At 60.5% G+C, this 57,671-nt stretch carries 51 protein-coding genes and 1 rRNA gene (1 of these 52 running past the window's edge); 36 read left to right on the top strand and 16 right to left on the bottom strand.

Going from position 1 to position 57,671, the window contains the following annotated elements:
* From C1725_RS01125 to C1725_RS01090, 10 genes are all read left to right on the top strand, one after another.
* Window positions 1-128: the final stretch of a hypothetical protein gene (locus C1725_RS01125; RefSeq protein ID WP_102409853.1), read on the top strand. 910 nt of this gene lie to the left of the window's left edge; the window shows 128 of its 1,038 coding nt (coding positions 911-1,038); its start codon lies off the left edge, out of view; its stop codon occupies window positions 126-128.
* Between the two features lie 223 nt (window positions 129-351).
* Window positions 352-519 carry a hypothetical protein gene (locus tag C1725_RS19105; protein ID WP_346026213.1) on the top strand — a complete coding sequence of 56 codons (168 nt, stop codon included), beginning with the start codon at window positions 352-354 and terminating at the stop codon, window positions 517-519.
* Window positions 516-1,529, top strand: a complete 1,014-nt coding sequence (locus C1725_RS01120) for an NAD-dependent epimerase/dehydratase family protein (protein WP_102409852.1) — start codon at window positions 516-518, stop codon at window positions 1,527-1,529. Before C1725_RS19105 ends, C1725_RS01120 begins: the two co-directional genes overlap by 4 nt.
* Window positions 1,530-1,548: 19 nt before the next feature.
* On the top strand, window positions 1,549-2,589 hold the full coding sequence (locus C1725_RS01115) for a M20/M25/M40 family metallo-hydrolase (protein ID WP_102409851.1): 1,041 nt from the start codon (window positions 1,549-1,551) through the stop codon (window positions 2,587-2,589).
* A complete protein-coding gene (locus C1725_RS01110; protein ID WP_102409850.1) occupies window positions 2,580-3,617 on the top strand; it encodes a M20/M25/M40 family metallo-hydrolase in 1,038 nt (345 codons plus the stop codon). The genes C1725_RS01115 and C1725_RS01110 overlap by 10 nt, the downstream gene beginning before the upstream one ends.
* A 34-nt stretch (window positions 3,618-3,651) precedes the next feature.
* Window positions 3,652-4,641 carry a M20/M25/M40 family metallo-hydrolase gene (locus C1725_RS01105; RefSeq protein WP_102409849.1) on the top strand — a complete coding sequence of 330 codons (990 nt, stop codon included), beginning with the start codon at window positions 3,652-3,654 and terminating at the stop codon, window positions 4,639-4,641.
* A 70-nt stretch (window positions 4,642-4,711) separates the two neighbouring features.
* Window positions 4,712-6,625 carry a hypothetical protein gene (locus C1725_RS01100; RefSeq protein ID WP_102409848.1) on the top strand — a complete coding sequence of 638 codons (1,914 nt, stop codon included), beginning with the start codon at window positions 4,712-4,714 and terminating at the stop codon, window positions 6,623-6,625.
* Between the two features lies 1 nt (window position 6,626).
* Window positions 6,627-6,848: a hypothetical protein gene (locus C1725_RS01095; RefSeq protein ID WP_102409847.1), complete on the top strand. Its 222-nt coding sequence runs from the start codon at window positions 6,627-6,629 to the stop codon at window positions 6,846-6,848.
* 20 nt (window positions 6,849-6,868) lie between these two features.
* A complete protein-coding gene (locus C1725_RS18835; protein ID WP_146009094.1) occupies window positions 6,869-7,048 on the top strand; it encodes a hypothetical protein in 180 nt (59 codons plus the stop codon).
* 240 nt (window positions 7,049-7,288) lie between these two features.
* The gene (locus tag C1725_RS01090; RefSeq protein ID WP_102409846.1) at window positions 7,289-7,906 is read left to right on the top strand and encodes an HD domain-containing protein; all 618 of its coding nucleotides are present in this window, start codon (window positions 7,289-7,291) and stop codon (window positions 7,904-7,906) included.
* A gap of 4 nt (window positions 7,907-7,910) precedes the next feature.
* Here C1725_RS01090 and C1725_RS01085 read toward each other — a convergent pair whose 3' ends face one another.
* A complete protein-coding gene (locus C1725_RS01085; protein WP_346026212.1) occupies window positions 7,911-8,747 on the bottom strand; it encodes a metallophosphoesterase family protein in 837 nt (278 codons plus the stop codon).
* 85 nt (window positions 8,748-8,832) lie between these two features.
* Here C1725_RS01085 and C1725_RS01080 point away from each other — a divergent pair, with 85 nt between their 5' ends.
* The 3 genes from C1725_RS01080 to C1725_RS01070 are packed head-to-tail and all read left to right on the top strand — an operon-like array spanning window position 8,833 to window position 12,962.
* Window positions 8,833-12,144, top strand: coding sequence for a PD-(D/E)XK nuclease family protein (locus tag C1725_RS01080; protein WP_146009093.1), 3,312 nt, complete (start codon window positions 8,833-8,835; stop codon window positions 12,142-12,144).
* 2 nt (window positions 12,145-12,146) lie between these two features.
* Window positions 12,147-12,386 (top strand): DUF1653 domain-containing protein, encoded by a 240-nt coding sequence (locus C1725_RS01075; protein WP_102409843.1) that lies wholly within the window; start codon window positions 12,147-12,149, stop codon window positions 12,384-12,386.
* A 48-nt stretch (window positions 12,387-12,434) separates the two neighbouring features.
* The gene (locus tag C1725_RS01070) at window positions 12,435-12,962 is read left to right on the top strand and encodes a putative immunity protein (RefSeq protein ID WP_102409842.1); all 528 of its coding nucleotides are present in this window, start codon (window positions 12,435-12,437) and stop codon (window positions 12,960-12,962) included.
* Between the two features lie 128 nt (window positions 12,963-13,090).
* Here C1725_RS01070 and C1725_RS01065 read toward each other — a convergent pair whose 3' ends face one another.
* On the bottom strand, window positions 13,091-14,146 hold the full coding sequence (locus C1725_RS01065) for a PTS sugar transporter subunit IIC (protein WP_102409841.1): 1,056 nt from the start codon (window positions 14,144-14,146) through the stop codon (window positions 13,091-13,093).
* A gap of 106 nt (window positions 14,147-14,252) precedes the next feature.
* Window positions 14,253-15,470 (bottom strand): serine hydrolase, encoded by a 1,218-nt coding sequence (locus C1725_RS01060; RefSeq protein WP_102409840.1) that lies wholly within the window; start codon window positions 15,468-15,470, stop codon window positions 14,253-14,255.
* A gap of 119 nt (window positions 15,471-15,589) precedes the next feature.
* Here C1725_RS01060 and C1725_RS01055 point away from each other — a divergent pair, with 119 nt between their 5' ends.
* The 8 genes from C1725_RS01055 (at window position 15,590) to dctP (ending at window position 25,876) form a co-directional block, all read left to right on the top strand.
* A complete protein-coding gene (locus C1725_RS01055; protein ID WP_102409839.1) occupies window positions 15,590-17,947 on the top strand; it encodes a helicase C-terminal domain-containing protein in 2,358 nt (785 codons plus the stop codon).
* Window positions 17,948-18,104: 157 nt separating this feature from the next.
* The gene (locus C1725_RS01050; RefSeq protein WP_346026211.1) at window positions 18,105-18,866 is read left to right on the top strand and encodes an IclR family transcriptional regulator; all 762 of its coding nucleotides are present in this window, start codon (window positions 18,105-18,107) and stop codon (window positions 18,864-18,866) included.
* Window positions 18,867-18,896: 30 nt separating this feature from the next.
* Window positions 18,897-20,384 (top strand): tagaturonate reductase, encoded by a 1,488-nt coding sequence (locus tag C1725_RS01045; protein ID WP_102409837.1) that lies wholly within the window; start codon window positions 18,897-18,899, stop codon window positions 20,382-20,384.
* 12 nt (window positions 20,385-20,396) lie between these two features.
* Window positions 20,397-21,872, top strand: a complete 1,476-nt coding sequence (locus tag C1725_RS01040; protein WP_102409836.1) for a UxaA family hydrolase — start codon at window positions 20,397-20,399, stop codon at window positions 21,870-21,872.
* A 30-nt stretch (window positions 21,873-21,902) separates the two neighbouring features.
* A complete protein-coding gene (gene uxaC, locus C1725_RS01035; protein WP_102409835.1) occupies window positions 21,903-23,309 on the top strand; it encodes a glucuronate isomerase in 1,407 nt (468 codons plus the stop codon).
* Window positions 23,310-23,354: 45 nt separating this feature from the next.
* Complete coding sequence (locus tag C1725_RS01030) at window positions 23,355-23,681, top strand: cupin domain-containing protein (protein WP_102409834.1); 327 nt, start codon at window positions 23,355-23,357, stop codon at window positions 23,679-23,681.
* Window positions 23,682-23,733: 52 nt separating this feature from the next.
* Window positions 23,734-24,693, top strand: coding sequence for a bifunctional 4-hydroxy-2-oxoglutarate aldolase/2-dehydro-3-deoxy-phosphogluconate aldolase (locus C1725_RS01025; RefSeq protein ID WP_102409833.1), 960 nt, complete (start codon window positions 23,734-23,736; stop codon window positions 24,691-24,693).
* Window positions 24,694-24,841: 148 nt separating this feature from the next.
* Entirely contained in the window at window positions 24,842-25,876 is a 1,035-nt protein-coding gene (gene dctP / locus C1725_RS01020) for a TRAP transporter substrate-binding protein DctP (RefSeq protein WP_102409832.1), read from the top strand.
* 138 nt (window positions 25,877-26,014) lie between these two features.
* Here dctP and C1725_RS01015 read toward each other — a convergent pair whose 3' ends face one another.
* The 3 genes from C1725_RS01015 to C1725_RS01005 all read right to left on the bottom strand — a co-directional run bounded on the left by C1725_RS01015 (window position 26,015) and on the right by C1725_RS01005 (window position 28,698).
* Window positions 26,015-26,674, bottom strand: coding sequence for a non-canonical purine NTP pyrophosphatase (locus tag C1725_RS01015; protein WP_102409831.1), 660 nt, complete (start codon window positions 26,672-26,674; stop codon window positions 26,015-26,017).
* A 135-nt stretch (window positions 26,675-26,809) separates the two neighbouring features.
* Window positions 26,810-28,111 (bottom strand): TRAP transporter large permease subunit, encoded by a 1,302-nt coding sequence (locus C1725_RS01010; RefSeq protein ID WP_102409830.1) that lies wholly within the window; start codon window positions 28,109-28,111, stop codon window positions 26,810-26,812.
* Window positions 28,112-28,125: 14 nt separating this feature from the next.
* Window positions 28,126-28,698: a TRAP transporter small permease subunit gene (locus C1725_RS01005; protein ID WP_102409829.1), complete on the bottom strand. Its 573-nt coding sequence runs from the start codon at window positions 28,696-28,698 to the stop codon at window positions 28,126-28,128.
* A 309-nt stretch (window positions 28,699-29,007) separates the two neighbouring features.
* Here C1725_RS01005 and C1725_RS01000 point away from each other — a divergent pair, with 309 nt between their 5' ends.
* Entirely contained in the window at window positions 29,008-30,036 is a 1,029-nt protein-coding gene (locus C1725_RS01000) for a PfkB family carbohydrate kinase (protein WP_102409828.1), read from the top strand.
* Between the two features lie 92 nt (window positions 30,037-30,128).
* On the opposite strand, the gene C1725_RS00995 is transcribed toward C1725_RS01000, so the two are convergent.
* Window positions 30,129-31,019 (bottom strand): LysR substrate-binding domain-containing protein, encoded by an 891-nt coding sequence (locus C1725_RS00995; RefSeq protein ID WP_102409827.1) that lies wholly within the window; start codon window positions 31,017-31,019, stop codon window positions 30,129-30,131.
* A 204-nt stretch (window positions 31,020-31,223) separates the two neighbouring features.
* On the opposite strand from C1725_RS00995, the gene C1725_RS00990 reads away from it, so the two are divergent.
* Window positions 31,224-32,579, top strand: a complete 1,356-nt coding sequence (locus tag C1725_RS00990) for a cation:proton antiporter domain-containing protein (protein ID WP_102409826.1) — start codon at window positions 31,224-31,226, stop codon at window positions 32,577-32,579.
* A gap of 304 nt (window positions 32,580-32,883) precedes the next feature.
* Here the strand turns inward: C1725_RS00990 and C1725_RS00985 are convergent, their stop codons facing one another.
* The 4 genes from C1725_RS00985 to C1725_RS00970 all read right to left on the bottom strand — a co-directional run bounded on the left by C1725_RS00985 (window position 32,884) and on the right by C1725_RS00970 (window position 36,588).
* Window positions 32,884-34,056, bottom strand: coding sequence for an NAD(P)-dependent oxidoreductase (locus tag C1725_RS00985; RefSeq protein ID WP_102409825.1), 1,173 nt, complete (start codon window positions 34,054-34,056; stop codon window positions 32,884-32,886).
* 12 nt (window positions 34,057-34,068) lie between these two features.
* Entirely contained in the window at window positions 34,069-35,139 is a 1,071-nt protein-coding gene (serC, locus tag C1725_RS00980; RefSeq protein WP_102409824.1) for a 3-phosphoserine/phosphohydroxythreonine transaminase, read from the bottom strand.
* Window positions 35,140-35,320: 181 nt separating this feature from the next.
* A complete protein-coding gene (locus C1725_RS00975; RefSeq protein ID WP_102409823.1) occupies window positions 35,321-35,692 on the bottom strand; it encodes a VOC family protein in 372 nt (123 codons plus the stop codon).
* Window positions 35,693-35,751: 59 nt separating this feature from the next.
* A complete protein-coding gene (locus C1725_RS00970) occupies window positions 35,752-36,588 on the bottom strand; it encodes an MBL fold metallo-hydrolase (RefSeq protein ID WP_102409822.1) in 837 nt (278 codons plus the stop codon).
* 353 nt (window positions 36,589-36,941) lie between these two features.
* On the opposite strand from C1725_RS00970, the gene C1725_RS00965 reads away from it, so the two are divergent.
* From C1725_RS00965 to C1725_RS00935, 7 genes are all read left to right on the top strand, one after another.
* Entirely contained in the window at window positions 36,942-38,201 is a 1,260-nt protein-coding gene (locus C1725_RS00965) for a phosphodiester glycosidase family protein (protein ID WP_102409821.1), read from the top strand.
* A 43-nt stretch (window positions 38,202-38,244) separates the two neighbouring features.
* The gene (locus C1725_RS00960) at window positions 38,245-39,102 is read left to right on the top strand and encodes a phosphodiester glycosidase family protein (protein ID WP_102409820.1); all 858 of its coding nucleotides are present in this window, start codon (window positions 38,245-38,247) and stop codon (window positions 39,100-39,102) included.
* 61 nt (window positions 39,103-39,163) lie between these two features.
* On the top strand, window positions 39,164-39,868 hold the full coding sequence (locus tag C1725_RS00955) for a hypothetical protein (RefSeq protein ID WP_146009091.1): 705 nt from the start codon (window positions 39,164-39,166) through the stop codon (window positions 39,866-39,868).
* A 440-nt stretch (window positions 39,869-40,308) separates the two neighbouring features.
* Window positions 40,309-41,637, top strand: a complete 1,329-nt coding sequence (dnaA, locus tag C1725_RS00950) for a chromosomal replication initiator protein DnaA (protein WP_102409818.1) — start codon at window positions 40,309-40,311, stop codon at window positions 41,635-41,637.
* Between the two features lie 706 nt (window positions 41,638-42,343).
* Window positions 42,344-44,047 carry an ABC transporter ATP-binding protein gene (locus C1725_RS00945; RefSeq protein ID WP_346026210.1) on the top strand — a complete coding sequence of 568 codons (1,704 nt, stop codon included), beginning with the start codon at window positions 42,344-42,346 and terminating at the stop codon, window positions 44,045-44,047.
* A 20-nt stretch (window positions 44,048-44,067) separates the two neighbouring features.
* Complete coding sequence (locus C1725_RS00940; RefSeq protein ID WP_346026209.1) at window positions 44,068-45,813, top strand: ABC transporter ATP-binding protein; 1,746 nt, start codon at window positions 44,068-44,070, stop codon at window positions 45,811-45,813.
* 434 nt (window positions 45,814-46,247) lie between these two features.
* Complete coding sequence (locus C1725_RS00935) at window positions 46,248-46,826, top strand: hypothetical protein (protein ID WP_102409815.1); 579 nt, start codon at window positions 46,248-46,250, stop codon at window positions 46,824-46,826.
* 131 nt (window positions 46,827-46,957) lie between these two features.
* Here C1725_RS00935 and C1725_RS00930 read toward each other — a convergent pair whose 3' ends face one another.
* Window positions 46,958-48,262: an AAA family ATPase gene (locus C1725_RS00930; RefSeq protein ID WP_102409814.1), complete on the bottom strand. Its 1,305-nt coding sequence runs from the start codon at window positions 48,260-48,262 to the stop codon at window positions 46,958-46,960.
* A 67-nt stretch (window positions 48,263-48,329) separates the two neighbouring features.
* Complete coding sequence (locus C1725_RS00925; RefSeq protein WP_102409813.1) at window positions 48,330-49,205, bottom strand: metal ABC transporter solute-binding protein, Zn/Mn family; 876 nt, start codon at window positions 49,203-49,205, stop codon at window positions 48,330-48,332.
* Between the two features lie 146 nt (window positions 49,206-49,351).
* On the opposite strand from C1725_RS00925, the gene trpS reads away from it, so the two are divergent.
* The 3 genes from trpS to C1725_RS00910 all read left to right on the top strand — a co-directional run bounded on the left by trpS (window position 49,352) and on the right by C1725_RS00910 (window position 53,247).
* Window positions 49,352-50,371 carry a tryptophan--tRNA ligase gene (trpS, locus tag C1725_RS00920; RefSeq protein ID WP_102409812.1) on the top strand — a complete coding sequence of 340 codons (1,020 nt, stop codon included), beginning with the start codon at window positions 49,352-49,354 and terminating at the stop codon, window positions 50,369-50,371.
* Between the two features lie 106 nt (window positions 50,372-50,477).
* Window positions 50,478-51,464: a hypothetical protein gene (locus C1725_RS00915; RefSeq protein WP_102409811.1), complete on the top strand. Its 987-nt coding sequence runs from the start codon at window positions 50,478-50,480 to the stop codon at window positions 51,462-51,464.
* A gap of 286 nt (window positions 51,465-51,750) precedes the next feature.
* Window positions 51,751-53,247: a catalase gene (locus tag C1725_RS00910; protein WP_102409810.1), complete on the top strand. Its 1,497-nt coding sequence runs from the start codon at window positions 51,751-51,753 to the stop codon at window positions 53,245-53,247.
* A 79-nt stretch (window positions 53,248-53,326) separates the two neighbouring features.
* Here the strand turns inward: C1725_RS00910 and C1725_RS00905 are convergent, their stop codons facing one another.
* The 3 genes from C1725_RS00905 to C1725_RS00895 are packed head-to-tail and all read right to left on the bottom strand — an operon-like array spanning window position 53,327 to window position 55,896.
* Window positions 53,327-54,337, bottom strand: a complete 1,011-nt coding sequence (locus tag C1725_RS00905) for an ATP-binding cassette domain-containing protein (protein WP_102409809.1) — start codon at window positions 54,335-54,337, stop codon at window positions 53,327-53,329.
* Window positions 54,291-55,121, bottom strand: coding sequence for an ABC-2 family transporter protein (locus C1725_RS00900; protein ID WP_102409808.1), 831 nt, complete (start codon window positions 55,119-55,121; stop codon window positions 54,291-54,293). The genes C1725_RS00905 and C1725_RS00900 overlap by 47 nt, the downstream gene beginning before the upstream one ends.
* Window positions 55,111-55,896: an ABC-2 family transporter protein gene (locus C1725_RS00895; RefSeq protein ID WP_102409807.1), complete on the bottom strand. Its 786-nt coding sequence runs from the start codon at window positions 55,894-55,896 to the stop codon at window positions 55,111-55,113. Before C1725_RS00895 ends, C1725_RS00900 begins: the two co-directional genes overlap by 11 nt.
* 431 nt (window positions 55,897-56,327) lie before the next feature.
* Here C1725_RS00895 and C1725_RS00890 point away from each other — a divergent pair, with 431 nt between their 5' ends.
* From C1725_RS00890 to C1725_RS00880, 3 genes are all read left to right on the top strand, one after another.
* Window positions 56,328-56,864, top strand: coding sequence for a ribosome hibernation promotion factor (locus C1725_RS00890; protein ID WP_346026208.1), 537 nt, complete (start codon window positions 56,328-56,330; stop codon window positions 56,862-56,864).
* Window positions 56,865-56,907: 43 nt separating this feature from the next.
* Window positions 56,908-57,207: a hypothetical protein gene (locus C1725_RS00885; RefSeq protein WP_102409805.1), complete on the top strand. Its 300-nt coding sequence runs from the start codon at window positions 56,908-56,910 to the stop codon at window positions 57,205-57,207.
* 349 nt (window positions 57,208-57,556) lie between these two features.
* Window positions 57,557-57,671: ribosomal RNA gene (locus C1725_RS00880) — 16S ribosomal RNA — on the top strand; the annotation flags it as partial.

Genomic DNA, 57,671 nt, shown 5'->3' with positions numbered 1-57,671 from the left:
AAAGGGCGATATATCCGAAATGGATTGATTTTATTTCGTATATTGATGGTGCCACCTATGGAGTCGAAGATCCCTTTAGAGTTCCTGCACTTAGCAAGGAAGAAGAGATCGATTGGATCATTCAATAGAAACGTACACAAAATAAGGGAAAGCTGCGTGTTTTCCTGAAAGGGTCAGGATGCTCCTAATAAAGAAAACGAAGGGCTGCAAACGTTTTGCGGCCTTTTTCCATTTGCAGCTTCATTTTATGTGTATTTTCCCTGCGAATGGACGTAGCGGTGAAATGGATGACATTTTACCGGAAGACATGCTATAATAAAAACAATTCGCGCTGCAAAGTGAGGAGCATATATGGAAGTTTACTACTACCGCTGCCCGGTTTGCGGGTATGTATACCAGGTGCCCGCCTATTGGATGGGCTTTGCGGCAGGACCGGAGACGGACTATCCGCACATCGACCTGAAAACGGGCGAGGTGTGCGAAAACACGACGCTTTTCTATGTGGAGGTGGAAGCATGAAAGCATTGTTTATCGGCGGAACAGGGACGATCAGCACGGAGGTATCGCGCCTGGCCGTGGAGCGCGGGTGGGAGCTCACGCTGCTCAACCGCGGAAACCATGTTCTGCCCAAAGGCGCCCGCTCGCTCGTACTGGATATTTCGGACGAACAGGCTGTGAAGAAAGCGCTGGCGGGCGAGCGCTTCGACGTCGTCGCGGATTTCATCGTCTTTGACGAGGAGCAGACGCGGCGCGACATCCGGCTGTTCTCCGGAATGACGAACCAGTACTTCTTCATCAGCTCCGCTTCGGCCTATCAAAAGCCGCCGCGGGATTACGTGATCACGGAATCGACGCCGCTTTGCAACCCGTACTGGGAATACTCCCGGAAGAAAGCGGCCTGTGAAAACGTGCTGATGGAGGCGTACCGCGCGGAAGGCTTCCCGGTCACCGTCATCCGGCCCAGCCATACGTATTGCGAGCGCTCCATTACCGTGCCGGTGCACGGTGAAAAGGGCAGTTACCCGGTGCTTCGCCGCATGCTGGCCGGTAAACCCGTGATCGTTCCGGGCGACGGGACGAGCCTTTGGACGCTGACGCATGCGTCCGATTTTGCCAAGGCTTTTGTGGGGCTCATGGGGCACCACAAGGCGATCGGCGAGGCGTTTACCATTACCTCGGACGAGCAGCTCACCTGGAACCAGATCCTTCAATGCACCGCGCGGACGATGGGCGTGAAGGCGAATCTCTATCACGTCGCTTCGGACTTCCTTATCGCCTGCCGTCCGGACCTTGAAGGGCCGCTTCTGGGCGACAAGGCGAACTCCGTCGTGTTCGACTGCTCGAAGCTGAAGCGCCTGGTGCCGGACTTCATATGCACTACGCCGTTTGACATCGGAGTAGAAAAGGCGTGGAATTACATCCAGACGCACCCGGAATGCCAGGTGGAGGATCCGGCGTTCGACAGCTGGTGCGACCGGGTAATCGAGGCGCAGGAAGCGGGCAAAAGAGCTTTTTTACAGGAAGCATGAAAATAAAGGAGATGATCTTTTGAACCTCACGGAGTTTTTGACACGCGCGACGACGCGCTCGGGCCTGCCGGGCAACGAGCAGGAGGTCGCGGCTTTCATGCAGGAGGCCTTTGCGCCTTACTGCGCGCAGACGCGCGTAGACGGATTGCAGAACATGATCGCCCATCTGCCCGGAGCGGGCGGGCCGAAAATCTACGTCTGCGCGCATCTGGACGAGATCGGCCTGATCGTGACGGGCATCGAAGACGACGGATGCCTGCGCTTTTCACAGATGGGCGGCGTGGACCCGCGCATCCTGCCCGCGAGCGAGGTGACCGTCCTGTGCGACGAGCCGCTGCACGGGGTGATCGGCGCAAAGCCGCCGCATATTTTGAGCGAGGCCGACCGCAGGAAGAACTACAAGCGCGAAGATTTGTACATTGACGTGGGCTATAGCGCAGAGGAAGTGCGCCGCCGCGTTTCCATCGGGAATCGCGTGCAGCTTAGCGGCAGATTCACGCAGCTTGCGGGCGATTACGCGGCCAGCAAGACGCTGGATGACCGCGCCTGCTGCGCCATACTTTGGCTTTGCGCACAGGAGCTTCAGCGCATGGAGCACAAGGCGGACGTTTATCTGGTCTGCTCCTCGCAGGAGGAGGTCGGTTCGCGCGGCGCGAAGACGAGCGTCTACGCGGTCGATCCGGACCTTGCGATCGCCATAGACGTGACGCACGCGGACATGCCCGACTGCAAGGCGGACGAGACGCACCACATCGACAAGGCGGCGTTCACCTGCGGCCCGAACATTCATCCGAAGATGCTCGCAGAAGTGCTCAGGGTGGCGAAGGAGATTAACGTGGAAACGGAGGTCTCTGCCTGTTCAGGCGACACTTGGACGGACGCGTGGGAGCTGCAGGTTTCCCGCGCGGGCGTACCGACGGTGTTGATGGAGCTGCCGCTCAGGTACATGCACACCACCGTGGAGACGATTTCACTGAGGACGCTGCGGGAGCAGGCGAGGCTTCTGGCCGCCTACATCGCTTCCCTTGACGAAAACTGGGAGGACAAGATATGCTTCTGAAAGAACTGACGGATCTGTTCGGCGTCACGGGCCACGAGGACGCGGTGCGCGCATACGTAAAGGCGGCGGCACAGCCCCTTTGCGACGCGGTGACCTGCGACACGATGGGCAGCGTTTATGCCTTCAAAAAAGGCAAAAACCCGAACCTGCCGCATGTAATGCTGGCGGCGCACATGGACGAGGTTGGATTTATCATCAAGGGCGCGACGGACAAGGGACTGCTTCGCTTTGACTGCGCGGGCGGCATCGACGCGCGCGTGATCGTGAGCAAGCGGGTGCTGGTCGGCGACGGCCACGTACCCGGCGTGATCGGCGCCAAGGCGATTCATCTGCAAAGCGCCGCCGATATGCAGAAGGTGCTCGGGTATGACAAGCTCTACATCGACGTGGGAGCGAAGACGAAGGAAGAGGCCCTGAAGCTCTGCCCCGTCGGCGCCTATGCGATGTTCGACAGCGAATACGTGGAGTTCGGGGACGAGCTCGTAAAGGCCAAGGCGCTGGACGACCGCGTCGGCTGCTTGGCGCTGCTGCGCGCGCTGAAGGAAAGCGCGTACGAGGGCGACATGACCTGTGCGTTTACGGTGCAGGAGGAGGTCGGCCTGCGCGGCGCAGAGGTAGCCGGATACCGCGTAAAGCCCGATCTGGCAATCGTGCTGGAGGGAACGACGAGCAACGACCTGGGAGACGTGCCCGACCACATGAAGGTGACGCGCGTGGGCAAGGGCGTGGCGATCAGCTTTATGGACCGAACCTCCATTGCGCACAAAGGGCTCGTGCGCTTCGCCACAGGCGTGGCGGACAGGTGCGGCATCGCCTGGCAATACAAGCAGTTTCTGTCCGGCGGCAACGACGCGGGCGCGATCCATCAGTCCCGCGGCGGCGTGCCCTGCGTGACGTTCTCGGTTCCCTGCCGCTACATCCATTCCCCCGCGTCTGTGGCCTCGCTTCGGGACATTCGCGCGCAGCAGGAGCTCGTGCTCAGCTGCCTTGCAGCGATGAACACGGAGTGCCCGGTGCAAAAGCAATAAATCAAAAAAACATTGAAACCAGGGAGGCAGATTCATGATAAAGGATACGCTTTTAAAGCTGCTCGCCGTGCACGGCGCGACGGGTCACGAGGAAAAGATCGCGGCGGTGATCGCGGACATGCTGCGCCCTTACGCGGACAGCGTAGAGACGGACGCACTGGGCAACCTGATCGTGCGCAAAAACGGCGCGGGCAAGCGCGTGATGCTGGCGGCGCACATGGATCACATCGGCTTTATCGCCACCGACGCGGACAAGGAAGGCTTCGTGCGCGTGTATAACGTGGGCGGCATCGACGTGTCGGTGTCCCTCGGCCAGCACGTCGTGTTTGAAAACGGCGTGAAGGGCGTCATCGGCGCGGAGGAAGACATCGAGGGCGCGCCCAAGATGCAGCACCTGTACGTGGACATCGGCGCTACCTCGCGCGAGGAGGCGCTCTCGAAGGTCGCCATCGGCGACGTGGCGGTTTACGCGCCGGTGGTGTCGGAGCTGGGCGATGTGCGGCTCGCTTCCCCCGCCATGGACGACCGCGCGGGCTGCGCGGTGCTGGCGGAGGCCTTCATGCAGATGAAGGAGACGAAAAACGAGGTCGTCGCGGTCTTTACGGTGCAGGAAGAGGTCGGCCTGCGCGGCGCGCGCACGGCGGCCTACACCGTCGATCCCGACTACGCCATCGCGCTGGACGTGACCACGACCGGCGACGTGCCGGAGGCAAAGCCCAAGATGGCGGTGAAGCTCGGCGCGGGCGCGGCGATCAAGGTCATGGACCGATCGGTCATCTGCGCGCCCGCGGTGCGCGACCGTCTGGTGAAGCTCTCCAAGGAACAGAACATCCCCTATCAGATGGAGGTGCTCACGGCGGGCGGCACGGATTCCGGCGCGATTCACCAGACGCGCGGCGGCGTGCCCTCCGGTGTCATCTCGATTCCCTGCCGCTACGTGCACTCCGCCGCGGAGACGATCGACCTTGGCGACATGGAGGCGGCGGTTCAGATGCTCGTAGGGTACGTGAACGAAGCGCTGTAATTTATCCGAAAACAAGGCTGGATGCCCGCCCATCCGACGCCGGAAGGGACGCGAAAAGGGAGGATTCTAAATGCTTGCGGCAGCCTATCTTCTGCTTTACCTCGCTTGCGGCGTCGCCATTACGCACTTTCAGTTTCCGCGCAAGAGCCCGGTGATGCGCGTATGGATGGGCCTGTGCCTGGGGCTTTTGCTGCTGATGTGGATGCCGGCGCTGCCGGCGTTCGCGGTGCGCTTTTCCAGGCTCGCGCACGTTCTGGCGCTGCTGCCGCTCGGCGGCATCACTGCAGGCGCGTTCTATTTGAGGGATGAACGCCCCGCGCGGCGCATGGAGCAGGACGACTTCGACCTGCTCTTCACCGCGCTGATGGTCGCCGTGCCGCTGACGGTGCTGGGCGGCTACCTGCAATCTACGCACGTCCTGCGCCCGGCGGCGGACGGCTCGCTGCACGGCGGGCAGTCCACCTACGGCGACCTGTGCCTGCACCTGGGCATCGCGACCAGCCTGCGCGACGCGGCGTTCCCCCCCACCTATTCGATCCTGCCGGGCGCGACGCTCAGCTATCCCTTCCTCACGGATTCCATGAGCACCTCCATGATGCTGATGGGTATGAACCTGCGCGCGGCGATCGTCGTGCCGGGAACCCTGATGATGGGGCTGGTGTTCTTCGGGTTCGTGCTGCTCTGCCGCGAGGTCGTCGGCAACCGGCGCGGGGTGCTCATCCTGGCGGCGGCGCTCTTCTTTTTGAACGGCGGCTTCGGCTTTCTTTACGACGTGGACATGGCTTTTAAGGATCCCTCCCGTTTTATGGAGATCTTCACCGGCTACTACAAGACGCCCGCAAACCAGCCGGAGTTCAACCTGCGCTGGTCGAACGTCATCGTGGACATGCTCGTTCCGCAGCGCACGCTGCTCGGCGGCTGGACGGTGCTGATTCCGGCGCTTCTGCTGCTTTGCTGGGCGGTGAAGGACAGGAGCGTGCGCGCTTTCACGGTGCTGGGACTCGTCGCGGGCGCCATGCCGCTCGTCCACACGCATTCGTTCCTCGCGCTGGGGCTTTTCAGCGCGGGCTTCCTGCTCTTCTCCCTCGCGCGCTCGGACAGGAAGGCGCGCGCTGACCTTTTGAAGGGCATCGCGCTGTACTTCGTGATCACCATGGCGCTGGCGCTGCCGCAGCTCGTCGGCAATGCCTTCAAGCAGACGCTGGAGGGCGGCTCTCTGCGCGTGCAGTTCAACTGGGTCAACAACAGCCAGAACCGCGGATTGATCGACGAATACTTCTTCTTTTGGATCAAGAACGTCGGTCCCGCGTTCATCCTTTTCCTCTGCGTGCTGCTGGAGGGCGACCGGCGCGGCCATGCGGGCGTGCTTGCGGGTGCGATGACGATCTTCGTCGTGGCGGAGCTTTTGCTCTTCCAGCCCAACGAGTACGACAACAACAAGCTGTTTTACGTGTTTTACATGTTCGCCGCTGCGCTCGCGGCGGATTATGCCTCCGTGCTCTTTTTGCGCATGAAGGGCCTGCGCGGACGCTACGTGCTCGCTGGTCTCTTCGTGCTGTGTTCCGTGCTCTCCGGCGGCCTCAGCATCGCGCGCGAGGCGGTGAGCGACTATCAGCTCTTCGACCCCGCGGCGGTGGAGGCGGCGGAGTTCATCGAGGAGGAGACGGAGCCGCACGCGGTCTTCATGACCGGCACGCAGCACTTGAACCCCGCCTCTGCGCTGGCGGGGCGGAACATCGTCTGCGGTTCGGACCTGTACCTCTTCTTCCACGGACTCAGCTATCAGGAAAACAGCCTGGACTGCCAGCGCTTTTATCAGGATCCGGAGAACAATTTGGACGTGCTTCAAAAATACGGGGTCTCCTACATCTACCTGAGCGATTACGAGATGTCGGAGATGAATCCCGACGTGGAGGCGTTGAACCGCCTGTTTGAAAAGGTGTATGAAAAGGACTGGATCACGATTTACGCGGTAGGAGAATGACATGGTCGAGCGGTTTTTGCGCTATTCCCTCGAAAATAAAAAAAAGATCCGCATCGCGCTGCTGACGGGCGGCGCGGTGCGGACGCTTGCTGTTCAGGTCGTTTCGATCGGGGAAGGAGCCTTCTTTGCCCTGCTTCCCCGCAGGAGGACGCCGCAGGAAATCAGGCTGGAGGACGTGCTCTCCGCGGGCTACGCGCGCGGGGACGAAGGTATGACGGAATAGACGACGATTACGAGGGCTTCATGCGCACAAGGACGATCAAAAACTACGTTCTGTTTGAACTGTCGATGAAGGGGCTGACGCTCCTTTTGCTAAGTCCCCTGCTGAACGCCTGCATCCAGGCATACCTGAGCAGCAGGGGGCAGCCAGGTAAGACCTCTTCCAGGCGTTCCTCAGCCTGCTGGCGGCGCTTTGCTGCCTGACGGCAATCTTCTTTGAAATCGCCGTGACGGGGCTGATGGGATTATTTAAATCCCGCGGCGCTCATCCATAAGCCCTGCGCGATCGGCCATCGGGGCGATATCTGCGAGGCGGAAAACTCGCTCGCGGGCATTCTCAGCGCGGACCGATACGGCGCGGATTACGCGGAGATCGGCATTCAGCTCTCAAAGGGCGGAAACGGCGAAGAAGAGGAAATCGATTGAACCCGCAAGGAGAAGCTTATGGACTTGTCTAAGTATTCCTATATCGAGGTTCCGGCGTTTACCGGCGATCCCCTGCGGGATGCCAAGCGGCTGCTCAGGGCAAACGGCAAGGAAGCAACGCTCGCGCACGTGTGCGCCGTGGCGGACGAATGCACCGGCCTCGCGCGGCGCTTTTCGCTCAGCGAGGAAAGATGCCGCCTTTGCGGGGTGCTGCACGACGTCGGCGCGGTGATGCGCCCGGAGGACATGCTTTCCTTTGCGCGGGAACGCGGAATGGCCGTCGATTTCGCGGAGGAAAGGCATCCGTTTCTTTTGCACCAGCGCCTGTCGGAAATTCTTTCCCGCGAGCTATTGGGGGTTGAGGACGGCGCGGTGCTTTCGGCGGTCGGCTGTCACACGACGCTCAAGGAGAAACCATCCCCCTACGACATGGCCCTCTTTCTTGCGGACAAGCTCGCGTGGGATCAGGAGGGAACCCCGCCCTACGCGCAGGCCGTGCGCGGGGCGCTCGTCCGTTCGCTCGAAGGCGCGTGCCTGACTTACATCGACTATGCGCTCTTAAACGGCAGGGTGCTCTGCCCGCATCGATGGCTGCTGCAGGCGCATGCGTCTTTAAAGAGCCATCCGGAGATCTGAGCGCTCACAGTCCCCAATACTCCGTGCAGGTCTGCGCGGTCTTCCAGGCGAACGTATTGCCTGCGAGCGTCCACACGCGTTCGCTGATGCCAGGCTCTTCGCAGGCGAGCATCGTCGCGCGCACGTGCCGCATGAAGGCCATGAGCACGCAGCGGTTCTGCGTCATCGCCTCGTGTACGACGCGGCTCATGATCGGGCAGTATTCGAGGATGCCGGAGCGGCGGAAGGCGTCGTAGAGCGGAGCGCTGTCGTAGGGTACGATGCGCGGCGTCAGGGTCACGCCTGCGGGCGTGTCGTCCACGATCGCGTAGAGCGCGGTATTGGGGATGCCGTTTTCCGCCATACCGACCGCGCCGGTCACGAAGATCGTCTTGCCGCCGTGCGTGCGCTGCATCGCGTTGTGGTAGTGGCCGCAGACGAGCAACGGAGTCGAGAGCGCGTCCAGCGCCCGGTCCACTTCCGGCGTTTCCTCCAGAGGCATTGACGGGTTGTCCACCGCGGCGTGCGCGAACGTGATGCCGTCGATACGCTTGTAAAGGGGGTAGTCCAAGGGGACGCCCTCTACCTGCGTCTTCGTCCAGCGGATGGAGGCGAAGTTGATGGCGTCAAGGCTCGCGTCGTGGGCCGTTCGCAGGGCGAGCACGCGCTGCTCGTGGTTGCCCAGCAAACAGGGAATGCCCTCGCTGTCGAGCAGCTGCATCACCTCCAGAGGCTGCGGGCCCAGGTTGATCTGATCGCCCAGGGAGAGGATCAGGTCGGGCGACTGCGAGCGAACGTCCTTCAGGACGGCCTCGAGCGCGAACAGGTTGGCGTGAATATCGCTGATACATGCGATGCGCATGATGACGACCTCCCAATGTAGTTTGTACATCGCATTCGCGGGGGAGGAGGGAAAACCCTCTTGACTTTGGAAAGAAGGCGGAAATGTGAACGCAACGCTGCTGACGGGGCGCATGCACAGGCTGCTGCCCGAGGTGATCGCCCGCATCGGCCAGGCATACGCCGCGGGCGGGCGCTGTTACCTGATCGTGCCCGAGCAATACACGCTTCAGGCGGAGACGGAGATCGTGCAGCGGCTGAACCTGCCCGGATACTTCGACATCGACGTGCTCTCCCCCTCGCGGCTTCAGGATCGCGTGTTCGAGCGCGCGGGCCAGCCCCAGCGCGTGCGCATCGACGAGCGCGGCAAGTGCATGGTGCTCTCCGCCGCGCTGGAGGACCTTTCGGACGAGCTGTGCTTTTACCGGGGCGCGGGCGGGCGCATGGGCTTCGTGCAGAGGCTCTCCTCCCTCATCGCGGACTTTAAGCGCGGCGGCCTCTCGCCCGAGGATGTGCGCGCCCTGTCGGAACGCGCCGGGGAGATGCCTGCGCTTTCGATGAAGCTGCAGGATGCCTCCCAGCTCTACGCGGCTTACGAACAGCGCCTGCAAGGCCGCTTTGTGGACGGCGAGGACGTGCAGCAGGAGCTGCTTTCCCGCATGGAACCGTCGGGCGTACTGCGGGATGTAAACGCGTTCGTCTACGGGTTTGACATGATTACCCCTACGTTCGCAGCGGAGCTTTGCGCGATCGCCCGCTGCGCGAAAGGCCTGACATTAGCCCTTACGCTGGATACGCCGCCCGCCCGCGACGCGGCGCTGTACGAACCCGCGCTGAAGAGCCTGCTGCGCCTGGAAGAGCTGCTGCGCGCCGCAGGCATAGAACCTGTGCGCGAGCATCTGGACGCGCAGCTTCCCGCGCCGGCGGACATCGTCTATTTGGAACGGGAGCTTTACGCCTACCCCCTGCGCCCGCAAAGGGGCACGCCGCAGGCCGTCTTTTTGAACGCCTCCGCGACGCCCTTTGCCGAAGTGCACGGCGTGGCCGCGCGCATTCGGGCCCTCGCGATGGAGGGCGAGCCCTTCTGCCGCATGGCCGCCGTATACACGGACGGCGCGGTGTACGCGCCGCTGGTCGAGCGCATCTTCGCGCAGTACGACATCCCGGTCTACGTCAGCGAAAAGCGGCCTGCGCTTGCGCACCCGCTCTTTCGCTTTCTGCTCTCCTCTCTGCGCGCGGCCACGCGCGGCTATCGGGTGGACGACCTGATGGAGTGCGTGCGTACGGGCTATTGCAATCTTACGGACGAGGAAGCCGACGCGCTGGACACCTACGCGACGGTATACGGCATCCGCGCGGGGCGCATGCGCTACCCCTTTACATTCGGCGGCGAGGAAGAGGTTTCAAGGGCCGAAGAGCTGCGCGCACGGGTGGTGGAGCCGCTGCTGCGGCTGCAGCGCGCGCTTTCCGGCGCAAAGGATGCCAGCGGCACGGTGGACGCGATCTTCTATTACCTGGAGGAGCGCGCGGCGTTTGACACCCTGCAGCGAGAGCAGCAGGCGCTCATGGACGCGGGCCTCGCGGTAGAGGCATTTGACTGCGCGCAGGTATGGAACCTGCTGATGGAGCTGCTCGACCAGATGCACACCCTGCTGGGCGGGCATCGGGGGCAGATGCGCACGGTGATGGACATGCTGGAGGCGGGCGTCGGCGCGATGGAGCTGGGCGCGCTGCCGACCTCACAGGAGGCGCTGGTGGCAGGCCAGATCGGCAACGTGCGCACGGCGCAGGTGGACGCGCTCTTCCTGCTGGGCATGAACGACGGCAAGCTGCAGAGCAGCTCGCAGAGCCTGCTGACGGACGAAGAGCGCGCGCTCACGGCCAGGGAGGCGGACGCCTACCTCGGCATGGTGGACAGCGACCGCGCGCAGCTTTCACGCTTGGACATTTTACAGGCCATGACGCTGCCGGGAAGGCGGCTGTACGTGAGCTACGCGCTCTCGGACGAGGAGGGCCGGGCGCAGCGGCCGGCGTCGGCGGTGCTGGCGCTTCGGCGCGTGTTCCCCGACCTTGCGGTCGAGGGCGGTGCGCTCGACAAGGGCGAGCGCGCTGCCCTTTTGAGCCCGCGCGCGGCGCTGGATGCGCTCTCCGTTCACCTGCGGGAGCTCGCGGATGCGGGCGAGGTAGAGCTCGACGGCCCCTTTCGCGAGGCCTATGCGGCGCTGTGCGGGAACGGAGAATACGCGGAACGCGTAAGAGACGTGCGCGACGCGCTCATCACGCGCGTTTACGCTCCGAGGCTGCGCGTGAACACCGCCCGCGCGCTGTACGGGCGGCGGACGGTGAGCGTATCGAAGCTGGAGACGTTCGCCCAGTGCCCCTACCGTCATTTCGTCAGCTATGGCCTGCGCCCGGTGCAGCGCCGGGCGACCGGCGCGGAGCGCGACAAGCTGGGCGAGCTGTATCATGCGGCGGTGGAACGCTTCACGCGAGAGGCGCTCTCCCACGAGCACTGGCCGGACATCGAGCGCGCGGAAAGCGACCGAATGATGGACGCGGTGGTCGAGCCGCTGCTGGATCAGTGGCAGCGCACGCCCATGGGTGAAAGCGCGCGCGGCAAGGCATTCGCCGGGCGCATGCGCAGGACCGCGCGCCGGGCGGGCTGGACGCTGACGCACCAGATGCAGGGCAGCGGTTTTCGGCTGGAGGACATGGAGTTCACGTTCGGCAGCGGCGTCATCCCGCCGATTCAGATCGAGCTGGAAAACGGCGAGCGCATGTACCTCAAGGGGCGCATCGACCGCATCGACCTGATGGAGACGGAGCGGAGCGTCTACCTGCGCGTGGTGGATTACAAGTCCGGGCGCAAGGAGATGGATCCCACCGACATCTATTGGGGGCTGCAGCTGCAGCTGCTCATCTATCTGCAGGCCGTGCTGCAGAGGTATCGCGGAGCGAAGGCGGCGGGGCTGTTTTACTGCCGCATCGACGACCCGCTGGTCGTCAAGAACCTGCGCGTGCGCGAGGCGGTGGAGCGGGAAATCGCCAGGCAGCTCTCGCTCAAAGGGCTGTCGTTGTGCGACGTGGAGATCATCCGGGCGCAGGGCGCGGATCAGCAGGAGGCGCTGCTTAAAAAGGACGGGACGCTGCGCCAGGGCGCGCTGGCCGTTTCCGAGCAGGAGATGGCGCTGTTGGTGGATTACGCGGTGCGCATGGCCGCGGAGCTCAGCGGGCGCATCGCGGCGGGCGAGATCGACATCAGCCCGGCTCAGCGCGGAAACTTCCGCGTGTGCGCTTATTGCGACTTTCGGGATATCTGTGGTTTTGACCCGATGCTCTACGGCGCGTCCGCCCGCGTGCTCACGCCCAAGAAGCTTTCGGACATCCTGCAGGCGCAGACGGAAAAAGAGGAGGAATAGAGATGTGCAACGTAGTTTCGGGCGGGCTTTACCGCCACTTCAAGGGAAATCAGTACCGGGTGCTCTACGTCGCCACGCACAGCGAGACGATGGAGCCGTATGTGGTCTATCAGGCGCTGTACGGCGAACGCGGCATCTGGGTGCGGCCGCTCAAAATGTTTGTGGAAGATGTGGAAAGAGACGGACGCGTGCAGCCTCGGTTTGCGCTGATTTCTGAGGAAAACGGTCAAAACGAGGGATGAGACGGGGGTTTCTGTGGAAAATCAATGGCGTCAGGAGGAAGATACGGCATGGCAAAGACTCGCAAAATGCTCGGCAGCGCCGAGTCCCCCTACATCCTTTCGCTGATGCGCGCCATCGAGACGCAGTCTAGGGCGACCATCGCCGCCTGGAGCACGGATTACGCGGAAGAGCATCTCCTGTCGATCTACGAGCGGGCCTTCCCCGAAGACGAGCGGCCCCGGCAGGGGCTTGAGGCCGCGCGGACGTACCTCGCGGGCGGCATGAAGCTGGCGGAGGCGAAGGCGAAAATTCGTCCCGTGCAGGACGCGGCGCGGGCTGCGGAGGCCGTGCCCGCCGCGCAGGCGGCCGCGCGCGCGATCTTTTCCAGCGCATCCGCCATTCACACGCCGACCTATGGGCTCAGCCTCGCCTTTTACGGCGCGGCGGCCGTCGCCTACGACCGCGTAGGCACCGAGGCGACCGACGAGGTGTACGAGACCATCGCCGCCGAGGAATGCGCGAAGATGGAAGCGGCGCTGCGCTCTGTTTCGGTCACGGACGAGCCCAATCCGGCCAAGATCGTCTGGCACTGCTGAAGATGAGCGCCGAATAGAAAAAGAAACGCAGAAAAAGACCTCTAAAAACCAGCGGTGAAACGCAGGTTTTAGAGGTCGCTTGTGTATGAAGCGTTTTGTAGGCTCCATTGCGCGTAAAGCTTCTTTTTTTACAGCTCCAGCTTCATGTCCCCGTCCTTGATGAGTCCGGCCCTGCGCATCAGCAGGCAGATGGCGAGGGAAAGCGCGGCGGGCAGCGCGATGTGCAGCGCCAGCATCTTGAGCAGCACCACGCCCGCGCCGGAGGATGCGGCCATAGACTTGAACGTGCCGATCTGCCCCACAAGGCCCGCCGTACCCATGCCGGCGAAGACGCCGTAGTTGCGCATGTCGAAGAGCGTGGTGGCAAAGGGCCCCAGAATCGCGGCGGCCAGCGTCGGAGGCACGAGGATCAGCGGATGACGCAGGATGTTGGGCACTTGCAGCATGGAGGTGCCGAGCCCCTGCGCAATCAGGCCGCCGATGCCGTTTTCCCTGTAGGAGGCGACGGCGAAGCCCACCATCTGCGCGCAGCAGCCGACGGTCGCCGCGCCCGCGGCGAGCTGCAGGCCCAAGCCCAGCTCCGTACCCTCGGGCGCGACGAAGATCATCGCGCACAGCGCGGCGGAGGAGATGGGCGCGGTCAGCGCGAGCCCTACCACGACGGAGACGATGACGCCCATGGGGATGGGCTGCATGCGCGTGGCCGTATCGATGAAATCGCGCAGCAGGTTCATCAGCGCGTTGACCGCCGGGCTGCACAGCACCGCCGCCAGCCCGCCGACGATGATCGTGGCCGAGGGGACGAGGATGATGTCCAGCTTCGTCTTGCCCGCGACGAAGTTGCCTGCCTCCGCGCCCAGCACGGCGGCGATGAAGCAGCCCAGCGGCGCGCCCAGCTCGTAGCCGATCGCGCCCGACACGGCGGACGTGAACATCGCCAGCGGCGCGACCTTCATCCCCCAGGCGACCGCGACGCCGATCGCCCCGCCGACCACGGGACCGGACTTGGCGACCGCCGCGAACTCCGATAGCTTTGAAAGCCCCGGCACGTACTGACCAATCTGATCCAGAATCGTGCCGATGATGAGGGTGGAAAACAGGCCCAGCGCCATCGCGCTGAGCGCGTCCAGACCGTAACGTTTGAAAAGCCGCGCCCCGAGGCTCTTTTTTTCCGTCTTTTGCATGTGCACACAACTCCTTTAAGTCGTTGCTGCCCATTATACTAGATGTAATTGCAGGTGTAAAGACACATAGAAACTAAACTTTGACGCCTTTTCCTATGGAACCCGGCTACAGCAGCCGGTCGATGAGGTCAAACGCGAAGGAGGTCATTTCAAAGCCGCAGCGGATGAAACCGTCGTACTTGTGCAGCATGGTGCCGCTGGTCTGCATGACGAGTCCGCTCCCCCGCTCCACGTCGCCCCAGAGCTCGGCGTTCATGCCATAGGCCACGCCCTGGTGGCCGATGATGCGGCCCTTGCCGCAGAGCTCCTCGAGCACGGCGACGTTGAGCCCGCGTCCCGCGCGGCGGACGGAGCCCAGGCCGTCCTGACAGGTGCGCATGAGCGTCAGGGTTTCGGGGCGTAGGATGCGTGCGCCGTCGATTTCACCGTCCGAGAGCAGCAGGCGCAGCAGCTTCGCCATGTCCCCGGCGCGGATGATGAGGCGCCCCGGCGACCAGGTGAAGTCCATTTCGGGATTCACGGCGGGCAGGGGCCTTGCAGCGAGGATGGGCGCGTCGTAAGCCATTCGCGGGGGGAAGACGCGGCTGACGTAATAGCCGCAGGCGAAGTCCTCCACCGGCCGGATGCGCTGGGGGGCGTAGGAGGCGGAGATGGACAGGGGCTCAAAGAGCAGGCGCTGCATCAGGTCGTCGAAGCGTTCGCCCGTCACGATCTCCATGATGGAGCCCACGATGCCTGCGCCGAAGTTGGAGTAGGAAAAGACGGTGCCGGGCTCGTCCTGCGAGAAGTCCACGGCGTCGTTGGGCGGGGTAAGCAGCTCCTTCATGGACATTTCGCCGTCGATGCCCGGCCCGTCGTACAGGGCGTTGTCCACGAGGGAGGCGGTGTGCGTGAGCAGCTGGCGAAGCGTGATCGGAACGTCCGGAAAGCGGGGATTGCGCACGCGGTAGCCGAGGTAATCGGAAATGTCCGCGTCCAGCTCGAGCAGGCCGTCCTCGCACAGGCGGAGGGCGGCAAAGGCGAACACGAGCTTGGAGACGGAGGCGATGCGGAAGTAGGTGTTTTCGGTGACGGGCACGTTCCCCTGCACGCGCGCGAGGCCGTAAGGGAAGATGCCCGCGACCTGGCCTTTCACGACGAGGGCCATGGTGCCGCCGACGGTGCGGTTTCGGCGGAAGATTTCGTCTACGCAGCGCTGCACGTCCTCCCGGGCCTGCGGCGTCAGCGTGCCGTCCGCGAGCAGGGCGGCGCTTTCCGGTACGGCCGGGATGTGCCCGCGGCGTTTGCGCAGCTTTGCGATGGATTCCGTAGAGAGATTTTTCATGATGACCTCCGGTGCCGATAGAATGGATTCATTATAGCACGTATGCTATAATATGGGGTAGTGAGGATTCTTGGGGATTCCGCCTTTCCCCGCGCCGGGAAAGGCACAGGAGGCGACACATGAAAGAAACCCTGCGCGTGTCGGTGCGCGCGCTGGTCGAGTATACCCTGCACGCGGAGGATCTGGCTGGGGCCGCCGTGGACCGCGAGCGCATGCTGGAGGGTTCGCGCGCGCATCGCGCGCGCCAGAGCGCTGCACAGGAGGACTTGCCCGGCTACGAATCCGAGGTATCCCTCTCTCTGAGCGTGCCCTGTGCGGAGGGCTTCGATTTGGAGGTCGCAGGGCGTGCCGACGGGCTGTTTTCAGCCGACGGCCTTTTGTGCGTGGAGGAAATCAAGCTCTGGGACGATCAGCCGCTGGAGGACGCGCTGCCCGCGCACTGGGCGCAGGCGGCCTGTTATGCGCACATGCTCTGCGCAGCGCGCGGCGTGAACCGCGTGCGCATGGACGTCGTCTATACCGAAAAGCGCGGCGGCGTGCTCCGCCGCTTCACGGACGTGCAGGACGCGGCGGCGCTTTCCGAGCGCTTTTCAGCGCTGGTCGAGCCCTACGCCCGATGGCAGGGCATGCTCCTTTCCTGGCGAAGGGAGAGAAATGCGTCGCTCGCCGCCTTTGCCTTCCCTTACGACGGCTTTCGCGCGGGCCAGCGCGCCTTTTCGGGGAATGTGTTCGTCGCCATCCGCGAGCGCAGGCGGCTGCTCGCGCAGGCGCCCACCGGTACGGGGAAGACCGCGGCCACGCTCTTTCCCGCGCTCAAGGCGCTGGCGGCGGGCCATACGAACCAGATCTTTTATCTCACCGCGCGCACGACGGGCCGCGCGTTGGCGCTCTCTACCCTGCGCCGCTTTGCAGAGCGCGGCGCCCGCGTGCGCGCGCTGGAGCTGACCGCTAAGGAGAAGATCTGCCCGCTGGGCGCGCAGCGGCGCTGCGACCCGGAATACTGCCCGATGGCGAAGGGCTTTTACGTCCGTCTGCCGGAGGCGGTAGAAGCGTTGATGGGCAGGCAGCTTTGGGATCGCGAGGCAATCGAGGAAGCCGCCGGGAAGCACGGCATCTGCGCCTTCGAGCTCTCCCTTTCGCTTTCGGAGATCGCGGACGTCGTCGTGTGCGATTACAACTACGCCTTTGACCCGGTAGCGCGCATTCAACGCGTATTTTTGCAGCGCAGCGACGTGACGCTGCTGGTGGACGAGGCGCACAACCTCGTCGACCGCGCGCGCGACATGCTCTCCGCGCAGGCGGACAGCGCCGCCCTGCGCCAGCTTCGCGCGCAGTACGGCAAGCAGTTTGGGCGAAAGAACGCGCCCTACCGGGCGATGACGCGCGCCATCCGGCGGCTCAGTCACGTGGAGGAGGAAAGAGCCGATGGGGAGGTGCGTCTGGACGGTCTGCCCGAGGGCCTGACGGAGGACATGCAATCTCTCGCGGATGCGCTGGGCGAGGCGATGGCGCGTGGTCAGGGCGCACTGCTCTCGGACGCATTTTCGGACGCGCTCTCCTACGTGCAGTGCGCGGCCCGAGCGGACGAAACCTATGCCATTCTGCTTTCGCGCGGCGGACGGGATGCGCGCGTACGCCTGCTGTGCCTCGACCCCGCGCCTTATCTGCGCGAGGTCACCGCAAAGCTGCGCGGGGTGGTGTACTTTTCCGCGACCCTCTCCCCCCTCCCGCAGCTTCGCGCGCTGCTGGGGGGCGAAGAGGGGGACGGCATGCTCTCGCTGCCCTCCCCCTTCCCGCCGGAGCGCCTGCGGGTGGTGCGCATGCCCATCGACACGCGCTACGCCAGCCGCGAACGCACCGCGCCGCAGGTCGCCCGGGCGATCGCCGCGCTGGTGAAAAGCCGTCCCGGCAACTATCTTGCCCTGTTTCCCTCTTATACATATATGAACCTCGTGAAAAGCTGCTTTGAGGATCTTTCGACCGGCGTTTCAGCCATCACCCAGCAGACCGGCATGGACGAAGCCGCGCGCGACGCCTTCATCGCCCGCTTTGAGCCGGGCGAGCGCCTCATTGGATTCTGCGTGATGGGCGGGGTATTCGCGGAGGGCATCGACCTGCCGGGCGAGCGCCTGTCAGGCGTCGCGGTGGTCGGCGTGGGCCTGCCGCAGATCTGCGCGGAGCGCGATACCCTGCGCGCGTACTTTGACGGTGCGGGGAGAGACGGGTTTGGCCTCGCCTACCGCATTCCCGGCATGACGAAGGTGCTGCAATCCGTCGGGCGCGTCATCCGCACCGAGCAGGACCGCGGCGCGGCGCTGCTCATCGACACGCGCTTTTTTGACGCGGCGTACGAGGGGCTGCTGCCCCCGCACTTCTTCCCGCTGTACGAGGCGTCCACGGACGCGGCGCTCATGCGGCTCCTTTCCGCCTTTTGGGAAGAGAATTCAGACGCCGGGGATTGGGAAAAAAGGGAATGAAGGTGGACATGTCGAACAAAGGAACAGCGGATTTTTTCGCCAGCCTGCTTGACGTTTGTGAGGGAGGATGCTATACTGTTCGCAATAGAGAATCTTGTTCATCATTATGAATGATTTTCGCGGTTTCACAATCTGGCCTGCAAAGGAGGCGAAATGCGTGGCCGAAACCCTCAACCGATCCCTGGCGCGCGGGCTGGACATTCTGGAACTGCTCAGCGAGGAGCCTGCGGGCTTGGAGCTGCACAGAATCGCGAAGGCGCTGGACATCCCCAAATCGAGCGCGTTCAACCTCATCCATACGCTGCTGGACAAGCGCTACGTGACCTACGACGAAGCGACGTCGCGCTACGCGCTCTCGCTGCGCATGTTTGAAATGGGCTCCGCCGCCGTAAAGGACGTGACGGAGCAGTCGGTCGTGCACCAGTACATGCAGCGCGTCTACGCGGGCTGCAATGAGACGGTGCACTGCGGCGTGCCCGACGGCACGGACATGGTATATGTGGATAAGCTGGAGAGCACGCACTCCATCCGCATGACCTCGCGCATCGGCGCACGTTTCCCGCTGTACTGCACGGCCATGGGCCGGGCGGTGCTGGCCTGCTGGCCGGAGGAGCACGTGCGCGAGCTATACCGCAATTACGACTTTCAAAAACTGACGCCGCACACGGTGAGCTCCATGGAGGCGCTTTTGCAGGAGATCGCCCGCGTGCGCCAGCAGGGATACGCGACGGAATACGAGGAAAGCAACGAAAACGTCTGCTGTTTCGCCGTCGCCGTCCGCGACCGCGTGGGAAAGCCCGTGTACGCGGTCAGCGTGTCGATGCCGCTCTTTCGCGCGAGCGAGGAGGCGACCCAGCGGTGCATTCAGCTATTGCTCGACGCGCAGCGGCGCATCGAGCGCTTTTTGCACGTCCTGTAACCCCGAATATTTTACATAGGAGGCTGTGACATGACGAAACTTTGCAAAGAGACCCTTCCCTCCCTCGCCGTAAAGCACGGCTGCGCGCCGGCGCGCGAGCGCGTCCTGCAATTTGGCGAGGGCGGCTTCCTGCGCGCGTTCGTAGACTTTATGATCGACAGGTCCAACGAGGAGGCGGGCATGGAGGCGGGCGTCGTGGTCGTGCAGCCCATCGAGCGCGGCCTCGTGGACAAGCTGAACGAGCAGGACGGGCTGTATACGCTGATCCTGCGCGGCAAGGAGGCGGGTCAGGTGGTGAAGGACACGCGCGTCGTCACGTGCGTGCGCCGCGGCCTGAACCCCTATCAGGACTTTGAAGGCTACCTGGCGCTCGCGCACAACCCGGATCTTCGCTTCGTCGTCTCCAACACGACGGAGGCGGGCATCGTTTACACCGGAAAGGATTCCTTTGACGACAAGCCCCAGGCCTCTTATCCGGGCAAACTCACCCGTCTGCTCTACGAGCGCTTCCTCGCCTTCGGAGAGGAGGCGGGCAAGGGCTTCATTCTGCTGCCGGTAGAGCTGATCGACGACAACGGCGCGCATTTGAAGGAGTGCGTGCGGAAAACCGCCGCGCAATGGAACCTGGGAGAGGCGTTTACGGCGTGGCTCGAGCGCGAATGCGTCTTTACTTCCACGCTGGTCGACCGCATCGTGACGGGATACCCCCGCGACGACGCGAAGGAGATTCTGGATGGTCTCGGGTACGACGACTTCCTGCTGGACGCGGCGGAGCCGTTCGGCCTTTGGGTCATCGAGGGCCCCGCGTGGATCGAGCGGGAGCTGCCCTTTAAGAAGGCAGGCTGCAACGTCGTCTTTACGCAGGACGTAAAGCCCTACAAGCTGCGCAAGGTGCGCATGCTCAACGGCGCGCACACCTCCATGGTGCTGGGCGCATATCTCGCGGGGCTCGATACGGTCGGCGAATGCATGGCCGACCCTTGGGTGCGCAGGTACATGGAGATGGCGCTGTTTGACGAGATCATGCCCACGCTCGACCTGCCGAGGGAGGATCTCGAAGCGTTTGCCTCCGCGATCTTCGAGCGCTTTGAAAATCCCTTCAACAAGCACTACCTGCTTTCCATCGCCCTCAACTCGCAGTCCAAGTTCCGCGCGCGCGTGCTGCCGACGATCAAGGAGTACCAGCGCCGCAAGGGCGCGCTGCCGAAGGTGCTGACCTTTTCCATGGCCGCGTTCATCGCCTTTTACAGCGGCGCCAGGAAGGCGGACGGCTCGATGGAGGGCGCGCGCGAAAAGGACGGCGCTTATCCCATCGCGGACGACGATGCCGTGCTCGCGTTTTTCGAGGGACTCCAAGGCAGAAGCGCCGCGGATACCGCGCATGCGGTGCTCCAAAACGCGGACTTCTGGGGCGAGGATTTGACGGCGCTGCCGGGCTTTGAGGCGGCGGTTTCGGCCGCGCTTTCGGACATCCGCGAAAAGGGTGCGCGCGCGGCGATCGACGCCCTCGTTCGCTGAATGGAGGCGGGCATGGAGAAGACGAGATTTATCCGCATCAGCGAAAGCGACAACGTGGCGGTCGCGGTGGAGGCCCTTCGCGCGGGCGAAGAGGCCTGCGGCGTGACGCTTGCGCAGGACATCCCGGCGGGCCACAAGTTCGCGCTTTCCCCTATCGCCGCCGGCGAGGACGTGATCAAGTACGCGTTCCCCATCGGCCACGCGACGGAGGGCATCGCGCCCGGCGCGTGGGTGCACACGCACAACGTGAAGACGAACCTCTCGGGCACGCTCGAGTACGCCTACCAGCCCGCCGGCGCGCCAACCGCGCAGGACATGCGCCGCACGTTCGAGGGCTACGTGCGCGAGGACGGAAGCGTCGGCATTCGCAACGAGATCTGGATCGTGAACACCGTCGGGTGCGTCAACGGCACGTCGCAGATTCTTGCGCGCAGGGCAAACGAGGCGCTTAAAGACAAGGTGGACGGCGTATACTGCTTCACCCATCCCTACGGGTGCTCGCAGTTGGGCGAAGATCATCAAAATACGCAGCGCCTGCTCGCCTCCATGGTGCGCCATCCGAACGCGGGCGGCGTGCTGGTGCTGGGGCTCGGATGCGAAAACAACCACATCGAGGCGTTCCGGCAGGTGCTGGGCCCGGTGGACGAACGGCGGGTGAAGTTCCTGACGACGCAAAACGTCGAGGACGAGATCGAGACGGGCATGGAGCTGATTGCCCAGCTCGCGCAATACGCGTCGTCCTTTAAGCGCGAGACGGTGGACGCATCCCGGCTGATCGTCGGCCTCAAGTGCGGCGGCTCGGACGGCCTATCCGGCATCACGGCCAACCCGCTGCTGGGCAGATTTTCGGATCTGCTCGCCCGCTGCGGCGGCACGACCCTGCTCACCGAGGTGCCGGAGATGTTCGGCGCGGAGACGCTGCTGATGAACCGCTGCCGGGATCGGGCGACGTTTGAAAAGACGGTACGGCTCATCAACGACTTTAAGGATTACTTCCTGCGCCACGGGCAGGAGGTCTATGAAAACCCCTCGCCGGGAAACAAAGCGGGCGGCATCACCACGTTGGAGGACAAGTCGCTCGGCTGCACGCAAAAGGGCGGCACGGCGCAGGTGATGGACGTGCTTTCCTACGCGCAGCCGGTGCGGGAGCGCGGGCTCAACCTGGTGCAGGGCCCGGGCAACGACCTGTGCGCGATCACGGCGCTGATGGCCTCCGGCGCGCAGATGGTGCTGTTCACCACCGGCCGGGGCACGCCGGTCGGCGCGCCCGTGCCGACCGTCAAGGTCGCGACGAACAGCGCGCTCGCGGAAAAGAAAAGGAACTGGATCGACTTTGACGCGGGCGTTCTCGTGCGCGGCGCGTCGATGGAGGAGACGTCGCACGCCTTTCTTTCCAAGGTGCTGTCGGTCGCCTCGGGCGAGGAGACGTGCAGCGAGCGCTTCGGGTATCGTGAAATCGCCATCTTCAAGGACGGCGTCACGCTATAAAGGGCCTTACAAAAAAACGGAGGTGCGATTATGAAGGAATTCATGGACAAAGACTTCCTGCTCTCGACCGACACCGCGCGTAAGCTTTACAAAGCAGCCCGTGAAATGCCGATTTTCGACTATCACTGCCATCTCAACCCGCGCGAAATTTATGAGAACATTCAATTCCGCAATCTCGGCCACCTGATGCTCGGCGGCGACCATTACAAGTGGCGCGCAATGCTCTCAAACGGCGTACCGGACGCGCTGTGCCGCGGCGAAGCCAGCGATTGGGATAAATTTTACGCCTTCGCCGGCACGCTCAAGTACGCGATTGGGAATCCGCTGTTTCACTGGACGCACCTGGAGCTCAAGCGCGTCTTCGGCATCGACGAGGTGCTTTCCGAGAAGACGGCCAAGGACGTTTGGGACAAGGCGAACGCCATGCTCAGGACGGAAGAATTCCGCTGCCGCCGCCTTATCGAAAAGTTCAACGTAAAGGTCATCTGCACCACGGACGACCCGTGCGACGACCTGCACTACCATAAGCTGCTGGCGGAGGACAAGGCGTTCAAGGTGAAGGTGCTTCCCGCCTTCCGTCCGGACAAGATCATCAACATCGACAAGGCGGGCTTCGTACAGTACGCATCGCTGCTGGGCCGCGTTTCCGGAAAGAACACGCTGAATTTTCAGGACATGCTGCAGGCGCTGGAAAGCCGTGTGCAGTATTTCCACGAGGTTGGCGCGCGCGTAAGCGATCACGCGCTGGATACGGTTCCCTTTGCCGCGCCGGATTACGCCGTGGCGCAGGAGGCCTACCGCAAGGCGCTTTGCGGCGAGGCGCTCACCGCGCTGGAGATCGAGACGTACAAGACCTGCCTGCTGCGCTCTCTGGGCAAGATGTATAAGGAACGCGGCTGGGTGATGCAGTACCACATCGGCGCGATGCGCAACAACAACACCCGTATGTTCGAGCGCTATGGCGCGGACGTGGGCTTCGACTCCGTGAGCGACGCCGAGATCGCCGCGAAGCTCTCCCGCCTGCTGGACATGCTCGACAACGAAAAGGCGCTTCCCAAGACGATCCTCTATTGCCTGAACCCGAAGGATAATTTTGTGCTCGGCACGATGATCGGCAACTTCCAGGACGGCGAGATCCCGGGCAAGATTCAGTTCGGCTCCGGCTGGTGGTTCAACGATCAGAAGCAGGGTATGATCGACCAGATGACGGCGCTGGCGAACCTCGGACTTCTGGGGCGCTTCGTCGGCATGCTGACCGACAGCCGCTCCTTCATCTCTTATCCCCGCCACGAGTACTTCCGCCGCATTCTGTGCGACCTCATCGGCAAGTGGGTGGAAAACGGCGAATACCCGGCGGACATGGATACGCTGAAAGAGCTGGTGCGCGGCATCTGCTACGGCAACGCCGTGGAGTACTTCGGCATCAAGGTCGACTGATCCCGCGCCGGGGCGCGGACGGCCAGAACGAGGAGGTTTTTCCCGATGGAAACGTACACGAAACCCGAAGCTCCATGGCAGGAGCTGGGCGGCGGCTCGCGCAGGCGCATTCGCTCCTATGACGAGCGGATGATGATGGTCGAGGTGGACTTCGACGAAGGCGGCGTCGGTGCGGACCACGCGCACCCGCATACCCAGATTACCTATTGCCTCGCGGGCGAGTTCGCCTTTCACATCGGCGAAAAGGCATATACGCTAAGGGCGGGCGACACCCTCGTCTTCCCCTCAGGTGCGGTGCACGGGTGCAGAGCCGTGAAGGCAGGAAGGCTGCTGGACGTATTTTCGCCCATGCGCGAGGATTTTCTAAAGTAAGGCGGCGCTTTTGCGCTTCCGATAAAGCCCTGATCTTTCTAAGGAGGAACGAATGATGGAAATTCTTGAAAAGCTCTCGCTGATCGGTATTGTGCCGGTCATCGCCATCGACGACGCGGCGGACGCCGTGCCGCTGTGCAAGGCCCTGTCCGAGGGAGGCTTGCCCTGTGCGGAGATTACCTTCCGCACCGCCGCCGCCGCCGAGGCCATTCAAAACGTCAGCCGCGAGCTGCCGGACGTGCTGGTGGGCGCGGGCACGGTGCTGACCTGCGAGCAGGTGGACCGCGCGGTCGCCGCCGGCGCGAAGTTTATCGTCTCCCCTGGCCTCAACCCCGAGGTCGTGCGTCACTGCCAGGAGGTAGGCATCCCCGTGACGCCGGGCACTTCCAATCCCTCCGACATCGAGACGGCGCTCTCTTTGGGCCTGAAGACCGTCAAATTCTTCCCCGCGGAGGCGGCGGGCGGCCTCAAGTACATCAAGTCCATCGCCGCGCCCTACGTGGACGTGACCTTTATGCCCACCGGCGGGGTGAATGAAAAGAACCTGCTCGATTACCTCTCCTTCGGAAAGATCCTCTGCTGCGGCGGAAGCTGGATGGTCCCCAAGGACGCGGTGAAGGCCAAGGATTGGGATAAGATCCGCGAGCTGACCGCATCCGCCGTGAAGCTGATGCTCGGCTTCGAGCTGGCGCACATCGGCGTCAACTGCGAAGGCGAGGACGAGGCCGTGAAGACCGCCGAGGCTTTCTGCAAGCTGTTTGGATGGCCGGTCAAGGTCGGCAACTCCTCTGTCTTCGCGGGCACCGCGATCGAGGTCATGAAGAAGAGCGGTCGCGGCCAGAAGGGGCACATCGCTATCCGCACCAACTTCCTCGCGCGCGGCCGCGCCTATCTGGAACGCCAGGGCTTCACGTTCGACGAGAGCTCCCTCGTCGTGAAGGAGGGCAAGCAGATCGCGATCTACCTGAAGGACGAAATCGCTGGCTTCGCCGTACACCTCGTGCAGAAGTAAAAATGCGAAAGAAGAATCGCGCGATTGCTGGATGACTTGTCGAAATTTCCTACTTTTTGCCTGTAAATCTTATTGACAACGGTGATCGTATCAAGGTATACTAAAGATAAGGTCACAGGTGTGACGAAGAACAAGGAGGTCGTTTCCAATGAAAAAGTTTTTGACCCTCGCGGTCGCCCTCATGCTGGTGCTGGGCCTTGCGTGCTCCGTATCTGCTGACGCGATCAAGCTCAACCTGAGCGAAGTTCACGTCGAAGGCTACCCGACGACGATGGCGGATGAGCACTTTGCCGAACTGGTGAAGGAGCGCACCGACGGCCGCATCGAGATCACCGTGTATCCGGGCGGCACGCTCTACGGCGCTGAGCCCCTCGCTATCGAAGCGATGGTCGTGGGCGACTTGGCGTTTGCGCGTGTCTCCGCGTCGCCGGTCGCGGACTTTGTACCCGCGATGAACGCAATTCAGCTTCCCTACCTGTATAAGAACGCGGAGCACATGTGGGCCGCGCTGAACAGCGAAGAGATCGGTCAGAAGATGCTGGACGAGGTTCAGTCCTCCGGCTCCGGCATGATCGGCCTGTGCTACTACGACGGCGGTTCCCGCTGCTTCTACACGACCAAGAAGGTCGAAAAGGTCGCGGATCTGGCTGGCCTGAAGATTCGCATGCAGGACAACGCGCTCATGTGCGACCTGGTGAAGGTCCTCGGCGCTTCTCCCGTAGTCGGCATTGGCCCGAACGAGGTGTCCCAGAACATCACGTCCGGCGTCATCGACGGCGCGGAGAACAACTGGCCGACCTACGAGTCCAAGGGCGACTACAAGGCCGCTCCCTACTACACGCTCGACCATCATACCCGCGTGCCGGAAGTCCTGCTGGCCTCTGAGACTGCGCTGGCCTCTGCTGGCGTGAGCGCGGAAGACATCGAGATCATCAAGCAGTGCGCGAAGGACACGCAGGAGTTTGAGATCGAGGCATGGAAGGCTCGCGAGGTCGAGTCCGAGAAGATCGTGCTCGAGGGCGGCGCGCAGGCGGTCGAGCTGACGGACGAGGCGTTTGCCGAATTCCAGAAGGCGATGACCGAGTCCAGCGACGTGCTGAAGGGCAAGAGCCTGTATGACATTTATGCCGCTGGCTACGAGGACACCGTTGAAGCGATCAAGACGCTGGGCGAGCAGTTCTAATTGTATCCAAACGAACGAAGGAGCATGGCAAAAGCCGTGCTCCTTTTGTGTTTTCTCTCAAGATGGGATCTTCCGCGGGCGGCGTTACAGATCAAAAGCCGTCCGCCTTTTTGCCGTCTTTGGAGGGGCGGGCGGCCTTCAGAGTCCCAGCGCCCGCGCGAGGAAGGCGCTTACCCGTCGATGTCGCGCCGTGACATGCAGTCGTTGGGGCTCTTGTGGAGGCGCAGGATCGGCGAAGTAGGCGTTCGTGTGCGGGTCGATCGAGAGGGAATCCAGCGGCCAGCCCGCATGGCGCAGTGGAGATGCGTGATCCACCATGTAGAAGGCGCCGCTCCTGTCTTCGGGATCGTTTTCCACGCACGACTCGACGCGACCGCCTTTGCAGACGGCGAGCCCGTCCAGATAATAGGCGAGTACCTTTCCGCCGAGTCCGCGTATGAGCGCAGCGTAGTATTCGATCATCTCGTCGTCGTCAAGGCGTTTCCCCTCGGGAGAGCGGACGTGCAGCCCTGGCTGGCGGGGATCGTCGATCGGCAGGCCGTCGAAATAGAGGCCGGAGTCGTTGCAGATCACCGGATCGAAAAAGCGGCCGTAAAACGCGGCCTTGATGCGCGCGTTTTCTTCGGGCGACCGTCCCGTCTCTGCAGGCTCTTCCACGACATGCAGATCTCTCAGCGTGAGAAAATGCACACCGCGGCCTTCGAGCAGGCGTTCAAGCCGATCAACCTTTGACGGATTTGTCGTCCCGATCAGTACGTCCAAACGAATCCCCCCTTCAGCGCGGATGAAATCAGGCATACCTTATTTTAACACAGCTCGCCCGCCTTGCACAGCCGTTTAGAGACATGCGTTTGCCGGTTTTGTACCTGCATGCTTCGCAGACATGCATAAAGGGCCGCCGCGAAAAACGCGGCGGCACATCATCAGGATAGCTTACATCATGTGTAGCGCGGTGGGCAGCCAGGTGCTCAGACCCGGAATAAAGGTGACCAGCAGCAGCGTCACGATCATGACCGCATACAGCGGAAGCATGTGACGGCTGGTGCGCTCGATCGGCGTCTTGCCGATAGCGCATCCGACGAACAGCGCCGTGCCGACAGGCGGCGTGCACAGGCCGCAGGCGAGGTTGAAGATCATCATGACGCCGAAATGCACGGTGCTCATGCCGACGGCCTGAACGACGGGCAGCAGAATGGGGGTCATGATGAGGATCAACGGGGCCATGTCCATGAAGCAGCCCAGCAGGAGCAGCAGCACGTTGATGACCAGCAGGAGCAGCACGCGGTTATGCGCCAGACCGCCCAGCGCAGAGATGAGCAGCTGCGGGATGTGCAGGTAGGTCATCATGAAGGAGAAGGCCTTCGCGGCGGCGATCAGGGTTAGAACGGTCGCCAGCGTCTTCAACGCGTTTTTGAGCACCTGCGGCAGCACCCTGAACTTGGCCGTACGCAGCACGAGGAAGACGATGACGAAGGTGTAAATACAGGCGATGGAGGCCGCCTCGGTAGCGGTGCACAGGCCCAGACCGATGCCGCCCATGATGATGACGAAGATCATCAGCGGAAGAATCGCGTTGAGGACGACCTTGCCGCGTTGTCCCTTGGGGACGGGATCGCACTTGGGGAAGTTCTTCATCTTCGCCAAAAAGAAGACGAGAATGCAGAAGTTGATGCCCAGCAGCACGCCCGGGACGAGGCCGCCGTAGAGCAGCGCGGCGATGAGCCCGCCCGCGTCTGCGGCAAGCGCGTAGAGCACCATGTTATGGCTCGGGGGAATCAGCACGCCCTGGCAGGCGGTGGTGACGGTCAGGCCCACGGCGAAGTCGTCGTCATAGCCCTGCTTCTTCATCATCGGTACGACGATGGAGCCCAGGGAGGAGACGTCCGCGACGGCGGAACCGGACAGATGACCGAACATCATGGAGGAGAGGACGTTGATGTACGCAAGGCCGCCCTTAAAGCGGCCGACCAGCAGGTTCGCCAGGTCGAGCACGCGTTCGGACATGCCGCCGACGTTCATAAATTCACCCATGACGATGAAGAACGGGATGGCGAGCATGTTGAAGTCGCACACGCCCTTGGCCATGGCCTGAATGAGGGACATGATGCCCTGTCCGCAGGCCAGCGCGCTGAAGATCGAGGCCAGCAGCAGGCAGAAGGATACCGGGATGCGGATCGCCAGCATGCCGACGAACGTGACGACGAGGACCACGATGGCCAACGTATTCGGATCCATACTTGTGTTCCTCCTTACTTCTTTTTCTCGTGTTCGACTTCGTACTGTACTTCGGGTTCGGAGTAAAGCAGGTCGTCGTCGTGCAGCACGCCCAGAAGCTGGAGGATGGAGTCATAGATGATGACGGATCCGGCGATGGGCATGGACATGTACTGAACCCAGCGGGGCCAGCGCGTGTTGGTCATGGGGAAGCGGCCCAGCTTCTGGCAGAGCTGCCAGCCAAAGTAGACCATGATGGCACCCACGGCCAGCGTCGCGACCTTGCTGACGATGTCGAGCACGCGGCGGCCGGTGCTGCCCGCCGGAAAGCGGTTGTAGAGGATCGAAATGCCGATGTGGAAGCGGTCGCGGACGCCCATCGCGCAGGCGAGGAACGTAAAGAGGGAAATCAGGATAAAGGCGACCTCTTCAATCCAGACGAATCCGCCCATCTTCGGAATGAAGAGGCGGACGAAGACGTTCGCGGTAACGATGGAAACCATTACGACCAGCGCGATTTCCGCGACGATCAGCATGATCGCGTGGATGACGCTGTCGATTCCGCGAAGGACTTTGGCAAGGCCCGTCTCATGCAGGTTAACCAACATAGCTTTGCATACCTCCCGTTTTTTTACTGGAAATCATAGAGAAACCAGGCGCCCAGCGCACGGGCTCGCGTTCACCTCCGCATCCATCCATAAATTCCACAGTTTTATTCCTATAATATATGAACAGTTTACAGAATATCCCGGTTTATGTCAAGTTCCTTTATCTATTTTTTGAAACATTCGTTTACAAATGCGTTCATCGTTCTTATTTGTGAACGTTCTGTGCGACTTTCTATTGCCTTGTTTCCAATTATGCCTTATAATGTGATCATATAAAGGCATAGAGCCGTGTAAAAAGGAGAGATTCCCATGTCTCGAGTAGTAACCTTCGGCGAAATTATGCTCCGCCTCAAGAGCCCGGCGCTCGAACGTTTTTTCCAAAGCCCCTCGCTGGAAGCCACCTTTGGCGGCGGCGAAGCGAATGTGGCTGTCTCGCTGGCCAATTACGGCATGGATACCGCGTTTGTGACCCTGCTGCCGGACAACGACATCGGCAAGGCGTGCCTGCGCACGGTGCGCGGATACGGCGTGGACGTGTCGAACATTCAGATGGTTCCCGGCCGCATGGGCATCTACTTCCTGGAGACCGGCTCCAACCAGCGCCCCTCCAAGGTCATCTACGACCGCGCTGATTCCTGCATCGCCAAGGCTGCGTCCGACGCGATTGATTGGGATAAGGCGCTCGAAGGCGCGACGTGGTTCCACATCACGGGCATCACCCCGGCGATCTCCCAGAGCGCGGCGGATCTGTCGCTCGCGGCGGTGAAGGCGGCCAAGGCGAAGGGCGTGCACGTCTCCTGCGACCTCAATTACCGCAAGAACCTGTGGAAGTACGGCAAGCGCGCGGACGAAGTGATGAGCGAGCTGGTGAAGTACGTCGACACCGTCATCGCCAACGAAGAGGACTTCCAGAAGTCCCTGGGCATCAAGGCGGAGAGCGACGTGGAGAGCGGCGAGCTGGACACGAGCGTCTACGAGAAGATCGCCAAGATGGCGATGAACAGGTACCCGAACATCAAGCGCGTCGCCATCACCCTGCGCGAGTCCAAGAGCGCGGACACCAACTACTGGGCGGCCTGCATCTACGACGGCAAGGAGTTTTACGTCTCCCGCAAGTACGCGATCACCGACATCGTGGACCGCGTCGGCGGCGGCGATTCCTTCGGCGGCGGCCTGATCTACGGCCTGAACGCCTACGACAACCAGCGCGACGCGCTGGAGTTCGCGGTGGCCGCTTCCTGCCTCAAGCATACCATCAACGGCGACTTCAACCTTGTCTCCGTCGCCGAGGTCGAGGCCCTCAAAAAGGGCTCCGGATCCGGCCGCGTGGAGCGCTAACTCCAATCGAGCGGGCGTGGGCCCGCCGCACAAAAAGACGCTGCGTCAAGGAGCTCGATGCTCGACGCAGCGTTTTTTTGATTCCGGAGCGCTCATTCTACCCGGTTGTGGTATTCCTGCTGAATTTCCTGCAGGATTTCCGGGTGCTCAAAATCCTGAGGGTAAACCATGTTGACCTGGCGCACCATGCGGCAGTTCTCAATCGGGCGGACGATCAGGCGCCCCTGCTGCTGCTCCTCGCGGCAGACGCTGTAGGAGATGATCGAGATGCCGAGGTTCGCCTCGACGATTTCCTTGATCGTGGAGACGCTGTCGACCTCCATCATGACGTTGAAATTCTGAATGTTGTAGCCGTTGCTGATGAGGTAGCTTTCGATCAGCTTGCGCGTGCCGGTCGACTTGGGACGCAGCACGAGGTTTTCCCGCTGCAGCTCATCGAGCGTCACGCTCAGGCGGGTGGCAAAGGGGTGCTTGGGCGAGACGATCAGGCACAGATGGTCGGTGCCCATCAGCACCTGCCGGTAGTGGTCGCCTGGCAAAATTCCGTCCACAATCGCAAAATCTATTTCATAAAATTTTAGCATTGCATCAATTTTTTTTATAGTTCCGCGCACAATTTGGACGTGTGTCCCCGGGTGTTGGTGGCAATAGGCAGCCAGAACTTGTGGCACGAAGATGTCGCTCGCGGTCGGCGTAATGCCCACCGTGAGCGTATGCACGGCGTGTTTGCAATCTTCGATGGCCTGATGCACCTTGTCGGATAGGGCGATGGCGCGGTGCGCATACTTGAGAAGCACCTCGCCTTCGGGCGTGGGCTTTAATTTTCGCTTTCCTTTTACAAAAATCTGGATGCCAAATTCCTGTTCCAGCAATTTTATGTGGTGACTCACTGCGGGTTGCGTCAGAGACAGCGCCTGCGCCGTCTTGGAAAAGGAACCGAGCTCCTCGAGCTTGAGCAGCGTCCGAATCTTGGGATCAACCATCTTGCCCACCCTTTATTATCAGTTAAATTTATAAAGAAGCAAAAAACTATAATTTGATTTTAGCATTTTCGCGGCCTATAATCAAGAGCAATCGAAGGAGTGTTGTGGCATCCCGAAAGGGATGCCCCCGTTTTTAGGCCGTTTGGCGCGCATGCGCCGCGCAAATCCCTGTGCAGACAGGGGTGAGAAAGGAGACGACTTCCCATGCCAACGCTTGCTTTGCAGCTTAACGATACGGCGAGGGTGATCCTGTGCCTCGGGACGACCCTTTTGGCTGCCTTTGCGTTCAGCAGGCTTACCAAGCTGATGCACCTGCCGAACGTGACGGGCTATATTCTCGCGGGTATCTTCATCGGGCCGTATTGCCTCAAGCTGGTGGACGCGCCTATGGTGAACTCGATGAGCTTCGTTACGGATATCGCCCTGGCTTTCATCGCCTTTGGCACGGGACGCTATTTTAAATGGTCGTCTCTGAAGCGAAGCGGAGGCAAGATCTTCTTTCTGACGGCGATGGAATCGCTGGTCGCCGCCCTTCTAGTGACGCTGGCGATGCTCTTCATCTTCCACCTGCCGCTGGCTTTCTCGCTGTTGCTGGGCGCGATCGCCTCCGCCACCGCCCCGGCCTCCACGCTGATGACCATCCGCCAGTACAAGGCGAAGGGCCACTTTGTGGATACGCTGCTGCAGGTGGTCGCGCTTGACGATGCGGTCTCTCTGCTTGCCTTCAGCGTATGCGCGGCAATCGCCCAGATGTCCGAAAGCACGTCTGGCTCCATGATGGCGACCGTCGTGCTGCCCATCGTGTACAATGCCGTCGCCATCGCGCTGGGCGTGGGGCTTGCGTTGCTGCTCAAGGCGCTGCTGCGCCACGTGCATTCCTCCTACAACCGCCTGCTGTTGGTGGTCATCATGCTGCTGGAACTGTCGGGCGTGTGCTCGGCGGTGAACATTTCGCCGCTGCTCTCGTGCATGGTGCTCGGCGCGGTGCACGCCAATATCTCCAAGGGCGAGACGCTGTTTAAGAAGGTCGACCGGTTTACGCCGCCGATCCTGACGATCTTCTTCGTCGTATCCGGCATGCGCCTCAACGTGCCCGCTCTGGCGACGGCGGGGGTCATCGGCATCACGTATTTCTTCGTCCGCATCGCGGGCAAGTTCCTGGGCGCGAGCATGGGCGCCGCGATCATCCGCGATACGCCGGAGGTTCGCCGCTACCTGGGCCTCGCGCTGATTCCGAACGCGGGTGTGTCCATCGGACTGGCAGCGCTGGGCGAGCGCATCCTCTCCCCGGAAATGGGCGCGTTGCTTTCCACCGTCATCCTGTCCTCAGCGGTGCTCTACGAGCTGGCGGGCCCCGCCTGCGCCAAGCTTGCGCTCTCCCGCGCGCACGTGCTCACCCCGGCGCAGCTCAAAGACAAGCCCGAAACGCCCCCTCACGAGGCGCATGGATCGCGCCTGTGCGACGGCTCCTGCGACGCGCCCCCGAAGGGCGGAAAGAGCGGACGTCCGGTTACCGGCGGCGCGCTCCTCTCCTGCCACAAGGGCGGGCCGATAAAGTAAAAGAAAGAAGCTCCGAAGGCAGCGAATACCGCTTTCGGAGCTTCAGACAGTTGACAAAGTATCGTCTTGTAAAAGGGGATGTATGAAGGGGAAGCTTCCCCCTTCATGTGGAATCGTATCGACCGGCTTTGCCGGTCGGGCGGGGCGTTTTCCGTAGTCAAATGCGCAGCATTTGCGGAGGAAAACATCACCCGTGACATTCGTGCAAAATGAACCTTCTTTTTGCACGAGGCCATCGACTTGGTCGATGGCCAGAAGCTCCGAAGGCGGCCAATACCGCTTTCGGAGCTTCTTTTTTGGAAACTTACATGCCGAGCATGCGGACGCGCAGCATTCCATCGATGGCAGCGAGCGACGTCTGCAACGCATCGGGGTTTTGCGGCATTTCGTCCAGGTCGACGACGGTATAGGCCAGAGACGCGCGCGAACGGTTCACGAGATCGGAGATGTTCAGGCGCTGTGCGGAAACAGCCGCCGTGATCGAGCCCAGCACGTTGGGGATATTCTGGTGGATCAGGCAGATGCGCGGCTTGCTCACCGGGGCGAGCGCCACATCCGGCAGGTTGACGCTGTTTTGAATCGAGCCGTTCTCCAGATAGTCGCGCGTCTGACGAGCCGCCATGACCGCGCAGTTCTCCTCAGATTCGGGCGTCGAAGCGCCCAGGTGCGGGATGCACAGGACGTTCTTTACCAGGAGCAGATCGTCAGATGGGAAGTCCGTGACGTAGCGGGCGACCGTGCCGTCCGCGAGAGCTGACAGCATCGCCGCGCTGTCTACCAATCCCCCACGGGAGAAGTTCAGGACGCGGACGCCCTTTTTCACCTTGCGAAGCGCGTCGGTTCCGATCATGCCGCGCGTTCCGTCGGTCAGCGGCACATGCAGCGTCACGTAATCGCACGCGGCGAGAAGCTCGTCCAGCGAGCCCGCGCGTTCGATCTGGCGGGAAAGCAGCCAGGCGTGTTCGACCGTGATCGCCGGGTCGAAGCCCATCACGTTCATGCCCAGAGCAGCCGCCGCGTTGGCGACGCGCAGGCCGATCGCGCCCAGGCCCACGACGCCCAGCCGTTTGCCCGCGATCTCCGGCCCCACAAACTGCCCCTTCCCCTTTTCGACCTGCTTTTCGACCGCCGCGCCCTGCCCCTTGAGCGTCTTAGCCCACTCCACGCCGCCCGTCACGTCGCGGCCGGAAAGCAGCAGACCGGCCAGCGTCAGCTCGCAGACCGCGCCCGCATTTGCGCCCGGCGTATTAAAAACACAGATGCCGAGCTGCGAGCATTTGTCCACCGGGATGTTGTTGACGCCTGCGCCTGCCCGCGCGATGCTGAGCAGCGAATCCGGAAGGGCGGTGTCCTGCATCGCGGCGCTGCGAACGAGGATGGCGTCCGGTTCCTGCATGTCGGGAGAAACCGTATAGCGATCGCCGAGCTGGCCGAAGATCACGTCCGAAATCGCGTTGAGCGTTTGAATCTTGTACATATCGCTGCCTCCTTACGCGTTCTTCATCTCAAACTGCTTCATGAAGTCCACCAGCGCCTTCACCCCCTCGACGGGCATGGCGTTGTAGATGCTTGCGCGCATGCCGCCGACCGTGCGGTGCCCCTTGAGGTTTACGAGCCCCGCCGCTGCAGCCTCCTTCACGAACTGCGCGTCCTTGTCCGGGTCGCCGGTGACGAAGGTCACGTTCATGCGCGAACGGAACGCCTTTTGCGCCGTGGGTTTGAACAGGCGGCTGTCGTCCAGGTAGTCGTAGAGCAGCGCGGCCTTTTCGACGTTGACCTTTTCGATCGCCTCGACTCCGCCGAGGGAACGCAGCCATTCAAAGCCCAGCTTCGCCACGTAGATGGCAAACGTATTGGGCGTATTGTACATGGAATTTGCCTCCGCTTCGACCTGCCAGTTGAGCAGCTTGGGGCAGAGCGGATGGGCGCGGCCGAGCAGATCCTCGCGCACGATCAGCACACACAGCCCCGCCGGCCCGATGTTCTTCTGCGCGCCGGCGTAGACGACACCGAACCGGGAGACGTCATACGGCTCGGAAAGGATATTCGAGGACATATCCGCGACCAGCGGGACGCCCTTCGTGTCCGGAAGCGCCGTGAAGCGCGTGCCGTAAATCGTGTTATTCGTGGTGATGTGCACGTAATCCGCCTCCGGGGAGACGTCTGCTTCCGGCACAAAGGTGTAGTTTTCCGCGCGCGAAGAGCCCGCGATGCGGACCTCGCCGTAGCGCTTCGCTTCCTCGGCTGCGAGGTGCGCAAAATTGCCGCTGTCCACGTAATCGGCCCTGCCCGTCTTCATCAGGTTGAGCGGCACAGCGGAGAACTGCTGCGTCGCACCGCCCTGCAAGAGCAATACCTTATAGTTTTCCGGCACGTGCATGAGCTCTTTGAGCAATTCGACGGCTTGGTCGAAGATTTCCTGATACATCTTTGATCGATGACTCATCTCCATCACGGACATGCCCGTAGAACCATAGGAGACGAGGTCCTTTTGAACCTGTTCCAGGACGGGAAGGGCGAGCATGGAAGGACCGGGCGAGAAATTGTAGACGCGTTTCATGTAATGAGCCCCCTCTTTCTGATGGTGATAAGTTTGGCCCGTCGCCGGGTTATCGATTATTATGATCGCTTTAGCACGGAAAAGCAAGAGGTTTGGCAAAAAAAACGAAGCGCTTGCGGAGGCTGCAAAAAGGCCGGCGCGGCTTGTGCCGCGCTGGCCCTCAATAAATTGGTTGGTTTTTTCAGCGCTTTTCGGGAACAATTTCAATCCAATAACCGTCAGGATCATGGATGAAGTACAGCCCCATCTGTTCATTTTCAAAGCAGATGCAGCCCATCTCTGCGTGCTTTGCGTGGGCGGCTTCATAATCGTCCACCGTGTAGCAGATGTGCGATTCGTTATCGCCCAGGTTATAGGGCGTTCCCTTGTCGCGCAGCCACGTCAGCTCCAGGCAGCTGCTGGAACGGCCGTCCGCGAGAAAGACGATGCGGAAGCTTCCGTCGTCCGCGGTCTTGTCGCGCTGCACGCAAAGGCCCAGCGCTTCCTGGTAAAAAGCGAGGCTGCGATCGAGATCGAGGACGTTCAGGTTCGCGTGCGCCATGGTAAAGTTCATGCTCAATCCTCCCTTATGAAGTTTGGCCGCAGCATGCGGTCAAGAGCGCCGCTGTTCGCTCAGCTCTCCCGGGGTTCCGCAGGGGTTTCGCCGTCTTGCGGCGGCTTTGGCGGGACCTCCGGCGCGTCAGGCTGTAGCGTCGCCTGCTCCGGCTCTGAAGGGACGTTCGCGCTTGGCGCTTCGTTTTCCTGCCGGTAGTAGATCGTGCTCTCAAAGGGACGGGTGAGCGCCACCATCTCCGTGCGGCGGGAGCGGTTGAGGCGTACGAATTCCTGCGCTACGTCCACTCGTCCCTGCCAGTGCATGGGGATCATCAGGCGGGGCTTGACGGCCATGGCGAAGTACCCGGCCCCCGCGTCGTACAGGCTGCCCTGACGCGGATCGACGGGGAAGAAGGCGACGTCGATGTCCAGCCCTTCCAAAGGCTTAACGGCCCTGTTGAAGGCGCGCTCCGCGTCCTCGATTTCCTTCGTCGTGGAAACGTCGCGCCAGTGCCAAAGGTTGAGGTCGCCCGCGTGGAATAGGGTCGCCCCGTGGTAGCGAACGAGGAACGATACGCCCAGGTCGGTCGAATCGTAGGCGGTGATGAACGCGCCGCCGATGCGCGTCTCCGCGCCTGGCTGCATGCGCTTTCCGATGTAGGGTTCCGGCACATCGTCCCCGAGCACGTAGTGTACGCGCTGCGGCTCCATCCAGTCGTAAATTTCAGGGGTAAAGTGATCCGGGTGGCCGTGGCTGACGAAGACGATGACCTGTTCATATCCCGCGAGGTCGGCCCGAGTGAGGCGGCCGGATTCTCCCGTTTCCCCAGGCCAATAGTCGAACACCATGCACAGGCCGTCCACGACCACGCGGAACCCGCTGTGGTTTAGGTACGTCACCTGAATTTCCTGCATTGCATTCGCTTCCTTTCCTGCGCTTTTTCTTTTGCAGACCTGATCTAAGCCATATTTTACACGCTTTGCGCCACTTGTCAAGGAAAATGAGCAAAAATATGGGCATTGCAATCCATTTTATCTTGTAAAAACGTCATTATTCGACAGGATCACTCCACCAAACTTCTGTGCAGCAGAGACGGGAGGAAGAGCGGGCGTATTGACAATTTGGCAGGTCGCCTCTATTATGATAAACACGGATTTTTCTGTCCATAGGCTGAAACCGTGCATTGCCGCCCTGCGGGGCCATTGCGCTGAAACAAAAAAATTGGGCGTACCGGCCATCGGACGCCGATAATCTGGAGGAAACGCACTTGGATCGACTGGATCGTACGCCGCGCCGCCGCCGGTACGATGCCGCACGAGAGGAACCGGCGTCCGCGCAGGAAGAAGACAGAGAGGAGCCGCAGAACCGGCGGCGCCTGTCAAAGAGGCGCGAGACGCAGAGCCTGCCCAAGCGGCATTTTGAATTGCCCAAGCCGGGCGTGCACTTCAACCCCCGTCCTCCGGCGCTGATCGCGGCGGGGATGCTGCTGCTGATCGTCTGCGCACAGGCGAGCGCGCCGCTTGAACCGCTGCCTACCGTGCAGGAGCGCTTTGAGGATTGGGTAAAGACACAGAACGACCTGACCGTAAAGGCCCTGCCGGGGCCGACGATCGAGCCGGACTCCACGCTGGCTGCTATTTTGCAAAAAGAGCAGAGTGAGCCGGAAAGCCCTGTGCAGAGCGCGCCGGCCGCCGCGACGCCGGGGCCTGAGGCGACGGAGGAGCCCAGCCGCTTCAAGCACTACGAGCCGGGCGAGCTTTCCTACAAAAGCGACTCGCTTTCCGTCTCCATCGAGCAGATTCAAGAGGATGGCGTCACTTACTTTCTGGCGGACATTCAGGTGTCAGATCCCAAACAGCTGAGGACGGCCTTTGCTGGCGAGAAGTACGGCAACGCTTCCTATGAGACGGTCTCCGACATCGCAGATCGCCATCAGCCGGTTATCGCCGCGAACGCGGACTTTTACAAATTCCACAAGAACGGCATCATCCTGCGAAACGGCGAGCTGTACCGCAAGCAGAACAGCCAGCGGCATCTGCTGATCGTAGATGGAGAGGGCAACATGTCTGCCCTGACGGATCGGCGGGAGAAGCAGGGCGTGGTTGCAAATCAGCTTGAAAAGGCGGGCACCTGGCAGACCTTTGAGTTCGGCCCGGTACTCGTGAAGGACGGAGAGGCCACCACGCTGCCCAAGAGCTTTTTCATCCGCACGGCGGACGATCCGGCCTATCGCGAACCGCGAACGGGCATCGGCCAGATCGGCCCGCTGCACTACATCCTGATCGTGGTGGATGGACGACGCGACGGATATTCCGAGGGAATGACGCTTCCGGAGTTCCAGCAGCTGTTCGTCAAGCACGGCGCGCAGTTCGCCTTTAACTTGGACGGCGGCGGCTCCACGACGCTTTACTTTCAGGGCGAGGTCGTAAATATGCCGTCCTCGGGCGACGAGCGGCGCGTATCGGACATCGTGATGTTCGTGGACGCCGCATCGCTGCCGGACGAAGGGGCGGGCGCGGCGGAATGATTTTTACAGAACCTACATATATACAATAGAGAGGAATGGACAGATGCACACATTCAAGCGGGGCTTATGCGCGCTGCTTGCGCTTTGCCTGATGTTTTTATCCACCCTTGCCTTCGCCGCCGAGACGCCGAAGGAGCGCACGTCCGAACACTACGACACCTATACTTCTGACACGCTGACGATCGACATTACGCGGGAAGCGTGGACGTTCAAGTCCCATAAGCTCAAATTTCTGGTTGCGCACGTGCACGTCGAGGACCCCGCCCAGCTGCGCACGGCGTTTGCGGGCGACGTGTACGACAAAAAGATGGTGGAGGATACCGAATCCATCGCCGAGCGCAACGGCGCGGTGCTGGCCTTTAACGGTGACTATTACAACCACAAGGACAACGTGGGCATCATCATCCGCAACGGCGAACTGTACCGCGAAAAGAAGAGCACGCGCGACCTGATGACCATCGACCGCAACGGGTTGATGGAGACTTACCTCAAGTCCGAGCGCGAGGAGACGCCCATCCCGGCGGAGGACCTGATGCTGCAGGGCGTGGTGCAGGCGTTTGAATTTGGCCCCGCGCTCGTGCGCGACGGAGAAGCGCTGGAGATGCCCAGCAAGTACATCATCACCACCAACGATCGCATCCGCGAGCCGCGCACCGCGATTGGTCAGACCGCCGACGGGGATTACGTGGTCATCGTCGCGGACGGACGGCGCGACGGCTGGTCGGATAAAGGCATGACGCTGCAGGAGCTGGCGCAGGTCTTCGTGGAGCAGGGCTGCGTTACCGCTTACAACCTGGACGGCGGCGGCTCCGCGACGCTCTACTATAACGGCGAGATCATCAACAAGCCTGCGGGCGGCGGCCAGCGCCGCGTCAGCGACATCGTATATTTTGTGCCGTAAGGGAAGGCGAAGAGCCGGGTGGCGCTCCCCCGCGGTAAGGATGGACAAGGAGGGATGCGCCGTGAGACGCACATTATGCCTGCTGCTTGCGCTGCTTGTTTTGCCCCTGAGCGCGTTGGCAGCCGAAGGGGATCCGCTGCTCAACGCGGAGGAACTGGGCGAACTTCGCGAGTCCTACGAAGCCTTTTTGGACGAGCTGGAGGACATGATCGTCGAAAAAGGGCTGCTGGATGAAAGCCAGCGGGAGGAGTGGCGCATGTATCAGCTGGGCGACTTCTTTCAAAACGGAGGCTACGGGATGATCGCGGCGATGTATACGCCGGACCTGCTGGAGTACGCGCGTGAAGAGGACACGATGATCCGCTTGTCCCTGGAGACGCCGGCGGGCACGCTCTGGGTCGACACGATGCGCAGCTACACGCCGCTGGATTCCGCTCAGCCGGGGCTGCTGCTCGAATTGAGCCTCACAGACGCGGAAGGCCTGCCGGTCGCCTGCCGGTTCCGCTATACGGCCTCCTCGGGCGGTTTCATCGCCTGGGACGCGCTCCGGGCGCGCAACAGCGATGTGGGCATCACCCTTATCAACGACGGAAGGCCCTGCTATTGGTCGGACCAGCCGCTGACTACCGACGAGTACGCCGATTCGCCGGTTATCGCCCTTGAGGTACTGGCGGAGGACGACGATGCCCAGGTGCTCGCCGCGGCGCACCTTACGCTGACCCCCTCGGGTACGGGCTGGCGCGTCGCGGACGATGCGCTGAGCTGAAAATCCTTTCAGGAAACTTTTGTGAATAATATTCATAAAAATCGCGCTATCATGAATTTATATTCATAATAGCGCGATTGCTTTTGCACAGGATTCGTGGAAAAAAACCAAGCCTTGTGCAGAATCCGTCGAAAAACCACCAGCGGTGGGGGACGAGGTTTTCAACAATTTTTCGCCAACCTGTGTAAAAGTGCAGAGAGACGTGCGGGAGACAGATCGAAAAAAGCTTGAAAACGCCAGGGTTTTTTGGTATTATAGACGTGGTTTCGCGGAAACTTTCCACAGGCTGTGGAAATACCTGTGCAAAATTTCCACACATTCCACATTTCGAGCGGATTCGCACGGCCGGGTGTGCATAGGATTACAGGCCGGGCAGCCGCTGTATTCTTGTGCAAATAGAGGAGCGCCGGGGCAGGCAGGATATGAGGAGGACATCTTTGATGGAATATGAAGAGATCTGGGAGAAAACGACCGTGCTGCTGCGCGAGGACCTTCCGGAGGTTTCATATAAAACGTGGATTGCCTCTTCCTTAAAGCCGTTCGCGATGGAGGACGATCACCTGTACTTGGAGGTGGTCAGCGACTTCATGCGCAAGACGATCCTCGGCCGCTATCAGGAGCTCATCAACAACGCGGTGCTGGAGGTCTGTCATAAGCCCCTCACCCTTGAATACCTGACGCCGCAGGAGCGCGCGGAATGGCAGGGCCAGCGCAAGGATGGGAAGGACGGCCTGGAGATTTCCGGCGTCAACATGTTCAACCCCAAGTCCACCTTCGACACGTTCGTCGTGGGCAACTCCAACCGCTTTGCGCACGCCGCCTCTCTGGCGGTCGCGGAGGCGCCGGGAGAGGCCTACAACCCGCTGTTCCTGTACGGCGGCGTGGGCCTGGGGAAGACGCACCTGATGCACGCGATCGGCCATTACATTCAGCAGCAGTTCCCGGCCATGCGCCTGCTGTACCTCTCCAGCGAGACGTTCACGAACGAGCTGATCCAGGCCATCAAGAACAACAAAAACGTCGAATTCAGGAACCGCTTTCGCAACGTGGACGTGCTGATGGTCGACGACATTCAATTTATCGCGGGCCGCGAATCCACGCAGGAGGAGTTCTTCCATACGTTCAACGCCCTGCACGGCGCGGGGAAGCAGATCATCATCTCCTCGGATAAGCCGCCGAAGGAAATCGCCCGGCTCGAGGAACGTCTGCGCTCCCGCTTCGAGTGGGGCCTCATCGCGGACATTCAAAAGCCGGACATCGAGACGCGCGTCGCCATTCTGCGCAAGAAGGCGGACAGCGAACGCATCACCGTGGACGACGAGGTGCTTGAGCTCATCGCCACGCGCATCGAGTCGAACATCCGTGAGCTCGAGGGCGCGCTCACACGCGTGGTCGCCTACGCGTCGCTCACCGGCCGTTCGGTGGACGCCTCGCTCGCCGCGGAGGCGCTGCGCGACATCCTCTCCGTGCGCGACCCCAAGCGCATTACCTGTGAGCTGATCCAGCAGGCCGTCGCCGAGTACTACGGTGTATCCGTGCAGGACATCGTCGGCCAGAAGCGCAAGCGCGAAATCGCCCTGCCGCGCCAGGTGGCGATTTATCTCACCCGCGAGATGACGGAGATGTCGCTGCCCCGCATCGGCGACGCGTTCAAGCGCGACCACTCGACGATCATGCACTCCTGCGACAAGATCGCAGAGATGGTGAAGACGACGTCGGAGATGGCCTCCACCATCGACGACCTCAAGAAGAGCATTCAGGAAAAATAAGGCGCTTTGCAGGCGCCGCAGAAGGTTGCCTGTAATTTAAAACTGGGATGCATGAAGCTCCCGGTTTTTTGTTTATTCAATGTTCAGCGTGTATACAAGAAGAAGGTACTCCTTTGAAAGGCTTACAGGCAAGTACAGCTTCATCCCGTATCAACAGCAGTATGATGTAAACGTAGAAACTGACTGCTTAGCGGATAAAAACTAAGAAGGATGCGTCCTATGTATTTTGATAAAGCCAGTCCCTATTTCAAGGTGAACTGGACTGTTTGTTATTCATAAGTAAAATGTAAAGTTTTATTGTAGAATTGCGCATTCTTTTTCCAATGGAGAAGGGGTTAGGCTGCATAGATCTTTATTTCCTTTTTAATTAAAGTATGGTATAAATTTATTGAGATAGGGTTTGATTTTTATTTGTGCGTACAAACGCACATATATGCCGGGAATGAAATTACTTACATTATATCTGACAGGATAAAAACTAAGCTAGATTATCAACTAGCGAAAACACGCTGATGCAGGTATTTGCAAATGAAGGACCGGTATGGAAAAAGATGCGCATACCAATTCGTTTGTAAAAAAGCTGAAATTATTTACCACATACAAGAAAGCTTAAAAAGAAAAGGATATAAGTATGCCAGATTGCTTGAAAACGGTTGTGAAAATATGGAGATTAATTGACCGAGCAGCAAAGAACAAAAAGTCCGTAATGGGGCTGTATTTTCTTTCCGGCCTCTTCTTGGCCACGCTCTCCATCCCAACCGTGTTTTGGAGACAGGCGCTGCTCGACGGCATGGGCGGGCTCTCCATCGCGGAGCTGGGCGGTTTTATGCGGCTGTTGGCGCTCAACATCCTGCTGACGTACATCGGCAAATACGGCGGCCCGTTCATCCTGAACGCGTGCGAATGCGCCCTCTCGAACGTCCTGCAAAAAAACGTCCAGATGCTGTTTTACGAAAAGGTAGGGTATGTGAAGTATCCGTTGCTGGAGAACAGCCAAAACAGCGACGCCATGGCTCTGGCGAAGGAGGGTTTCGGGGGCGTCTGGAACTTCGTGAAGCAGCTTGGCGTTTTGTCTGCGGCAGCCGTCAACTTTCTGTGCTATTTTTATCTGCTCGTCAGGGCGCAGGCCTCTCTGGGCGCACTGCTGTGCGCGGTGTTCCTGCCTGTTGCCCTCTTCGCCGTTCACGCGGGAAATTTGTTTTACAGCGTGTGGGAAAAGACAGCCGCCCTGCGCAGACACTGCGATTACCTGAAAGGCGTATTGCTCGGCAAGGAGTACGCCCAGGAGAGGATTCTATATGGATACGCCGGAGCGTTCAAAAAACTTTGGAAAGAGGAATACGGAGAGGTCAGAAAGGCCTCCATCCGTGAAGAACTGAAGGGGTCCGTCAAGACTCAATACGCGGGCGTCGCCTTTGCGGCGTATATCCTGCTCTTTATCGCCGTGTTGGTCACCGGCGTGCGAGCGGGAAGGATGAGTTTGGGGATGGGACTCACGCTCCTTTCGGTGATTCCGTTTGGGCTGAAGGAGCTCATCGATCGCGTCGCCCGATCGGTCGGCGAAATGACGAAGGCCTCCCGCGAAATCGGATTGCTTTCGCGCGTGCTGGAATTCGAGGAGGAAAGGCGGGGCGCGGCGCCTTCTCAGCGTCAAGCCTTTTCCAGGGTTGAATTGAAGGACGTGCGCTTTACCTATCCCGGCGCGCAAACGGCGACGCTCGATAGGCTGAACCTTTCGTTTGAAACCGGCAGGCATTACGCGCTGGTGGGGAAAAACGGCGCGGGCAAGTCCACCATCGTGAAGCTCCTGCTAGGGCTGTATCCCCTGCAGGAAGGGTGCATCGAGGTGGACGGCCGGAACATTTCCGACATGACGCGGGAGGAAATCGTAGGCGTCGCCGCGATGCTCTTTCAGGATTTTGAGCAATACCACGTGACGCTCGCGGAAAACATCGCCATGGGCGATCTCTCGCGGCGCGGAGACACCGAGGAGATATGGCGCGTGGCGGACGCGTGCGGTCTGACAGAGACGATAGGCAGGCTCCCCCAATCGCTTCATACATTCCTGGGCACCGAGCGCGAGGGTGGGATCGATCTGTCGGGGGGCGAATGGCAGAAGGTCTGCCTTGCGAGGCTGATGATGTCTAGGGCCAGCCTGAAGATATTGGACGAGCCCACCGCCTCCATGGACCCGCGCCAGGAGCTCGCATTTTACGACCTCTTCAACCATCTGCTCGCCAAGGATACGACGATTACCATCTCTCACCGGCTGAATTCCTGCAAGACGGTCGATTGGATTTACGTCATCGACCACGGCCGGGTGTGTGAGCAGGGAAGTCACCAGGATCTGATGCGACAAAACGGCATGTATGCCGAAATGTTCCGCAAGCAAAGAAGTCAGTTCATTTAGTCCATCTTATGGGAGGATATATGTTTTTCTGCAAAACCACTGGGGTGAAAAAAAAGCCCCGACTCGGCTACATCGGCAGAACGATTGCCATCATCTACAGGAACGCGCCCTACAGGTTCCTCGTGTGCATCCTCCTGATCGTACTGACGTCTCTGTTCAACCCCGCGGCTATCGTCGCGCTGGAGCGGCTCATCAGCGCCGTGGAAAGGATGGAGGGCTCCCTGTGGATGCCCGCAATGGCATTTGCGGGCATCCTGTTGGTCAGCAACGCGCAGAACATTTTCAACGCGCTGGGTTCCTACCTGTGGATCACCGCGGAGATGGCGATGCAGAGCGAGCTTATCGATAAGGCCAACCGCAAGGGTCTGATCCACTACGAATCCCACGCATTGTACGGGCAAATCGAGCAGGCGAACCAGGGCTACATCCACGCCGTCGGCAACACCATGCTCCTCATATCGGCCCTTTGCATCACGGCGCTCTCGACCCTGTGGATCAGCGCCTATCTGTCAGGAATTGATTCGTCCATCGCGTGGGTCGTCCTGGCGATCGTGGCCGCCAAAGCGCTCGAATACGTGCTGCTGACGCGACGAAACCTCGCCTTTCGCCGCGAATACGCCGAGAGGGAGCTGCGGGCGAATACGCTGTTTGACTACCTGAAGAGCAAGGAGACGCGCGCCTATAACCTTCAGCAATTTTTCCTGACGAAGCTGCGCAAAAACCGGGAAGAGGTCTTTCAAAGAAAAGAAAGGCTGGATTTTTCCAACCTTCTGATCTCGCTTCTCAGCAACACGGTGAGCTTTGCCGCCTACGGGCTCGTGACCTTCTTCACCGTCCTTTCGCTGGCAAAAGGGGAATCGGGGAGCGCCGGGCGCGTCCTGGTCCTGTTCGTCGCCATCGAGATGATATTCAATAACGTCGAGGTCGCTGTCGAGCGCATCGGGAACGTCTTCCAAAACATCGCTTATTCCGGGGCGATGTTCGACTTCCTGGATTCCGAGGACGGGGATGAGGAGCGGACCGTCGAGCCCGGCGATGAGATCGTGCTGGAGGACGTCTCCTTTTCGTACCCGCAGCGACAGGCCTGTGTGATCGACCACGTGCATTTCCGGGCCAAGCGTGGCGAAAAAATCGCGATCGTCGGGGAAAATGGTTCCGGCAAGAGCACGCTGATGAAGCTGCTCATGGGGATGTACCAGCCGACGGGCGGCACGATTCGCTATGGCGAGGAGCTGGGCGTCTGTGAAAGCGGCTATACGCATCTGACCGGAGTTTTGCAGCAGTACAGAGTTTACGACCTCTCCATGCGGCAAAACATGGTCTTTACGGAGGAAAGGACGCGCGACGCGCAGGTCGAGGAAGCGCTGTACCATGTCTTCGACCGTGCGTGGGTTAAAAACCTACCCGACGGGCTGGACACCCAGGTCGGCCTGCGGTTCGGCGGCGTGGAATTTTCGGGCGGGGAGAAGCAGAAGATCGCCATCGCGCGCGCCTTTCTGCGCGCGGGCAGAATCTGCTTTTTCGACGAGCCTACGTCCGCGATCGACCCGTTCATGGAGGACGAGCTGTACCGCCAGATCATGCGCATCGCGGAGGGAAAGACGACATTTTTCGTGACGCACCGCCTGTCCTCGCTTAAATACGCAGACAGGGTTGTCGTGATGAAGAATGGCCGCATCGCAGAAAGCGGCACCCACGAGGAGCTAATGCGCCGTCAAGGCGAATACGCGCAGATGTACGCTGCGCAAAAAAACAGTTATATGTAAGGCGTGAAAATTGTGAATAAAAAAACGTTGCCATACGGTTCTTCTATTATAATATCTTGGACGTGGCACGCAAACTTGCTTTCCATTTTAGCTCCTCATGAGGTGTCTTATAATTGGATATATAGCAATTATCATGAAATAAAAAAGGTTTTTTACATAAAGAATCAGAAAAGGAAGACATGCTAACGACGCACGTGAGCAGGGGGGAGAGGCGAGATGACTGCGTTGCGTGACGAGGTGCGTTGTCACCGGCACGGTATCCTCTATGAGGAGGTGAGAGAACCAGGAGGAGCGCCATTCGTAAACCATGTGTTCGGATGCAATAATTTGTCTTTACGTATCGGGTAAAACTTTTGATGAAACAACGCTTCAAACTCCATTTGAATCAATCGGTATTGAAATGTATACGTACTATTCGGGAAGGAGATGAATTTATGTTGAGGAAACTTATTGCGTTATCATTGCTTTTGTGCTTTATCCCTTTTTGCCTGGGCGTGGCTGAACCTGTAACTTTATCTACGTCAGAAGCTTGGCGAGAAAGCATGATAGATTATTTTGAATCGCTGGAAATAGATTTGACGTTTACGAAAGAGGCATTGGGGGCGCCATACCCTGATGGATGGGAAATCTACAGGGCAAAGTCAGACGATGAAGACTGGCTATTGCTGCAGGTGCTATCGGCAGATCAGGAAAATATTGAGTGCAGTGTGATATACAATGGCGGGGATTCCATAAAAAATGAAAGCATGTTGGTAGAGGCATGGAACGGGGCCATCAGCGCCTTTTATCAAAATTTGTCTGACGAGCGCGCTTTATCTTACATTGAAGCACTGCAAGAGGATTTAAAGCAGCAGCAGCGCTTTACAAATCAAAATCTGGATTCTTTTTATGAACTTGAAGGAAGGGTGGATATTGAGGGGACGATCGTTCGTTTGGCGCAGGGGCGGATAACGCTCATCAACTCCACAAAGCTGCTGGAGGAATATGAAAAGAATGTGGAGGATAAAAGGTGAGGTGCTGACGATTGACGGGGTTTTCCTGTCATCGCACGCAGCTGTCGCGCAGGAACGAACCCGTTTCACTAAACTTTATGAAAATAGAATCGGCGGACCGTCCATTCCGGACGGCCCGTCTTTGTATGCGCTTATTCCTTCCCCCGCGCCCGCTGGCGCTCGCGAATCTTCAGCTCGTTTCCCTGGTCGCTGGGCCGGTAATAGCGCTTGCCCCTCACCTCGGGCGGCATGTACTCCTGCGCGACCCAGTGCCCGGGGAAGTCGTGCGGGTACTTGTAGTTCGCGCCGGAGCCCAGCTTGGCGCTCCCCTTGTAGTGCGTGTCGCGCAGGTGCACGGGCACGGGGCCGAAGCCTCCTTGCTGCGCGTCCTGCATGGCGGCGTCCACCGCCGTGGAGACGCTGTTGGACTTGGGACTCTCGCAGATGGCGCAGATCGCCTGCGCGATGGAGAGGCGCGCCTCCGGCATGCCGACCATTTCCAGCGCGTGCCCTGCGGCGACCGCCTGCAGCATGGCGATGGGGTTGGCAAGGCCCACGTCCTCGCTGGCGTGGGCGATGATGCGCCGGACGACCAGCCGCGGATCGACACCTGCGTAGATCAATCGCGCGAACCAGGCGAGCGCTGCGTCGCTGTCCGAGCCGCGCAAGCTCTTGCAGAACGCCGAGAGCATGTCGTAATACAGCGATTCGTCGCAGCGGATGACCGGCCTTTGGATGGACTCCTCCGCGACCGCGAGCGTGAAGCGGATGACGCCCTCCGCGTCCGGCGGCGTCGTGAGCACGCCCAGCTCCAGCGCGCCGAGCGCCGAACGCACGTCGCCGTTTGCAATCTTGGCGATGTGGTGCAGAGCGTCGGAGGATAGGTCGATCTTTTGCAGGCCAAAGCCGCGTTCCGCGTCCGAAAGCGCGCGCCGCATCGCGGCTTCGACGTCGGCCTGCCCGAGCGCTTCGAACTGGAACACACGGCAGCGGCTGACGATGGCGGGCGTCATGGCGATGTAGGGGTTTTCGGTCGTCGAGCCGATGAAGCGAATGGTGCCTTTTTCGATGGCCGGGAGGATGGAGTCGGACTGCGACTTGCTCCAGCGATGGCATTCGTCCAGGAGAAGGTAAGTCGCCTGCCCGTAGAGGGAGAGGCGGTTTTGTGCCTCCTTCACGACCTCGCGCACCTCGCCTACGCCGCAGGTGACGGCGTTGAGCTGCACGAACGCGGCGCGCGTAGTGTTCGCGATGATGGAGGCGAGCGTCGTCTTGCCGCAGCCCGGCGGGCCGTAGAAGATGCAGGAGGTCATGCGGTCCGCCTCGATGGCGCGGCGCAGCAGCCTGCCGGGGCCTACGATGTGCTGCTGGCCGAAGAATTCGTCCAGCGTTCGCGGGCGCATGCGGTCGGCGAGCGGTTTGAGTTTTTCATTCGATGCGGAAAAGAGATCGTCCATGTTTCGTTACCTCAAAGCGTATCGTGTCCATGTGAAACGGGCGCCGGACGGGCAGCGCTTTTTCGGGCTACTGCGAAAGCGCGGATTTCAGCGTCTCGATGTTTTGGGTCATCGCGCGTTCCCACACGGTCGCGTCGCCGCGCGGGCCGTTCAAAAGCACGTCAAGCGAGGCTGTGATGCGCCCCGGCAGCGATTTGAGCATCCTCGGCGCGGTATCCTCCACGAGCAGGACGGCTTGCGGATACGCCGCCATCAGCGAAAGCAGCTCCTCTTCGTCCCCCTCGAGCGGCTGCACGGAAGGGTCGCGTTCGAGGGTCATCACCACGTCGAGCCCCGCGTCCAGCGCGAGATAGGCGAGCGCCGGGTGCGCCACGATGACCTGACGCCCTGCGAAAGAGGCGAGCTCCTCCGAAAGCGCATCCTTCACGCGGCTCACCGCGTTCTGCGCCTCGTCGTTGGCGCGTTTGTAAGCGGCTTCATTCGTGGGGTCGAGCTGGCACAGCGCTGCGCTGACGCCATGCACCATCTCCCCCCAGCGCGTGGGGGAGAGCCAGACATAGGGGTTGTCCGCAGGCGTGGTGTCCTCGTCCGGGTCGAGCACGCGTCCTTTGATGCGTTCGATGTGCTCGCCCGCGACGATCAACGGCTTGAGCCCGCTTTGGTAGAGGAAGGGGGTGAAGCTCTCCAGTCCGCCGCCGAGCAATACGACGATGTCCGCCTCCTGCGAGCGGACGAAGTCCGGTTCGCTGATCGCGTAATCCTCCATGTAGCCGGCCTGCGGCATGAGGAACAGAGCCGCCGTCTGCGGGTCGCATCCCGCTGTGATGCAGGCGAGGTAGACCGGATAGCAGGAGGCGCGCACAGAGGGAAAGGAGGCGAGGGCGAGCGACGGCGCGAGCAGGAGCGCCGAAAGCAGCACGGACAAGGCAAATTTTCGTTTCATGCAGGCATCTCCTTTGTGGGCCGATACGGCCTCGTGAGGATAGGGAGGGTGCTGTCCTTCTATTATAGCATGAGCCCTTGCGGTTCTGCCCACGATGTGATAAAATTTGTGATTATGAATCCCGGTAGAAGTTGGGAGGGCATTTCATGGAGAATCAAGCGGTTGCGGCGCCGAAAAAGCGCATTTATTCCGGCATTCAGCCGTCGGGAACGCCGACGCTGGGCAATTATATCGGCGCGATGCGCAACTGGAAGCTGCTGGAGGACGAGTACGACTGCATTTATTCGGTCGTCGATCTGCACGCCATCACCGTGCGCCAGGAGCCTGCGAAGCTGCGCAGGCAGACCCAGGAGCTGACGGCGTTGCTGCTGGCCATCGGACTGGCCCCGCAGAAGAACATCATCTATTTACAGTCGCACGTCCCTGCGCATGCGGAGCTCGCATGGCTGCTCAACTGCTACACCTACATGGGCGAACTCTCGCGCATGACCCAGTTCAAGGACAAAAGCCAGAAGCACGCGGATAACGTCAACGCGGGACTTCTTACCTACCCCGTGCTCATGGCCGCGGACATCCTGCTCTACCAGACGGACCTCGTACCCGTGGGCGCGGATCAGAAGCAGCACATCGAAATCTGCCGCGACATCGCCCAGCGCTTCAACGGCCTGTATGGCGACGTGTTCACCATCCCCGAGGGCTTTATCCCCAAGACCGGCGGGCGAGTTATGTCCCTACAGGAGCCCACGCGCAAGATGTCCAAGTCGGATCCGGACGAGTGCTTCATCAGCATGCTCGACGGCCCGGACGACGTGCGCCGCAAGATTAAGCGCGCGGTGACCGATTCTGACGCGGAGATTCGCTTTGACCCGGAAAACAAGCCGGGCGTCTCCAACCTGCTGGCGATCCTCGCCGCGTTGAACGGCAAAAAGCCGGAGGAAGTGGGTGCGGAGCTCGCGGGAAGAGGCTACGGCGAGCTCAAGCAGACCGTAACCGACGCGGTCATCGAAGCCCTTTCGCCCATTCAGGCGGAGTACGGCCGGATTGTCAAGGATAAGGCGTACCTCGAAGGCGTCATGAAGGACGGCGCGGAGCGCGCCGGACGCATCGCCAACCGCACGCTGCAAAAGGTCATGAAGAAGATCGGCTATGTACTTCCGGTCAGGTAAAAAGGCGGCGGAAGACCGAAAGAACCTCAAAAAAGGCATGAGAGGCTTCGATGCGCATGCCTTTTTTCATAATCGTGGACGGTGAACACAGAAAGAAGGCTTGAACGTGAAGAAAGCGGCGTCCGTCATTCTGACCATCCTGGTTCTGGCTTTTGCACTCGACGCAGGAGCCGAGAAAGCCAGGGGAATCGAAACCAAGGCGGATTCTATAAATCACGCGCAGCACCTTGAACGCCATGTCTACGCGGAGGATCTCGCGTGCACCGGAAATTATGTAAAAGTCAGGACGAAAGTCCAGGGTGCCGACGTACGCGGGCATTTGGAACAGGCCGATTGTTTTATGCTGCTTGAAATATCCGGAAATTGGGCGCGCATTCGGGTGACGCAGGCGGATTCGTCCAGTCCGGATTCCTGGGCGGGTATGGAAGGCTGGGTCGATACGGACTACATTGATTGCGCATGCGGTGCGGAAGCGTATGAAGACGGCGTCTTTGAAAGCGAGCCCTTCTCCCCACAAGAGAGCAGACAGTGGGATTCATATGCGCAAATTCTCGATACGTACTATGAAGCGCTCCACGACGAATGGAAGCTTGAAGACATGCTCGGGCTCTTTTGCGAGCCCTATCAGGCGGATATGGAACAGACGGGTTACATGCTGCAAGATGTGGATGGAAATGGAACGGATGAGTTGCTCATCATGGGCCTTGATGGCGAGGTGTATCAATTATACACTTTGTTAAACGGATCCCCCCTTTGGGTGATGGAGGGATGGACAAGAAACACCTATTACTTGAGCAATGACGGAGGCTTTGTCAACCAGGGTTCTGACGGAGCTGCCTTTTCAAGGAATTACATTCTCGACCTCGTCGGGGCGGAGCTTGTCGTGCGGGAGGGCGTGATCAGCGACTACGACGAAGAGGCGCAGGATGTGGTTTGGTATTTTACAAGGGACAGGGATCTGGATACCGGCAACGATACGGTAATCTCGGAGGAAGAGGCTTATGCGTTGATGGACAAGTACGATGCGATGGCCGTTCAGAACCCTGAAGGGGTCATCCCATTTAAATCCTACGGTGCAGATTCTCCCTTCTAACGGTCGCCGCTTCACGCGGCGGCGTGCTGGATAGCATGCGCCGCATTGTACAGCTCCGGATGAATTTTACGAAATCGAGGTCACGCGAAAAAAGCGTGGCCTTTTTACTTTGTGAGAACAATTCTGACAACCAATTTTATACGACGCAAATATTTGATAATAGTTCTCAAAAATTTCCGCAAATCGCTTGACAAACCCAAATGTAATGACTATAGTTACAGTAAAGAACAAAACAGACGGCGCAGGGGCGCGAACCGACCGACAACGAAAGATGGAGGTTTAAAAAATGGAACGTAAACTGACGAACGAGGCGGGCGCGCCGGTCGCGGAAAACGAGCACTCGCTGACCGCCGGGCCGCGCGGCCCGGTCATGATGCAGGACGTATGGCTGCTGGAGAAGCTGGCGCACTTTGACCGCGAGGTCATTCCAGAGCGCCGCATGCATGCGAAGGGATGGGGCGCCTATGGATGCCTCACCGTCACGCACGACATTTCAGAATGGACGCGCGCTAAGGTGCTGCAGAAGGGCGCGAAGACGGACCTGTTTCTTCGGTTTTCGACCGTCGCGGGCGAGCGCGGCGCGGCGGACGCCGAGCGCGACATCCGAGGCGTCGCGGTTAAGTTTTACACGGAGGAGGGCAACTGGGACCTGGTAGGCAACAACACGCCGACCTTCTTCCTGCGCGACGTGCACAACTTCCCGGATCTCAACCGCGCGGTCAAGCGCGACCCGAGGACGGGCATGCGATCGGCCCAGAACAACTGGGATTTTTGGACGCTGCTGCCGGAGACGTTCCATCAGACGACGATCGTCATGTCCGACCGCGGCATCCCGGCGTCCTTTAGGCACATGCACTTTTACGGTGAGCACACGTACAGCCTGTACAATGAAAAGAACGAACGCGTCTGGTGTAAATTCCACTTTAAGACACAGCAGGGGATTAAGAACCTCACCGACGGGCAGGCGGCGGAATTGATCGCAAACGACCGCGAGAGCCACGGCCGCGATCTGTACGAGTCTATCGAAAAGGGCGACTTCCCGCGCTGGACGATGTACGTGCAAATCATGACCGAGGAGCAGGCGAAGAAGCACTATGAGAACCCGTTCGACATCACGAAGATCTGGCGGCACGCGGAATACCCGCTGCACGAGGTCGGCGTGCTCGAGCTCAACCGGAATCCTGAAAACTACTTCGCCGAGGTCGAGCAGGCGGCCTTCACGCCCGCGCACGTCGTCCCGGGCATCGGTTTTTCGCCGGATAAATTCCTTCAGGGCCGCCTGTTCGTCTATGGGGACGCACAGCGCTATCGGCTTGGCGTCAACTACAACCAGATTCCCGTAAACCGCGCGCGCTGCGAGGTGAACGACTATCACCGCGATGGATTCATGCGCGTAGACGGCAATTACGGCGGCGCGCCGGCCTATACCCCGAACAGCCAGGGCGTATGGGCGGCGCAGCCGGACGTGATGGAACCGCCGCTCGACCTTTCCGGCGCGATGTACGCCTACGACCCGCAGGACGATCCTACGGACGATTGCTTCCGCGCGGGCGGCGACCTGTGGCGCGTCATGACGGAAGAGCAGCGCGCGCTGCTCATCGGGAATACAGCGCGAAATATCGCGCCCGTGACCGATAACGTCAAGTATCGCCATGCCGTGCATTGCTATTGGGCGGACAAGGCGTACGGAGAGCGCATGACGGCAGCGCTCGGACTCGACATGAAAAAGGTGAAGGAGCTGGCCGAGGGAGATCAAAAGAGCCTGATTGCAGCCACTTGTTGACAACCCCAAGAAGAAATCGTACGCAGAAAGCTGCCCCCGGCGGGACATTTGTCCCGCCGGGGGCAGCGATTTTTTGGCGTTAACGCTTTTCGCCCTTCCACTCCCGGTACATCCCGGCAATGATGTCTTCGATGGGCGCTTTGCCGATCTCGATGTCCTCGATTTGGGCGCAGCCGGCGAGGGACGCGAGGAGGTCATGAACGCCCACCTGTGTGCGGTCGAAGGCGTACTCGTGTACGCCGCCCTGCGTAGACAGATAGGCAGCCCCGGAGACAGCGGGGGCGTCGCCCGGTGCGCGCACGCGAATGCGGGCATACCCGCCCGCCGCACGGCGCAGCGCGGCGAAATCCCCGTCGAAGGCGATTTCGCCGTTTCGCAGAAGCACGATGCGCTGCGCCATAGCCTCTAGATCGTCCATGTCGTGGCTGGTGACCACGATCGTAACGCCCTCCTCGCGGTTGATTCGCCGCAGGAAGGCGATCATCTGCTGCTTGGCAAGCACGTCCAGCCCCAGTGTCGGCTCGTCCAGGAACACGACGGAGGGCGAATGCAACAGCAGCATGCCCAGGTCCGCACGCATACGCTGGCCGAGGCTGAGCTCGCGCGCAAACGTGTGCAGAATTTCCTTCAGGTCCAACAGGTCGGTCACCATCGCCAGGTTGCGCGCGTAGACGTCTGCGGGGATATCCCATACGTCGCGCTTCCATTCAAAGCTGGTGATGATCGGGTGATCCCACCACAGCTCCGTCCGCTGGCCGAAGCACACGCCGATGCGGCGCATCAGCTCCACGCGATCTTTCGCGGGGTCCAACCCCAATACGCGCACTGCGCCGGATGTAGGCGACAGGATGCCGGAAAGCAGCTTGATCGTCGTGGACTTCCCCGCGCCGTTTGCGCCTGCGTAGGCGACGAACTCGCCGGGCATTACGCGAAGCGACAGGTGGGAGAGGGCGGCAACCTCCCGCTTTTCGGGGTGGATCAGGTTTTTGACGATGTCGCGCATGCGCCCTGTGCGCTGCCACTGCTGATAGATCTTGCTGACGTCAGCGATGTCCAAAGCCGGAGTAACGGCTGCAGCCGTTGATTGCATAATAGTTCATTCCTTTCCGAAAGACGCACTGTGTAAGGAAAATCAGGATTGCGGAGGCCGCAAAAAGAAGCAGGTATGCGGACGCTCCGGCACGGCCGAGCAGCGCCTGCGCGGGCAGCCAGCCGGTCAGACCGATGGGGAGCGCCGTGCACAGCACCGCCTGAAATGCGGGGGCCAGGCCGCCCAGCGGATAGCCCTTCATTTCGCCGAAGAGGCCGCGCGCGTCCGAGGCAATTTCCTCCGCGGCGGCGGGCGCGTAAAACGCGAGGCAGGAGATGAGGCAAACGACGCTGATGATGATCGCGCATGAGCACAGCGTGCATAGCGCGAGCAGCGGAACGTTTACGCAAAGGCCGCCGGCGTGCGCGGCGTAGGCGGTCAGCGCCGCCCCGCACAGCAGCATGCTGGACCCGGAGACGGGCGCAAAGCCGGAGGAGAGCAGCTGTATCCAGATGGGAACAGGCTGCAGCACGCAGTGGTCGAGCTGACCGCGCCCGATGATGCGGCTGATCTGGCCGATGTTGTTGCTCGCAAACAACAGCATGTACAGGCCGTCCACGATCGTCGCGTATCCGAGCAGGAAGAGCACTTCGGCGCGGCTCATGCCGCCCAACCCGTCAAAGCGGGAAGCGAGCAGGAAGACGCCGGATACGCAAGCCGCTGCGCTCACGACGTCCGCGGCCATTTGTAGCAGGCAGTAGCGCGTGTCGCGCAGAAACCATAGGACATCCATGCGCGCATACACGCGGTAAAGGCGCAGCAGCGTCCTGATTTTAACCGCCATAGGACACCATCCTTTCCCTGCTTTTTCTAAAGATGAAGAGCGCAAGCGGCCAGAGCGTGAGATTCCACACGGCCTGCAGCGCGAGCAGAGGCAGCGGATCGCTGCTTCCGATGTAGATAGAAAGCGGCGCGCTGGCGATGGAGCCGAGGGGCATCAGCGCAAAGGCCCGGCCGACGGACGCGGGCATCAGCGCGAAGGGGATGACCGCTCCGGAGCAGAGCTCATAAATCGCTTCCCGTACCTGCGTCGCAGCCCAGCAGCCGTTTTTGAGCCGCATCGCCAGCGCGGAAAAGCACAGGTCGAGCGCGAACCCGAGCGAGGCACTCAGGGCGAGGCTGAGCAGGGAGAGCAGGCCGCAGGAAATGCTTCGCGGCAGCGGCGATATGCCGATCAGCGGGGAGAGCAGCCAGACAGGGAGCCCGTAAAACAGGAAGACGGGTACCCACCAACGGCCGATGGTCTCGGCTGCTAGGCTTTGCAGGATGGACATGGGGCGCGTGAAGCGTCCGATGAGCGAACCCTCCCACAGTGCCGAGGTGGCAGGGGTGAGGATGTTGAGCTGCTGACGCCAGACGGAGGCCATCAGCGAATAGGTGAGAAGCGTAGGCAGCGTCATGCCGCCCAGGTCTGCTCCGCTCGACGCGAGGGCGCGCCAGATGAGCGTCAGCAACAGGAACTGCAAAAAGCGCACGGCGTATTCGCCGCCTACGCCGAGCAGGTTGCCGTCCAGCACCTGGCGCGCGCAGAGCGAAGATGTGGCAAAAAAGCGTTTCAAGAGGCATTCCTCCTTTTATTTGGGCAGAAAAATGCCCGGTGCACCGCAAACGGACGCACCGGGCACGTAAGGACAGACTGAATCAGGCTGTACTTGAGGGGCCGGGACGCATTGCGGATGCAATTTGGGCGCACTTTAATAAGGACCCGGCCAGATTACCTGTCTGAATGGCAATATAGGCGATGTTCTGCCAAAGGCTCGACTGCTTGAACACGCGTCGCATGCGTCTCCCCCCTTTCATACGAGAATGTTTCTTTAGTTTATCACGTTCCCGCGCATGCGTCAATCCTGGATTGTGGCTTCTTTATGAACTGTGGACAAGTCAGTTGCTTTTCGTCTGGCGATACGGTATAATAAAAGCAAATCGAGGAGGCTTTGAAAGCTGGCATAAAGAAAGATGCCGCAACATGATTCCCAAAGGAGGCTTTCAAATGATCGTTCGTTTCGTCACAAAGGATGCCCACGTTCCCCAGAATGTCCTGGACACGATGGAAAAAAAGCTGCATCAGCGCCTGGACGCTTACTACCGCAGCGAGGAAGAGGATGCCTCCACGATTGTGGTAAAGATCACCGAGCGCAAGGGGATTTATAAGGTCGAGATCACCATGCCATATGGGGGTCATCAGATGCGCACGGAGAACGAGGAACGCGATCTTTCACTGCCCGCCCTGGATAAGGGTATCGATATTCTGGAGCGCCAGATCAAGAAGCACAAGACCCGCATCAACCGCCGTCTGCGCGAGGTGCCGGAGCTTGCACCGGACGCTGCGGCGGAGGAGCCGGACGAGCCTTATGCCGTGGTCAAGATCAAGCACTATGAGAGCAAACCCATGAGCGTGCAGGACGCTATATTGGAAATGAACCTGCTGGGACATACATTCTTCACGTTCTACAACGCGGATAACAAGCAGGTCTGCACGGTCTATCGTCGCAATGACGGCGATTACGGCCTGATCGAAATTGGTTGACCCCCTGCTATGGAAATGGAGACGCTGAGAGGAGGCGACGCCGTTGAACCGGAACCTTATCATCCTGCTGGTGGTGCTCGTCGTGCTGCTGGTCGCTACGGTCAGCGCGATCTTCTTGCTGAAGCCATCGAGCCCTGAGGTGCCGCTGCCGTCGCCCTCCCCTATGGTGACGGACATCCCTTCTTATGACCCGGACGGAATCGATCCGAACGCGGACGATCCGCTCGCTGGCCTGACGGAGGAAGAGATCGCTGCATTGGCCATGGGCGAAGAGGATCAGCAGGACTTTGGAAGCGGATTTGAGGACGTCGCGGATGGCGCTATGCCAGTTCCGATCGACTAAGGTACCCGCCGCGGGCTGACGCGATTGCGTCAGCCCTATTTCTTTAGACAAGTTGCCTATGAGAAGCTGGAAGAGGATGTACAGGGTGCCGAAGAGACGAAAAGCATGCGAAAAAGGCGAAAAAAGCTTTCAAAAAGCGTTGACAAAAGGAGAGGAGTTTGGTATACTAATCAAGCTGTCAGCGAGCGAGTGAAAAACTTCTCGCAAGCTGCACAGAAACGATCCTTGAAAACGATACAGAATAGAGAAAAGAAACGCAAACGCAAGGAAAAGACAGTTAATTCTGAGAAGAGTTTTGAATCTTTTGTGAGCCGGTGCAAACCGGAACACCAAGAGGAGATAAAGGATTGAACATAAGAGTTTGATCCTGGCTCAGGACGAACGCTGGCGGCGTGCCTAACACATGCAAGTCGAGCGGGGATCAAGGAAGAGCTTGCTCGGAAATGATTCTAGCGGCGGACGGG

It is taken from the genome of Beduinella massiliensis (assembly GCF_900199405.1).
In the GTDB taxonomy this organism is placed as follows: Bacteria; Bacillota; Clostridia; order Christensenellales; family Aristaeellaceae; genus Beduinella; species Beduinella massiliensis.
Note: the sequence above shows the minus strand (reverse complement) of the source record. Positions and strands in the feature narration are given on the sequence as shown.

Coding starts and splice junctions, on each gene's coding strand:
- C1725_RS19105 (WP_346026213.1), top strand. CDS start 352: ATGGAAGTTTACTACTACCGCTGCCCGGTTTGCGGGTATGTATACCAG.
- C1725_RS01120 (WP_102409852.1), top strand. CDS start 516: ATGAAAGCATTGTTTATCGGCGGAACAGGGACGATCAGCACGGAGGTA.
- C1725_RS01110 (WP_102409850.1), top strand. CDS start 2,580: ATGCTTCTGAAAGAACTGACGGATCTGTTCGGCGTCACGGGCCACGAG.
- C1725_RS01105 (WP_102409849.1), top strand. CDS start 3,652: ATGATAAAGGATACGCTTTTAAAGCTGCTCGCCGTGCACGGCGCGACG.
- C1725_RS01100 (WP_102409848.1), top strand. CDS start 4,712: ATGCTTGCGGCAGCCTATCTTCTGCTTTACCTCGCTTGCGGCGTCGCC.
- C1725_RS01095 (WP_102409847.1), top strand. CDS start 6,627: ATGGTCGAGCGGTTTTTGCGCTATTCCCTCGAAAATAAAAAAAAGATC.
- C1725_RS18835 (WP_146009094.1), top strand. CDS start 6,869: ATGCGCACAAGGACGATCAAAAACTACGTTCTGTTTGAACTGTCGATG.
- C1725_RS01090 (WP_102409846.1), top strand. CDS start 7,289: ATGGACTTGTCTAAGTATTCCTATATCGAGGTTCCGGCGTTTACCGGC.
- C1725_RS01085 (WP_346026212.1), bottom strand. CDS start 8,747: ATGCGCATCGCATGTATCAGCGATATTCACGCCAACCTGTTCGCGCTC.
- C1725_RS01075 (WP_102409843.1), top strand. CDS start 12,147: ATGTGCAACGTAGTTTCGGGCGGGCTTTACCGCCACTTCAAGGGAAAT.
- C1725_RS01070 (WP_102409842.1), top strand. CDS start 12,435: ATGGCAAAGACTCGCAAAATGCTCGGCAGCGCCGAGTCCCCCTACATC.
- C1725_RS01065 (WP_102409841.1), bottom strand. CDS start 14,146: ATGCAAAAGACGGAAAAAAAGAGCCTCGGGGCGCGGCTTTTCAAACGT.
- C1725_RS01060 (WP_102409840.1), bottom strand. CDS start 15,470: ATGAAAAATCTCTCTACGGAATCCATCGCAAAGCTGCGCAAACGCCGC.
- C1725_RS01055 (WP_102409839.1), top strand. CDS start 15,590: ATGAAAGAAACCCTGCGCGTGTCGGTGCGCGCGCTGGTCGAGTATACC.
- C1725_RS01045 (WP_102409837.1), top strand. CDS start 18,897: ATGACGAAACTTTGCAAAGAGACCCTTCCCTCCCTCGCCGTAAAGCAC.
- C1725_RS01040 (WP_102409836.1), top strand. CDS start 20,397: ATGGAGAAGACGAGATTTATCCGCATCAGCGAAAGCGACAACGTGGCG.
- uxaC (WP_102409835.1), top strand. CDS start 21,903: ATGAAGGAATTCATGGACAAAGACTTCCTGCTCTCGACCGACACCGCG.
- C1725_RS01030 (WP_102409834.1), top strand. CDS start 23,355: ATGGAAACGTACACGAAACCCGAAGCTCCATGGCAGGAGCTGGGCGGC.
- C1725_RS01025 (WP_102409833.1), top strand. CDS start 23,734: ATGATGGAAATTCTTGAAAAGCTCTCGCTGATCGGTATTGTGCCGGTC.
- dctP (WP_102409832.1), top strand. CDS start 24,842: ATGAAAAAGTTTTTGACCCTCGCGGTCGCCCTCATGCTGGTGCTGGGC.
- C1725_RS01015 (WP_102409831.1), bottom strand. CDS start 26,674: ATGCCTGATTTCATCCGCGCTGAAGGGGGGATTCGTTTGGACGTACTG.
- C1725_RS01010 (WP_102409830.1), bottom strand. CDS start 28,111: ATGGATCCGAATACGTTGGCCATCGTGGTCCTCGTCGTCACGTTCGTC.
- C1725_RS01005 (WP_102409829.1), bottom strand. CDS start 28,698: ATGTTGGTTAACCTGCATGAGACGGGCCTTGCCAAAGTCCTTCGCGGA.
- C1725_RS01000 (WP_102409828.1), top strand. CDS start 29,008: ATGTCTCGAGTAGTAACCTTCGGCGAAATTATGCTCCGCCTCAAGAGC.
- C1725_RS00995 (WP_102409827.1), bottom strand. CDS start 31,019: ATGGTTGATCCCAAGATTCGGACGCTGCTCAAGCTCGAGGAGCTCGGT.
- C1725_RS00990 (WP_102409826.1), top strand. CDS start 31,224: ATGCCAACGCTTGCTTTGCAGCTTAACGATACGGCGAGGGTGATCCTG.
- C1725_RS00985 (WP_102409825.1), bottom strand. CDS start 34,056: ATGTACAAGATTCAAACGCTCAACGCGATTTCGGACGTGATCTTCGGC.
- serC (WP_102409824.1), bottom strand. CDS start 35,139: ATGAAACGCGTCTACAATTTCTCGCCCGGTCCTTCCATGCTCGCCCTT.
- C1725_RS00975 (WP_102409823.1), bottom strand. CDS start 35,692: ATGAACTTTACCATGGCGCACGCGAACCTGAACGTCCTCGATCTCGAT.
- C1725_RS00970 (WP_102409822.1), bottom strand. CDS start 36,588: ATGCAGGAAATTCAGGTGACGTACCTAAACCACAGCGGGTTCCGCGTG.
- C1725_RS00960 (WP_102409820.1), top strand. CDS start 38,245: ATGCACACATTCAAGCGGGGCTTATGCGCGCTGCTTGCGCTTTGCCTG.
- dnaA (WP_102409818.1), top strand. CDS start 40,309: ATGGAATATGAAGAGATCTGGGAGAAAACGACCGTGCTGCTGCGCGAG.
- C1725_RS00945 (WP_346026210.1), top strand. CDS start 42,344: ATGGGGCTGTATTTTCTTTCCGGCCTCTTCTTGGCCACGCTCTCCATC.
- C1725_RS00940 (WP_346026209.1), top strand. CDS start 44,068: ATGTTTTTCTGCAAAACCACTGGGGTGAAAAAAAAGCCCCGACTCGGC.
- C1725_RS00935 (WP_102409815.1), top strand. CDS start 46,248: ATGTTGAGGAAACTTATTGCGTTATCATTGCTTTTGTGCTTTATCCCT.
- C1725_RS00930 (WP_102409814.1), bottom strand. CDS start 48,262: ATGGACGATCTCTTTTCCGCATCGAATGAAAAACTCAAACCGCTCGCC.
- C1725_RS00925 (WP_102409813.1), bottom strand. CDS start 49,205: ATGAAACGAAAATTTGCCTTGTCCGTGCTGCTTTCGGCGCTCCTGCTC.
- trpS (WP_102409812.1), top strand. CDS start 49,352: ATGGAGAATCAAGCGGTTGCGGCGCCGAAAAAGCGCATTTATTCCGGC.
- C1725_RS00910 (WP_102409810.1), top strand. CDS start 51,751: ATGGAACGTAAACTGACGAACGAGGCGGGCGCGCCGGTCGCGGAAAAC.
- C1725_RS00905 (WP_102409809.1), bottom strand. CDS start 54,337: ATGCAATCAACGGCTGCAGCCGTTACTCCGGCTTTGGACATCGCTGAC.
- C1725_RS00900 (WP_102409808.1), bottom strand. CDS start 55,121: ATGGCGGTTAAAATCAGGACGCTGCTGCGCCTTTACCGCGTGTATGCG.
- C1725_RS00890 (WP_346026208.1), top strand. CDS start 56,328: ATGATCGTTCGTTTCGTCACAAAGGATGCCCACGTTCCCCAGAATGTC.